Raw genomic sequence first — 57,671 nt, forward strand, 5'->3', positions numbered from 1 at the left:
CTTCGATCGTAAGATACCCCTCTGGTATAACCAATACCTGGTCTGGATAATACCCCTGTAAAGCAGAGAGAGCAAGAATAAAGGGAACAGCACTATCTCTATATATTTTCTATCGTGCCTCTGCCAAATAATCCTTTCAAAAAGGGCTCTGAGATTCATAGCTTTAATTAAAAAACAGATATAGGACAAAGTCCTAATATATTTCCCGCTTTTGCCAATATCTTAGAACTCTGTCTTTTGGGGTCTTATAAATCTATCTATTATCTCCATATTTCTGAGGGTTGCCCCCTGATTCTTTTCAATTACACTATAGGCTGCTTCCCCTAAATGGCGTAAAAGAGAAGGATCACCAAGCAACTTTCTTGCCTGAAAGAGAAACTCATCTTTATTCCTGACCTGGACCCCACCGCCACTATCTTTCAACACCCTGGAAATCTCTAAAAAGTTATGCATATAAGGGCCAAATATTACAGCTTTCTTGTAAGCCGCTGGTTCAAGGAGGTTATGCCCACCGATCTTAACGAAACTCCCCCCAACGAAGACCAGAAGCCCGATAGAATATATCTTACATAATTCTCCTATTGTATCAAGGATGATTACCTCAGCAGTGGCGGTTCGCAAACCGCCACTATGTTCTTTAACCCTCGTCTTTCTTGTACAATTAAGACTTCGTTGGGATGCCAGATTCTCAACCTCTCTAAACCTCTCCGGATTCCTGGGTGCCAGAATAAGGACTAAATCGGGGTATTCCCCCTTAAGAGCTTCAAAGACATCCAGAACAATCTCTTCTTCTCCTTTATGGGTACTGCCTGCAATAAAAACTTTCCGATATGGCTTTATCTCCATTGAATCCAAAAGCCCTTCTTTTTCTGCCTCAGTGAGATCAGGAACCGTCTGGTCAAATTTTAGATTCCCTGTCGTTATCACCTTGGTAGCATCTGCACCACTGCTTATTATCCTGTCTGAATCTACTTTAGATTGCATGGAAAAAACGGACAGGCACTCCAATACTACTTTGATAAACCACTTAAACCATTTATATCTTCGATAAGACCTGGGAGAAACCCTGCCATTAATAATAATGGATGGGACATATCTTTTCTTTAATTCTCTTAAAAAATTAGGCCAGATATCGGTATCCACAATTACAAACAGTCGGGGGTTGACTGCATCGATAACTCTTTTTACTACCCAGGGGTAATCCAGGGGAAAGTAGATTATGCTTTCTGCCTCTATAATTCTAGAATTTGCTGTATAATTTCCTGCCTCTGTAACTGTAGAAAGAATGATTTTGTGATTTGGATACCTATCCCTGATCATCCTGATTATGGAGATGGATGAGAGGACTTCACCCACTGAAACAGCATGAAGCCAAATGGGGTTTTTTCCAGCAAGGTTTTCTGTTAACTTTTTCGGCAGGAAGCCTAACTTTTGAAGAACACTCCTCCTGTATTTACCGGCAGTTATCATCTTAAACAAATAAAAAGGAAGGGCAAATATTAATGCAAGAATTAGAATCAGATTGTACAAGAGGTACATTTTTCACCATTTGCTATTCTATCTGCTTTAGCTCCTGTTCGGTATCTTTTTATTCTGACTCCTGACTCCCAACCACCTATTTTCCAAAATAATTATCAGCCAGGTTTGTAACGGCTATAAGTCTCTCTTCCAGCAGCATCCTTTTCTTCTCCAGATATTCCTCGTCACCGTTGTCCTCAACATAGACAGGTTCTCCCCATACAAAAACGCCCCTGGAAAAGGGGACAGGCAACAAAAAAGCATCCCAGCTTTTGAATATCTTCCTTTTGGAAGAACTGAAAGCCATCGGGAGTATAGGAGATCCACTTAACTTTGACAGATCAATAATACCTCTTTGAACCTTATATCTCGGCCCATTAGGCCCATCCGGAGCCAATGCCAAATCTGAACCATCTTTTAAAACTTTAATCATCCTGCGAAGGGCAGAAAAACCACCCTTTTTAGTTGAACCTCGAATTGTCTCATATCCCATAAGTTGTGTGGACCTGTTAACAATCTCCCCATCGCTATGATGACTCATAAGCCCATAAACACGCCTTTCCTTATAGCGATTGAACAATACCGGAACCATCAGCAATCTTCCATGCCAGAAGGCAACTATTACACTCCTCTTTTTCCCCCAAATTTGTCTAACATTTTCTGGATTATGTTCTGTTATCCTCAAAGTTAAAGACAAAAATCTAATCACTAAAACTACTAATAATGGTGCTGCCGTTGTTTTTATCTTTTTCTCGAATTTTTTGCTGATAAACCTTTTTCTAATCTCTCTGAACGTCACCATGTTTTTGTTCTATTTAACAACCTCTCCATTGTCTCTAAACTGTAATTCATATAGTTTTGTATACTCTCCGTTCCTCTTGAGAAGTTCTTCATGTACTCCTTCTTCAACAATATCCCCCCCAACGATAACTATTATCCTATCAGCATTTCTAATAGTAGAAAGCCGGTGGGCAATAATGAAGGTAGTCCTGTTCTTCATAAGGTTTTCCAGGGCATTTTGTACTTCAATTTCAGACTCAGAATCTAAAGATGAGGTTGCTTCATCTAGTATTAAAATGGGAGCATCTTTTAAGATTGCCCTGGCAATTGAAATCCTCTGCCTCTGTCCACCAGAAAGCTTCACCCCTTGTTCTCCAATCATGGTATCATATCCCACAGGGGTTTCCATAATAAAATCATGGGCATTGGCAGCTTTCGCTGCCATTATAATATCATTCTTGGACCTTTTTATATCACCATAGGCAATATTGTTCATAACAGTATCGTTGAATAAGATTGTCTGCTGTGTTACTATAGCAATTTGTGACCGAAGAGATTCAATAGTAACATCCCTAATATCCACGTTATCTATCAATATCGCCCCTTCTGATACGTCATAGAAACGGGGAATCAGGTTAACCAATGTAGTCTTTCCCCCACCACTCATTCCAACAAAGGCAACAGCCTCTCCTACCTTTACCTTGAGATTAATATTCTTTAAAACCAATTCGTTATCATACTTAAAGGAAACATCTTTAAATTCTATATCCTTTGAAACAGGTGCAAGAGGCGTTGCATATTTTTTGTCCTGAATTTCAGGTTCGGTATCTAGAATATCAAACACCCTATAAGCAGCAGCCAGTCCCTGCTGAACTACACTGTTCACTCCACTAAGCCTTTTAATCGGCTCGTAAAGCATAATTACCCCCGCAAGAAAAGAAAAAAAGTTGCCCGGGGTGGAATAGCCTTTTATAACGGAGTATCCACCATACCAAACAACCAATGCAGACCCAAATCCCCCTATGAGTTCCATTACAGGAGACGACATAGAACGAATATGCTGGGCTTTCATAGTAGCTCGAAACAGCCGATTGTTTTCCGCAAAAAACCTTTTGTTTTCGTATTGTTCCATCCCGAATGCCTTTACAATTCTATTCCCGGATATAGTTTCATGCAAGAGAGTTGTCAAAGCTCCCATAATATTTTGACCAAGGGTACTAAGCAATCGAAGCTTTCTGCCAAATTTTACAATAGGGATAATCGCAAATGGAAAAACCAAAAAGGCAAAGATTGCCAGCTTCCAATCCCTGTAAAATACTACTCCGATTAATCCAATAATACTGAAGGAATCTTTCAGAACGCTTGTAACTGCACTGGATACGGCTCCCTGTATAAGGTTGACATCATTTGTAACTCTGGACATCAGAACTCCGGTAGGGTTTTTGGTAAAGAAGGAGAGAGAAAGGGTTTGTATTTTACAATACAGTTTATTTCTAATGTCTTCGACTATCCTTTGACCCACATAACTCATCAAATAGGATTGCCCATAATCGAATGCACCCTTAATAAAATACAATAAAACAATAGCTAAGGGGATTAAATGCAGCATAGATATGTCTTTTTTAAAAAATATCTCATCTAACGCGGGTTTTACTAAAAAGGCAACACCTGCTGTAGATGCAGAGACAAATATCATACATATCATGGCAGCGAACAGCCTATACCAATAGGGTTTTACAAATTCCAGCAAGCGCTTATATAATTCCATTGTTCCCTTTCTATCGAGTCATTTAAGAACTCTTATAACCTGTTAATCTCCCTTTTCTCTTTTCAATAAACAAACATGCTTTTCTTTCAATAATCAAGATAATTCCGGCACAGATAACCCCAACAACTGCCCCTCCAATAATATCAGAAGGATAGTGCACACCTACATATACCCTGGAGTACCCCACAATAACGGCTATGGAGAGAAAGATTGCAACAAGCCTCTTGTATTTATACCCAAAAAAACTGGCAGCTGCAAAGACATTCGATGCGTGAGAGGAGGGAAAGGAATATGAATCAGGGCCTCCGCATCCTACCAATAGATGGACATGTGGCAACACATTGCAGGGACGAGCCCTCGCCACGAGAGGCTTTATAAGCTGATGAATCAACATATCACTGAATACAACAACAACAATTACCAGTACTGCAGCTATTCTACCCTTCTTGCCGCCTTTTACAATTAAAGCAAGCCAAACAATAAAAATAACAATCTTCCAGTTATCAATGTCTGTTATTACAGGCATAATGCGGTCGAAAAGACCGTTCTGCATAGTGTTATTGATAAAATAAAACAGACTTGTGTCTATCTGTAAGAGATGGACCATCAGGCTATGCCATTCCCTGTGCAGTTTTCAATCCGGACACAACAGCGGGCTTAAGCCTGCTGCTGAGATCCATCAGGCTATGCCATTTTTTAGCTTGTAGGGGTTTGATTAATCAAACTCCTACAAGCCTTTAAAATTGTAACACTTATAGATATAAATACTCCTTATGGGAAAGCCAGTTCGGTTAATCGTTAAACACCTGCTTTCTTCAACATGATCAAAAACAGCCGTGACGAAGCTTGATTCACCATAGCGCTGTTCAGAAACCAATACCGCATTATTGCCCAAAAGCCTTGAAAAGTCATTCCAAATATTGTACTGATTAAATCGTCCTTCCCAGGATACCTCACAGACAGGATACCTTTCACTCTCAGCGTAAAATGCTAACTCCCCCACAACCTGATGGCGATGACCTAACATAAAGGTAGGAACCTCTTTTGGCATTTCCCGAAGGACTCTGTTTACCTCTAATCCCATCTCTCGCCATCCATGGAGTGCGCTGGTCGGGTCATCCTTCAGGGGGATCGGTAAGACAGGATATATAGCCTGCACATGAGCAACAGTAGTTAGTACAAAACTGGAGGAAAATACTATTATCAGCCATGCAATATGGAGTTTCCTTTTTTCCCCTCTGGAAAGTGATAAAAGAGACAGACCTGTCATAGCTATAATACCTGAGAAATAAGCCATCGCAGGCCAATTCCCTTCAACCTTTGTGCGAAGACTAATCATCGCGAAGAACAGAAATACAGGGACAGATGCACAAAATAGCAACAGGAGATTGGCGTTTTGCCTTTTCAGACCTAAATAGAGGCTCTTTAGCATTATATACAGCCATGCAATAAAGACGAAAGGGGAGATAATCCCCATTTGTCCTCCAATATAATCTAAGAAGTATTTCATCCCCGGGTTTTCCTTCGCTGAAAAACCATGTGTGAATTGAAAATTAAAGGATATCCAATCATGCTTAAAATTCCATATAATAACCGGGCTAAAGATAATTAATCCAATAACCAATGCCAAGTACGGCTCTTTTCTAATTAACCACCTTCTATTATCTTTTGACAGTATTAAAAATAGAAGTATAGAAGGGACAAAGAGAATCATCGTATATTTGCTTAAAAGACCAAACCCTAAAGCTAAACCAACAAGATACCACCAAAATTCCTTATGGGTGGATATCACCTTATATACGAAGTACAGCCCTATCACCCAAAAGAATCCCTGTGGGGTATCTGGGGTAATTATTACGGCACCTATTGCATGTCCCGGCACAATATTTACCAGGAATGCTGACAACAAGCCTGCTCTTTCATCTACAAAAATGTCTTTGCCCAATCTGTATGCTACAATGGTCATAAGAAAAATCAGTACAACACAGCCAACCCTTGTAAAGAATTCACTATTGTGGCCGAGCAGGGTAAAAAGATAGATAATATAAGCCACCATAGGAGGATGATCGTAATAACTCAGGCCCAGATTGCGGGACCAGTCCCAATAATAGGCCTCGTCCGGCGATAAATCCAAGTACCCTATAAATACAAATCTAACCACTGTTACACTAAAGAGAAATACAAGGAAGTAAGTTTTGTATCTGTTCATATTCTCCCACACTACCAGTAGAGCGCTTCGTAATTAAGATGTCATATCGACCGAAGGGAGATATCTTCTAATAATGCATCTCAACAGGTCGGAATTAAGATTTATCGCTTTGCTCGAAATGACAGCATTGCATATGTATTTACGGAACGACGCACTAGTACCTCAATCGAAACACAATCATTTTCAATAAACTCTCCTTCATTATCCTAAAATTGAAGGTAGATTCACCACTCATTCTTTCCTCAAAGAGAATTGGGACTTCTTTAATTTTAAACCCTTTCTTATATGCCTTGTATAAAACTTCCTGGACTATAGAGGGGCCGGTGGAGATCATACTATTGGGGTCTATAGCCTCCAAAACCTCTCTCCGAAAGACCCTGAATCCAGAAGTGCAGTCTTTTACATTCAAGTTTAGAATGATTCTTATATATATATTTGCCAACTGGGTTACCCATGTCCTCATAATATTTCTCCCAGATTCTTCTCCCCCTTTCATGAGCCTGGAACCAATAACTATATCACAAGTATCCATCTCCTTTAGCATTAGAGGGATATAAACCGGCTTATGGGAAAAATCCCCGTCCATTTCAATAATATAATTGGCACCTTCCCTCAGTGCATACTGAAACCCCTCTATACCTGCTGTTCCCCTACCCCTTACGCCAATCCTGTGAACAACATGAACCCTTTGGTCTGTTTCCCTCATCCGGTCCAGAATCTTGCCCGTTCCGTCGGGAGAATCGTCATCTACCACTACCACAGAAATATCATTGGACATAGCCAGTATCTCTTTAATCAGTCTCTCTATATTTCCCGCTTCATTATATGTGGGAATCATTGCCATAATCTTCATCGCAATCGTCCTCTCGTTGCACTTCCCTTTAGTCAATATTTCTTTTGAAAAAGTATCCCTGAGAGCGAATTCTTCCTCAAAGCTCTCTCTTTTTCTTTCCTATCGGAAAATATCTGTACCCAAAATAGCATACTACAAAAGATGTCAGGGTACCTATTAGTCCCCCAGCAAGGACATCCGAAGGATAATGGACCCCTACATAGATTCGCGACATACCCGTTATAAAAGCAACTACAAATAGAAGTGTTACATATTTTCTATAGGTATAAGCGAGAAACATGGCTGCTCCAAAAGCTGTCTGAGTGTCACCAGAGGGGAAAGAACTGTGTCTCAATGGTTCCAGTACTATGTTTATGTGGACTCTATTTGCCAGTATCAAATCAGCCATATCCTCCAAAGGACGGGGCCTTGCCACTACCTCCTTTAAGACGTGAACGAACATTCCCCCTGCCAGTACAGCAATAATACCAATCGTAAAACTACGCCTGAAATTCTTTCTGTCAAAGATATAGAGTCCCAGACCTATGAGACCAGCTAACACATACCCTGAACCAAACCATGAAAATACAATCATTACCACATCAAAGAGCGGGCTTGAAAGTCCATTATTTACAGCAAGAAATATAGATTTATCTAAAGCAACAATATCCTCTAACACCTCTTTATCACCCCAGGGATTTGGAGTTGGACGTTCTGTAATTATAACACTTGTAGATATAAAAAGTCCTTATATGTTCTCCGTTTCTATAGATTTTTAGGGGCAGCTCAGCCTCTATAGACGAAAACGTACCCTTATATACCTCGCGAGGGTCCTTGCTATATCGATTGTCTGCTAAGAAGATTGCATCACCGCCTATAAAATCATCAGGACCATGCCAGAAGTCATATTGATCGACATAGTCATTTAAGCAATATATTCTGAACCTGGCGCCGGTATAAAACGCAATATGGCCAGCCAGAACAGGACGATGGGTAAAAATAAAAGTCTTATTGCGCTGAGACATCTTACCATATATCTCTAAAATCCTTTCTCCAGCTTTGGGCCATCCATATAATTCGTTGGTTCCGTCTACTTCTACAGGAAGGGGTATAATTTTGAAAAGTGCCTGGGCAGGCATAAGAGCGGAGAATAGAACGGCAGTTACTAAAACGAGATAAGTCGCCACAAGCAAACGTATTCTACTACTGCCAGTCTTTTTTCCAAATGATTCCAATGTTAACTGAGCTAGAAGAATAAATGCGGTAACAAACCCGAGAGTTGGCCAATGAGGCAATACTTTCTTGAAAAAGCTTAAACCAGCAAAAAAAAGCAGAATTACAACCGAAAAAGAAAAAAGAAAAAGATAACGATCATCTCGTTTTACAATTCCTCGATACCCACCAATAACAATGGCATAAATGGATGCAAAAAACAGGAAAGGAGAGATATAACCCATCTGTCCTGCCAAACCAGCAACAAACCATTTCGGAGAAAATTCAAAGGTGCCTCCATAGCCACGGGAAAGCTGAAATCCAAAGGATGCCCATCCATTTTTAATATTCCACATTATAACAGGGCTAAATATTAAAAGGGCAATAACTAATGATATATAAGGTTCTTTACGGGTAAGCCAAAACCTATTCTTTTCAGACAATAGGAGAAAAATAAAAACAGAGGGGAATAAAAAAAGGGCGTTGTATTTACTTAAGAGTCCTAAACCTGCCACGCAACCTGCCAGATACCACAAAGACGACTTCTCTTCTTTTACAGCCCTGTAAAGAAGATAAAGAGCTATAACCCAGCAGAGCCCCAGAGGAGTATCCGGCAGTATAAGTATTGCCTCTAATACACTAAATACCGGTGTTAAATTCAGCAAAAGAGCTGAAAAAAAGCCTACCCTATTATCGTTGAAAATGTCTTTTGCAAGAAGGAAAACAAAAATAGAGGTAAAGAAAAAAAATATTACAGCCCCAATTCTGACTGAGAATTCATTTATCCCTCCAATTTTTGTAAACATAGCTATCAGGTAAGCAACCATGGGGGGATGGTCAAAGTATGAGAGACCTAAATATTGAGACCATGCAAAATAATGTGCCTCATCGTCTCCCAGACCAATCTTTCCTATGACACTCAGTCTAAGCACAGTTGTAACTATAAGCAGGATAAAGAATAACTTTTTATATCTTTCCATTGTCCTTAAGCAGGTCTACCACAGCCTGGTAAACCTCCTCCAGGCCTATTGTATTCATGCAGTTAATTTCCTTATTACATTCCCTTTTATAACAGGGGCTACATTCCAGTTTCGAAAGTATCTTCCTGCCCCTACCGTAGAGTTCAATCTCTTGAGCACAGGTGGGCCCAAAAATAGCAACTACAAGTTTTCCAAGTGCTATAGCTATGTGCATAGCAATGCTATCACCACTTACCACCATATCGCAGAGATTTATCAGGGAAGAGAATTGTTGCAGGGAGTTATCACAACCAGTATCATAAACAAGATTCCCAACCCTTGAGTATATCTCCCTGTTCCGTTTAACTTCATTAGGGCCACCCAGAAGAATTATCTTCCCATTTATCTCTGAACTTATAGTTTTAATCAATTCGACAAAGCCATCAACTGTCCATGCCTTATTTGCAAATATATCTCCTGCACCAGTATTCAATCCAACAATTAAAGCATCTCCACTAATTCCATGCCTTAATAAAAATGACCTGGCATAATCCATATCTTTATCAGGGATGGTCAGGATGTATTCATCCTGCTGGTATTTTAACCTTGATGCCTCATATATCAACTCAGGATAAGTTTTGGCGTTAATCTCAAATTTTAATGGGTCGGATAGACCTAATTTAACCAGGTACAAACTTTCTTCATTTAAAGGAAAGAGATTACCTTCGGGACTCATTCCAAAACCTAATTTTTCTTTTGCCCTGACCTTTATAGCCAAAGCGGTTGCTCGCGGTTCTTTGTCGAGACACAAAAGCAAATCAAATTTTTCTACTTCCAGTCGGAGGATGGTTTCGACATTAAAAACCAATAGCCTATCTATCAATGGATTCTCTTTAAGCAAACCATATGCGTTTTCGTCAGTTAACCATGTAATATGGCTTTCGGGATACTTCCTCTTAAACCCTCTTAAAACAGGGGTGGTTCTCAATACATCTCCCATAGCAGCCAATTTTATTATCAATATCCGTCTACCCATTGGTGTGTATTTATCACAATCTTCGCATAGCAATTTGTATCTGCATGGTTTTTCACCTACAAAGTGCTTGCAATCGAGCCTTAGTTTCATCTTTTTCCCATCCAATCCCATCCTCTCTTTTCAAAAAAGGGAGGCTAAACTAAATTCCCCCTTTTAAAGGGGGATATCTGAAAAGGGCAATATAAATAAGCTCAGTTAAAAGTGTCTTCTAACGTGATTACAATCTCTAATTTAGTGTTTAAATCCAACTTTATATAAAATACGTTCCATCCACACTACAAAATTAATGGGCAAATCATTGGCTGTTTTGTATAACATGTATATTCCTAATATACCAATGAAAAAATTTGGCGCCCATAATGCGATGGGGAGAGGGATCTCACCATTCTTGGCTAAAATCTCTCCAAATGTAAGGAAAACATAGTAGGTCAGTATTACTCCCAGACTAAGTATAAATCCCCAAAATTTGCTGGATGGTCTGGATTGTATACCTAATGGAATTGCAACTAAACCAAATACTAAACAGGCAAAAGGTAGAGAGAACTTTTCATATAGTACCTGTAAAGGATGGTAAAGGTTCTTCTTTTTTCCTCTTAACTCTTCAATCTTTCTTTTTAGTTCACCGATTGACATTGCACTGTATTCCTTGGTAAAGTCCCCTTGCTCTTTTATAATCGTTCCTAAGTCCAGGTTTATATCGTAAGTACTGAAACCGATCTCCTGATATGTATTCAAATCCTTACTTGCCCTATGAATCTTCCCATCAATCAATCTCAAAGTAATAATGAGAGATTTTGGATCAGAGATTAGGTAGCCCTCTCTGGCAACAATAGTATTGGGTTCCCCTGTTTCCCCTTTTTCAGAAACTAAAATTCCTTTTAGTTTTTCACCCCTGACAGCTATTTCATTCACATAAAGAACCAACCCCTTAAAGTCACTGCTGAATGTCCTCTCTTTTATACCAATGTTTACCTTGCTTCTGGCGATATTGAAGATCAACTCACTGGTAGAGCTGTTCCCCCAGGGAAGGGCATAAACTGCCACAAAGGTAGTTAAGACCGAACAAACCAGAGAGAAAATCATTATCGGAGCAACCAGCTGGTATATGCCTATTCCAGATACCTTCATTGCAGTAATCTCATTATCTCCAGAAAGTCTTCCAAGGGCAGCTAAAACCGCCATTAATAGAGCCATGGGAAGGGTAAACACAAGAAAGGACGGTATGGCATACAGAATTAACTTTGAAATGTCAATAAGTTTTACTCCTTTATTTACCACCAATTCAGTTAATCGTAAGATACTGTTCATTAAAAAAATGAAGGTAAATATCAAAAGCCCAATAAAAAAAGGCCCCATAATCTCTTTTATAAGATAAAAACTTATAGTCCTTTTCATCGAATTATCACTATCTTTTCATGCTTAATTACTCTATGTCAAATGTAAAGGCTCAATTCCCATCATTCCTGTAGCTATTCTGGCAGCCTTAAAAGAAGCTCCGGGGGCACCCAGTTTCTCCTTAACCCAAGTTAATTCATTTTTGATCCTGGAATACAACTCACTATCTTCGAGGATTTTAAGGACTTCGTCTGCTATTCGCTCTGGAGTAACATCATGCTGGATTAATTCAGATACAACTCTTCTCTGTGCCACCAAGTTTACCAGTCCAATATTCTCAACCTTTATCATCAACTTACCGATCAAATACGTCAAAGGAGAAACTTTATACAGGATAACCATGGGAGAATTAATTATGGCAGCTTCCAGAGTAGCTGTTCCGGAAGCCACTATTACTACCCTGGATATATTTATAGCGTCATAACTGTTATCTGTAATAACATTGACCCTTACGGTGTTACAGGTGTTACCGATGATTTTTTCTATTTGGATTTTATTTATAGTAGAGGCAACCGGTAATACGAACTGCAGGCTTCCCAGTCTCTTGTTTAATATCTCAGCAGCTTTTAACATTTCGGGCAGAAGAAGTCTAACCTCGCTCTTCCTGCTTCCAGGAAACAACCCTATGGTTATCCTATCCTTGTCAAGGTTAAATCTCTCTAAGGCTTTCTCTCTGGAAAACTTCGGTTTTGCAATATCAATCAAAGGATGTCCCACAAATTCAACATCAATCCTTTGTTCTTCATAAAAAGAGGCTTCGAAAGGGAGAATTACTAACAGTTTATTCACCAGTCTGGCAATTTTTTTCACTCTCCTCCTTCTCCATGCCCACACCTGTGGGCTAATATAGTATAGAACCGGGATACCTCTTTTTCTGGCAAACTTTGCAAGGTGAAGATTAAAATCCGGGTAATCAATCAAAATTACCAGGTCTGGTTGGTTTACCTTCAGCGATTTTTTCAACTTTCTAAATGCTCTTATTATCGTCTTTAATTTGGAGAATACCTCCATAACCCCAACTACCGCCATGTCAGAGGAATCAAACAGAATATTAACGCCTGCCTCCTTTATTCTTTGCCCTCCGACACCATAGAAATGTACATTAGGGGTAAATTCCTTTATAGCCTTAATTAAACTAGAGCCATGAAGATCCGCAGAAGCCTCTCCTGCTACTACCAAAATTCTCTTTGAAGGCTTATCCATTTTATTGCCCAAAAGGGTCCCAGGGGTCGAGGGTTCTAGGGTTCAAGTGTTTAAAGTATTTATAGCTTCGATCACTCGACCCCTTGACTCCTTGAATCCTTGAACCCTCAAACCATCGGCTTTAGCCGATGGTAGTTGACATTGCATTTTTTATTGTTTTACAGACTATCTGGATATGCTCTTCTGTCAACTCGGGGTACATAGGTAGTGACAATACTTCAAGAGATGCCGATTCACTGTTCCTCAGGTCATCTGCATTGAAGCCTAAACTCTTAAACACTGGTTGTTGGTGAAGGGGAAGAGGATAGTAAACAGCCGAAGCAATACCCTCATCTCTAAGGTATTTTGTTAATTTATCTCTATATCTGGTTCTAATCGTATACTGGTGATATACATGTTTAACATCCCTATCCTCATAGGGTGTTATTATATCTACCTCCCTAAGGTAATCATTATAAAGACTGGCATTTTTGCGACGTAACTCATTGAATTTATTTATTTTCCCTAGCTTTACCCTCAGGATTGCTGATTGGATCTCATCAAGCCTGCTATTGAAACCCATCTCAAGATAATAGTACTTCATCTTACTTCCATGGTTTCGCAGGATTCTAATCTTATCTGCCAGGTCTTGACTATCGGTAATAATCATACCTCCATCACCGTAACAACCCAGGTTTTTGCTTGGGAAAAAGCTGAGGCATCCAATCTCGCCAAAAGTCCCCACTTTTCTCCCTTTGTATTCAGAACCAAATGCCTGAGCACAATCCTCTATAAGTACAAGATTGTACTTACTGCATAGATTTACAATGTGCTCCATATCCGCAGATTGTCCATAAAGATGGACGGGTAGAATAGCCCTTATCTGATTTCCATTTTCCTTATTTATTAATATTTTCTCTTTCTCATTAAAGGATGTTTTTTTATCGATAAATTCTTTAATCTTTTCAGGGGCAATATTATATGTCCTGGGATCTATATCCACAAATATTGGGGTCGCTCCTACAGAAACAATGGTTTCTACAGTGGAAACAAAGGTAAAGGGGGTAGTTATTACATCGTGTCCTTTTCTTACCCCACACGCAAGAAGTGCCAGGTGTAACGCATCAGTACCTGATGCAAGACCAACAGCATATTTCACTCCTAAGTAAGACGCAATTTCTTTCTCAAGTTTCTCTACTGACGGGCCTAAAATGAAGTTCCCATCCTCCAACACTTCTTTAATAGCCCTGTCAATTTCATCCTTAATTATTTCATACTGAACTTTGAGATTAACCATAGAAATCAGCATAAATTCTCCTTAACCGGTCAATTTGTTCTAAAATCCGTAAGGCTGCAGAAAGTGCCCTTTTAGCATCGGTCCCGGATACCAAGGGTGGTTTCCTGGTGTTAACTGAATCGATAAAAGATTTAATCTCTTCTTCCAGAGAGTCCCTTGCGTTTATTTCCACATTGCTAGCCACAATTTTAGGTAAACCACCATTTTCTTTTCCATTTTCAATCTTATTATAGATATCAACCTTTCTTGAGACAAAATCTATGGAGATATAGGCATCTGGTTGAAATATGCGAATCTTTCTCATAGTCTTTTCTGAAACCCGGCTGGCAGTAATATTAGCTACACAACCATTGACAAAAGTTATCCTGGCATTGGCTATATCTATCTTAGGAGAAATCACAGGGACACCCACGGCATCAATAATATCTATATCAGAATTAACAATACTCAATATGATATCAAGATCATGGATCATCAGATCCAGAACCACATCTACATCGGTGGCTCTTTCGGTAAAGAAGCTCAATCTGTGGGATTCAATGAACATAGGATTATTTAAAACATCTTCTATAGCAACAATAGCTGAGTTATATCTTTCTAAATGTCCAACCTGAAATATTAGATTTTTCTTCTCAGCCATCTCTATTAAAGAATCTGCCTCTTCAACAGTTGTAGCAACAGGTTTTTCAAGCAAAACATCTATACCATTACTAAAGAAATCCTTGGCAACTCTGTAATGCAATTTGGTTGGAACAGCAATGCTTACTGCCTGTACTTCACCGAAAAGATCAGAGTAGTCAAAAAAAGCCCTTGTATTAAAACGATTGGCAATCTCCATTGCCCTTGCATGATTAATGTCAACTACCCCAATCAGATTGACCCCTGATAGGTTTGAATACTTCTCCGCATGATATTGGCCTAGATACCCTACCCCTACTACGCCAACTCTTATATCTTCCATTTTTACCCCAGTATTTGAGGTTAGATTGCTACAATTGAAATGCCTTCCTCGTCAGCAAACCTAATCATTTCCTCCTTTTCCAGGATGATTGTATTGCCGGCTTCTATAGCCAGCACTGCCCCCTTGACCTCCTTTAAAGAACGAATTGTTTCCATTCCAACTACCGGGATGTCAAAACGCATATCCTGATTAGGCTTGCTTACTTTTACAACAACTACTTGCCCATTTCCTAACCTTCCTCCCCGTTTGATAGTTTCATCAGTCCCCTCTATAGCTTCAACCGCCAGGATTACTTGATCTTTGACAACAACGGTTTGCCCAATATCCAGCTTACCAACACCCTTTGCAATATCCCATCCAAAAGTTATATCCTTGTATTGATTCTTGGTTGGTACCCCTTTCGTAAGCACCCCTTTTGGGGCTAAAATCGAAGGAAGGTAACGGGCAGAGCTCTGAACATTTATCCCTTCTTTTTCTAATACCTTTGCAAAAGAACGTAATAATAAATCGTCTTTCTTATGCGCCAATTTTGACAGAAGGGATATTGCCCTGGCATCAGGTTTTATCCCGGAAAACATTGATGCCTTGGTTATCCCCCCGACCATTACTACATTACTGATCTGTTCCTCCTTAAATATTTCGATTAGTTTTTGAAGTTGTCCCACATCAATCCAGAAGATTCTGTCAACATATTCTTCAAGGTTACTAAGGGTTTCTCCTCTATGAGCAACAGCGGTTACCTTTAAATTCTTTTGCCCTAAAACCTGGGCAAATACAATGGGCAAATTCCCATTTCCAGCAATTAAGCCGATCTTTTCCATCATCGACAAATACCTCTTTCAGATTTTCGAATAAACTCTACAAAACCGTTAACCTCTTCTGAATCAGGAAGTTCGAGCTTCACTTTCTCTAATGCATTATTCAGGGTCATGCCTGATCTAAATATAATCTTATATGCCTTCTTAAGGTTGTTTATTGTGGCTTCGGGGAAATTGTTCCTCTTAAGCCCTGTAATATTCAGACCAAATAATCTAGCTCTGTTGCCCACAGCCATAACATAAGGAGGAACATTCTTAGAAACCGCGGAGGCACCCCCAATAATGGAATAAGCCCCAATCCTGACAAACTGATGGACGGCAACTAACCCACCAATAATTGCAAAGTCTTCTATCTCGATATGTCCAGCGAGGGTAGCAGCATTGGCCATTATGATATTACTTCCTATTTTACAGTCATGGGCTATATGGCAATATGCCATAAGAAAGTTATTGTTCCCTATCGTTGTTACCCCTCCACCGTGGGAGGATGCCCTGTTTATGGTTACAAACTCTCTGATAATATTATCATCACCAATGATTAAATCAGATTTTTCCCCTTTAAACTTCAAATCCTGCGGAGGGGTCCCAATGGATACAAATTGATATATATGACACCGCTCCCCTATCTGTGTGAATTTTTCTATTGTTACATGAGAACTTACATTTGTATCCTTGCCAATCTTGACATTCTCGGCTATTATAGAATATGGTCCTATTTTCACCCCTTCATCTAACTCTGCCTTTGGATGAACAATCGCTGTTGTATGTATCATTTTGTAAAAATTCCTTTCCCTATTAATGGTTCTTCTCCCAATTAGTTGGAAGAAAGGGGTAGCAGGATTCGAGGGTTCAAGTGTTACTTATTAGATATTATACCCTGCAATTCACCTTCAGCAACCAAAGATTCCCCTACGAACGCCTTCCCACTAAATCTCCACAGGAAACTTCTCTGTTTAATTACCTCTACTTCAAACCTTACTTGATCGCCTGGTAATACAGGTTTTCTAAATTTAACCTTATCTATGCTAGAAAAGTAAAAATTCTTGTTTTTAACCCTTTCAGGTTCATAACTCAAAGCTAGGACTCCCCCAGCCTGAGCCATTGCCTCAATTAACAAAACTCCTGGCATAATAGGGTAATCAGGAAAATGCCCTTGGAAAAAAAGTTCATTAAAAGTAAGATTTTTTATACCTACAACCCTTTTTCCCTTTTCCATTTCTAATATCCTATCAATTAAAAGAAAGGGGTACCTATGGGGCAAAACTTTCATAATATCTCTAATGTCTAACATTCTATCCCTCCAATTCAAATTTGATTTTTTTCTCTATCTTTTCTATCTTTGATTCTAACTCCTTTAAAGTCTTTCTCATTTTCGGTAATTTGATAATACTTGCCTGGGACCTTAACCACTCTTTATGAGGGATTGCTGGAAGACCTGAAACAGTCTGGTTTGGTGCTATATCTTTAGTAATGCCAGATTGCCCGCCAACCGTAACATTATCCCCGATCTTCAGATGACCTCCTACACCAACCTGACCAGCTAAAACAACATTATTGCCTATTTCTGTACTTCCTGCTATAGCCACCTGGGCAACTATAATTGTATCCTCTCCAATAATTACATTATGACCAATTTGCACTAGATTGTCGGTTTTAACTCCCCTTTTAATCCAGGTTTTCCCCAGGGCCGCACGGTCGATAGTATTGCCGGCACCGATTTCCACATCATCATCAATCTGAACTATACCAACCTGGGGAATCTTATGGTGCGTCTTCCCATCTTTGGCAAAGCCAAAACCATCACTACCAATAACAGTCCCACAATGGATTATAACTCTTCTACCAATCTTACATCCTTCACGGATAGAAGTATTTGCATAGACCACAGTATCTTCACCAATGTGCACATCATCACCAACATATACCCCGGGATACAGGGATACCCTGTCTCCAATCTTTACATTGTCACCCACATATACAAAAGGATAAATTGATACATCTATACCAATCTCCGTATTATTCCCAATAACGGCGCCTGGATCAATACCTTTTGCATCACAAGGCTTTTTATGAAATAAGCCAGCAATTTTTGCGTAAGCCAGGTAGGGGTTGTCAGTACACAGAAGAGGTTTTTCAGAATCTTTAAAACCGGAGGAAACTATTATTGCAGAAGCTTTAGTGGTTCTTGCCATCGACAAATACCTGGGGTTAGTAATAAAGGTTATCTCCCCATTTTTTGCCTCATCGATACTGTTTATTCCGGCAATAATAATATTACCATCGCCTATCACTTTACCATTGATAAAATCTGCCAACTCTTGCAGACTCTTATTTAACATTTCCACCTCCCTATATTAGATAACAGTTCACAGGGATCAGTTGATAGAGCTTGGGAAAAGACTTTAAGAGTGAGAACTTTTACTTGTTTTGTTTTCTCTGTTCATTATAGGCTTTTATGACTTTATCGGTCAGATCCACAGCGTCAGGGGCATAGAGTATTCCGCTCCTGGTCTTTTCAAGTATCATGGTGTAATTGCCTTCTCCCCCGATTTTGTTAACGATCTTTCTCAATTCATCAATTATCTTTTGACTAACTTCGATCTCTTCACGATTAAGTTCATCCTGAGAGTCTTTGTATAACCTCTCAAAATCCCTCAGTTCTTTCTGGTATCCTTTTTCTTTCTCGGTTCTTGCCTTCTCGCTTAATATTAAGCCCTGTTTTTCTATATTATCCTTCAGCTTTTTTAGTTCAGCCTGTTTTCCCTCAAGAGATTTTTGAACCTTTTTTACTTTTTCAGAAAATATTTTTTTTGCTTCCTTCCCTGCATCAGACGTATTCAGGGCATTCTGAAGGTCAACATATGCTATCTTAACAGTATCAGTTCCTAAAGCCAAATTAGGGAAAAGTAACACCAACGATAAAGTAAAAATCAAACCTATTTTCCTCATTTTAAACCTCCTCTGAAAATCTCACTTTTTATCCTTATATCCTTGACCCCTCGAATCCTGAAAATTTTAACCACTAGAACATCACCCCTATAGCAAACTCCCAGTTACTGCGTCTTTCGTCCGGTTTAGGATCTATATTGTACCCCCATTCAAGTCTAAGAGGACCTATTGGTGAATACCATCTTATACCAGCACCAACGCTGGTCCTCAGTCCGCTCAGACTATAATTCTCGTTATCATCAAAGGCATTTCCCGCATCAAAGAAGACCACACCCTTAATCCCTGCTTTTTTATAAAGGGGAAAAATATACTCTATATTGAACAGCAATTGTTTATTCCCGCCAATAACATCGCCAGTAGCGGGGTCTTTAGGACCTACGGAATATGCCTTAAAACCTCTGAGGCTGTTTATCCCCCCTAAAAAGAACCGTTCAAAAAGAGGTAGCTCTCTGCCTTGATTGCCATGTGCAAATCCCATCCTTGCACGAGACATAAAAACAGTATCCCCGGGTAAGGGAAAAAACCACGTTGTGTTACCATAATACTTTGTGAAATAATTGGTACCTCCCAAAACACCACCTGCATACTCAATTGCTATACTGTTTTCTGATCCCTTTGTTGGAAATATACGGTCGTTCGTTGAATCCCTCACCAGAGAAAGCACTATACTGCTCGTGACAGTTTTTCCCTCCTGCTCTTTTATCACTGTAGCAGCAGTATCCAGGACATCAGTTATATCCACGTTTTCATATTTGTATGTCGCATACGCCCTGGTATATTCCTCCGTTATTGGGAAACCAAATCTAATATCGCCACCTCGGGAGTATTTGGTATAGTCATCGTACTCTCTTCTAATATCATAAACATCAAAACCAGCAGATACAGGCGTATCAAAGAGCCAGGGTTCAGTAAATCCTAAGTTGTAGTTTGAGCTTCGTCCACCTATGGTAGCAACAAAAAATAATTTCTGCCCTCTGCCAAACAGATTGTCTTGGGTTATATTGAACATCCCGATAACATTGTCAATAGAACTGTAGCCAGCCCCAACACTTACTGCCCCTGTTGGTTTCTCCTTTACCTTAATATTCAAATTGAGTTTGTCATCATCAGTACCTTTTTCAGTATCAAAACTGAATTCTTCAAAGTATCCCAACCTATTTACTTTTTGGTAACTCTTACTCAATTTTTCTTTGTCATATATGTCTCCTTCCGCAACTTTTAACTCTCGCCTAATCACCTTATCTCGGGTTTTAGTGTTCCCTGTTATAGTAATCCTCTCGAAATATGCCTTTTTGCCCTTATGGACATCAAGGATTAAATCAACCAATTGGATTTCCCTGTCAATAGAGGTCAAGGGTGTTACATCAGCAAATGCATATCCGGCACCAGCATATTTATCAGTAAGATTAACAACATCCTTTCTGAGTAACTGACGGTCGAATATTTTCCCTGTGGTCATACTTAATTCCTTCAGAAGTTCCTCTTTTTTCTCTATTAAATCACCTTTAATATCGACTTTACCGACTTTAAATTGTTTCCCTTCATTAATCGGAATAACAATATATATCCACTCGTTATCGTGAGTTATCTCGGGCTTACCAACTTTGATGTCTATATAACCATTATTGCTATAGAATGCGATTATCTTGTCCAGGTCTTGCTGCAGCACATCCTCCTTTAACACCCCGGAATCAGTTAACCAGGAAAAGAAACCTTTTTCATCTGTCTGAATAATATCCCGTAATTCTTTTTCGCTGTATGCCTTGTTATCAATAAATCTAATCTTCTTTATTTTGGTTTTCTTATTCTCCGTAATCTTTAAATCTACTATAGCCTCCTTTCTTTTCAAATAGTACACTTTATAGTCAACTTCTGCTGCCCAATACCCTTTTTCTCTGTAGAATTTCAGTACATTTTTAATGCTGTCCTCTATTTTGTTAAAATTCAAAATTGTGTGGGGTTTAATACTCATAACCTCCATAATATCTTTTTTTTCAATAAACCTGTTACCGCTTATCTCAATTTCCTTGATAGAGGGTTTTTCACTAACAATAAAATTTATTTCCTTGCCCGAAGGAGTATCTTCTTTAACAACATTCACATCTTCAAAATAATTCATATCGTAAATGCGTTTTATATCTTCCCTCAAGGTCTTTTGTGAGAGGACATCCCCTTCCTTACTCTCGATACGAGGCTTAATGGCATCTGCTTCAATTCTATCGTTTCCCTTGATAGATATCTTAACGATTATATCTTTCCCCAGTAATTTTAGTTTGATGCGTCTTGCCAGCTCACCAAGTTTAGAAGTCAGGCTATCCAGATCCTTGCCATCAATATAAATTCTGATAGGTGATTTATGTCCCTTAATCTCTAAAACTCTGGTATCAAGGCTAATGCCTTTTCCTATATTTGTAAAACTGCCCCAAATTACGAAATCCGCACCTATCTTAGCACCAATTCTCCTTACAAAATCTTCAGCTATCTCCCCTTCTGATCTCCCCTTTAATTCAGCTTCCAGTACAGATTTTTCTATAAAAGAAACCCTTTCACTTTCTTTGATATGAGAGATTAGAATATCTGGTATTTTCTCTTTTAAATATCCTAGGGGTTCCGGGCTATTAATCTGGAAAGGAAAGATGCCAATTTTTATAGCTTCCTGGCCATAAGCAACCTGGCAAGTCAAAAAGCACACCAAAAAAACCAATATCTTTTTAAACATCTAGTGGAATGTCCCTTTAAACAACGCACTTAAGTGCGCTGTTGTCACTATGAATTTTAATTACGATAAGACATCTGAAACAATCATGCCATCCAATAGGCTTACCCTGCGAGGCATTTTATCTGCCAGTCTGTTATTGTGCGTAACTACAACCAGGGTTATCTTCAGTTCTCTATTCAAATTAATCAACAAATCCTGTACTGCGTCTCCTGTCTTTGTGTCCAGATTACCTGTGGGTTCATCAGCAAGTATTACTTCGGGTTTAAGTATTAACGCTCTGGCAATAGCCACCCGTTGCTGTTCACCCCCCGACAACTCACCAGGCTTGTGGGTAATCCTATCTTTCAAGCCAACCTTCTGAAGTATATTCTCGGCTTCAATACAGGCATCTTTCTTTTTGACTCCCCGGATTAAGGCTGGCATCATCGTATTTTCAAGGGCATTAAATTCAGGGAGGAGATGATGAAATTGGAATATGAAACCAATCGTTCTGTTTCTAAACCCTGCCAGTTTTTTATCGTCCATTAAAAAGAGGTCTTCGGTACCGTAAAAGACATTGCCTGAAGTGGGCCGTTCTATTGCTCCAAGTATGTGAAGCAATGTACTCTTCCCTACCCCAGAAGCCCCCAGAATAGACAGCATATCCCCCTTCTTAATATCTAAATCTATGCCTTTGAGAACCTCTACTGTTTTATTATTGGATTTAAAGACCTTATACAGTTTTCTTGTCCTGATAGATACGTTATTCATTCCTATTCATACCTTAAAGCTTCAGCGGGGAGCAGTTTAGAAGCTTGCCATGAGGGATACAGAGTAGCAAGAAAACTTATTCCAATGGCAGAGATAGCTATCAAAATGGAATCTAAACTGTCTATTCTAATGGGGAGAGTAGATATATAGTATACATCACTGGGCAGCTTTATAAATTTGTATTCACTGAGGAGGAAACCCAAAGCATAACCCCCAATTGTTCCAAGCAATGTCCCGGTAACTCCAACTACTAATCCTTCAATAATAAATATCTTCATTATACTGCTGGCAGTTGCCCCCATAGATTTAAGGATGGCAATATCCTTATTCTTCTCCATAACCACCATTATAAGGGTACTAACTATATTAAAGGCCGCTACCATAATTATTAGAACCAAGATTACAAACATTGTAATTTTCTCCATTTTTAATGCAGCAAATAGATTCCTGTTCATTTCCATCCAGTCTTTTGTCCAATATGAATAACCTAAATCTCTAACAATCCTGGAAGCAATCTCTTTAACTTTATAAATATCATCAGTCTTAACTTCTATACCCGTGACAACACCTGGCATATTAATAAAGTCTTGAGCATTCTTCAGTGAAATATATAAAAAAGAGGAATCGTATTCATACATCCCGGATTCAAATATACCAACAATCTTAAACTTCTTCATTCTGGGCACCATACCCATGGGGGTCATAACGCCCATTGGCGAAATCAGATTTACCGTATCACCGTAGAAGATTCCTAAATTCCTCGATAATTCCTTACCAATAATAATTCCAGGATAGTCAGCACTATTGTCATGCCCTTCTAAGTTTAGCAAACTCCCCTCTTTCATATTCGATCCTATATTTATTACCTTCCCAATTGTTTTAGGATCAACCCCTCGTAAAGCTACTCCCAGAGAACCAGATTTTGAACTCAGCATTGCCTGCGTATATATAAATGGAGTTGCGGATTTCACCCTTTTTACTTTCTCAATTTTTTTTATTATCTCTTCATAATCATCCAATCCTTCGCTCTGTTTCAGCACCACTATGTGAGAATAGTATCCAAGAATCTTGCTTGTAAGGTCCTCCTTAAAGCCACTCATCACCCCTATTACCACAATCAGGGTCATAACCCCGACGGCCACTCCTCCAACAGATATAAGGGTAATAATAGATATAAAAGTCTGTTTTCTCTTGGCTTTTAAATATCTCAGCCCGATAAAAAATTCGTAAGACATGCTACCCTGAACTTATCGCACCTATGGTACGAAAATTTAGAGGTTCGATTTATCGAACCCGCAATGACGGGAGTCATAAATGACGCCCTTACTCTCTGGTTCTCAGTTGAGGGAACAGAATTACATCGCGGATAGAAGAAGTATCAGTAAAAAGCATCACCAGCCTGTCTATCCCAATGCCTTCACCAGCAGTGGGGGGCATACCGTATTCTAAAGCTTTGATAAAATCCTTGTCTAACATACCAGACTCATCATCAGTTTCTCCCTTTTGCTGAAGTTCTGTTAAGAACCTTTCCTTTTGATCTATTGGGTCATTAAGTTCTGAAAAGGCATTTGCTATCTCTCTTCCGCAGATAAAAAGTTCAAACCTGTCAACCTCATCCGGGTTTTCATCGTTTCTACGAGACAGGGGAGAGGTATCCGTGGGGTAATGAGTAATAAAAGTAGGTTGAATTAAATTGGGCTCTGCAACTTCTTCGAAGATCTGGGTCAAAAGATTACCTAAGCGCATTTTTCTATCCAACTGAATGCCAATCTTTTGCCCATATTCCATCAGTTTTTCTTTATCCCCTAGAACCTCTTCCTTAAGTTCACTGTATTTTATTATCGCTTCTTTCAGGGTCAAACGTCTCCAGGGTGGTGTAAAATCGAGTTTGATTCCTTGATATTCAAATTTTAAATTATTAAAGATCGCCTTTGCAATACGGGTTAACAACTCTTCTGTGAGATCCATAAAATCCAGATAGGTGGCATAGGACTGATAAAACTCCAGCATGGTAAATTCTGGGTTATGCTGGGTTGATATTCCTTCATTTCGAAAATTTCGATTAATCTCATAGACCCTCTCCAATCCACCAATAACCAATCGTTTTAAATACAATTCTGGAGCAATTCTCAGGTAGAGATCCATACCCAGTGTATTATGATAGGTTTTGAATGGACGGGCAGTAGCCCCTCCAGGTATAGACTGCATCATTGGAGTCTCAACTTCTAAAAAGTCTCTTTCATTAAGAAATTCTCTAATAAGCTGTATGATACGAGTCCGTTTGTAAAGCACCTCTCTTGTCTGGGGGTTAACAATTAAATCGAGGTATCTCTGCCGGTATCTGGTTTCGATATCTGCTAACCCATGCCATTTTTCTGGAAGGGGCCTCAATGCCTTGGTTAAAAGCTTAATCTCATCAACATATACCGTTAATTCCTGGGTCTTGGTTCGGAAGGGTCCCCCAAGAATACCAATAAAATCACCAATATCGATTTTTTTAGAAATTCTAAAATTCTCTTTTCCAATAGTATCCTGACGTATGTATGCCTGAATCTTACCTTTTCTGTCCTGTATATGCACAAAGATAGCCCTGCCGAAATTTCGAATGGCTATTACCCTTCCAGCAAGAGAAAATTTCTCCTTTACCTTTTCTAAGTCTTCATTACTTTTATCTTTAAATTCTTCTAAAATATCCTGAGTAACGTGAGTCACTTTAAAGTCATTAGTGTAGGGATTTATACCTTCTCTCCTCAGATCTTCGATCTTCTTTGCCCTCTGTAATATGAGTTGACTCTGCTCATCCATCTTGTGCCTTTCACCTCTTAAAGGAAAATGATTTAAGTTTTGAAGGTTATCGCAATTTGCTCTTGTAGTCAAGTCAAAAGAATTGGGCATTTTTCAAAGCTCTCAGATTAAGAACTAACGAAAAGAAATCGCATCTCAACTCGGACTGGAAAGATGTTTTTAGGTAGACAATTGGCAGGGGGGGGGGAAGCGTTTAACTACTCATTCCTATTCTTGGAACTTTTTGTATACTGCATCAATTTCATCCAAACTGCGAAAGAATGCGTCCACCACCTGAGGATCGAAGTGTTTGCCTTTTTCCTCCCTGATGATCTTATATGCCCTGTCATTTGAAAAAGCCGGTTTATAGGGCCGCTTTGTAGTCAAGGCATCGAAGACATCAGCAAGGGCTGTAATGCGGCCAACCAAAGGAATTTCTTCTCCTTTAAGCCCATAGGGATAACCCATGCCATTCCACTTCTCATGATGCGATATGGCAATCTGTTCTGCCATCTGGATTATCTCTGATTCCGAACCAACTAATATTCTGCCTCCAATGGAGCAATGGGTTTTTATGATTTCGAATTCTTCAGGGGTTAGCTTATCCGATTTAAACAGGATATTATCAGGGATGCCGATTTTACCAACATCGTGCATGGGACTGGCATAGAGGATTAAATCGACTTCTTTATCCCTAAGACCCATCCCCCTGGCGATTATGGCGGAATAATTGCTCATCCGTTTGAGATGCATGGCAGTATCTTCATCCCGGTATTCGGAGGCTATAGCCAGGCGATGAATTGCTTCCAGATATGCCTGCTTCAGATTATTATGGGATAACGAAAGATCCCGGGCATATGTTAGAAGCTGGATATTTTGCTCTCTGATGTTCCGGTTAAGCTGCTGCAATTTTTTCAGCAGGGAGTTAAAATGATCGGCGATATCGTTTAGCTCCTGATCAGCCTCTACCCGGATCGGCTCCTCCTTTTCTTCGGCTTGAACTACAGCTATTTCTCTGGACAGGCTAACGAGCTGGTCGGCAGACCTTCTCATAAGAGAGAAGCCTGCCAAAATAGAAAATAGTATCAACGCCAAAAATATAATCATCGTTTCAGTCAAGTCTATTTTTTCACAAATAAACATATAGATAACCAGGAGAAAAGGGATAAACCCCAATAAAGCAAAAATAATCCGGGTCTTTCCGTAAAAACTTCTGTAATCTCGATACTTTGATCTTATCATTGATAACCTTTCAGATTCCCTAGGGGTTTTTGTGGGTTGCCTACGTTTCTACATCAAGCCGTTCAAAATCTAGCAGGGTATCTATTCTGACAGCTATCTCTATTTCCTGACTCCTGTCACTAATATCTGAATTGCCCGGCATATCTATCCGGACAACAGTTGCTTTCCCTTTCATACGGGCCTTTATGCCATTGGCTTCAGGCAGATAAATGGTAATTTCCAATGGTTGGCCAAGAAAATATTTGCCAGCTTGCAGGCTCATAAATTTGGCTCCTCCCCCGGAAATATCCTTTAAAATGGTCTTTTCCTTATAATTGTTTCCCCCAATGTCTTTGGCAGACACTTCCAGCACAAACTCTATTGGAAAACGTGTGAAATTTCTTCTGTTTGATTTATTGTTCATCATTCTTAAGTAAGCTCTTGTTCTGCCTTATTGATTCATCCAAACTGCAAAAAAATCCATTTGCTAACCGAGAATCAAAGTAGCTACCTTTTTACATTCCTGATAACGGTATATCAATCATTGATTACTTCCAGAGAATATCCGGTTTGGAGATTTGTATTTTAACCAATAGCTGCTGCCATCTTGAATATAGGAAGATACATGGCTATTACCAAGCCGCCAAGAACAACCCCCAAAAAAACCATTAGCATAGGTTCAAGCATGGCAGTCAAAGTATCAACTGCGGCATCGACTTCATCATCATAGAAGTCTGCGATCTTTGAAAGCATGGCATCCAGTGCACCGGTAGCTTCCCCGACGGCTATCATTCTTACTACCATGGGTGGGAAAACCCCGCTCTCAGCAAGAGGTTCAGCTATGGTTCTGCCTTCACTGATGCCTGCTTTTGTCTGGTATACTGCTTTTTCCACTGTCTTATTCCCCGCAGTCTTAGCTGTAATGTCCAGACCATCCAATATTGGTACACCACTGGAAATCATAGTCCCCAATGTCCTTGTAAATTTAGCAACCGCAGCTTTCCTTGTCAACGAACCAAATACAGGGAGTTTAAGGACAAGATCATCAATGATAGTTTTTCCCTTTTCTGTAGCATAGAATTTTTTGAAGGCAACTCCCAATGCGAATAGACCGCCGGCAATATATAAAATGCTGCTCTTCATTAGTTCACTAATCTTAATTACGATTTGGGTAGGGGCTGGGAGTGCTGCTCCAAACTCCATAAACATCTTTTGGAAAATTGGTATGACAAAAACAAGCAATACAACAACTACAATAACAGCAACACCCAAGATGCTAATAGGATAGACCATCGCCCCTTTAACCTTCTTCTTTAGCTTTATGGCCTTTTCTATATAGTTTGCCAGTCTATTCAGGATAGAATCTAATATACCTCCCACTTCACCAGCCGCAACTAAGTTGACATACAATTCATCGAATAGGTCCGGATGTTTTTTAAGGGCATCGGTAAAAGTCGAGCCTCCTTCTATATCCTCTTTTATCTGAACAAGTATCTTTTTAAAGGTCTTGTTCTCCTGTTGGGATGCGAGTATATCAAGTGCCTGTACCAAAGGAAGTCCAGCGTCTATCATAGTAGAAAACTGACGGGTAAAGATAACCAAATCATTCTCTGTAACCTTTGGTTGAAAAAAAGCAATATTTTCGAATAGGTCTTTTGGCTTTGCCTTGATCTTCGTTGGTACAGTCTTTTGTCTTCTAAGCTGCATCCTCACAGCAGATTCCGAAACTGCCTCAATTTCCCCTTTCAAAATCTTTCCCTGCCGTGTTTTCCCTTCCCAGACATATACTGGCATGATTTAGCTCCTTAAGGTTCTTCTCCCATGTAACTATTCAGTCTTTATCTAAAGCCCTGTATTTATAGACAGCCGAGACGGCTGTCCTACATATTCCCCTTGAATCCTTGACTACTTGAATCGTCATGATTTCACCAACTTTTTTGGAGATGATCCCTACTTAAAAAACGATATTGTCCGTTCAAGTGAATCGATAGTTTTATTCGTCACATGTCGTAGTCCTCAAGATCTCTTCAATAGTGGTAATACCCTCTTTTAGTTTTGTAATTCCGCCCTGTCTTAAAGTTTTCATTCCAAGGGCAATTGCCTTCTTTTTTATCTCAGAACCAGGAAACCCATCCAGGATCAATTCTTTTAACCCATCTTCTACAGGCATCACTTCATACAACGCTATTCTTCCTTTATATCCGGTATTGTTACAGTTTGCACAACCTTTTCCCGCGTAGCAGATTAAATCATGAACCTCATCCTTTGGAATTCCAAGATCTATCAATGTCCGGTTAGAAACCTTCAAAGGCTCTTTACATTCCGGGCATATCCTGCGGGCTAATCTCTGCGCCAGAATCAGGTTTACCGAAGATGCAACAAGGAATGGTTCAACTCCCATATTTAAGAGCCTGCTAACTGCTCCAGGCGCATCATTGGTATGGAGGGTACTTAACACTAAATGACCGGTAAGGGCAGCCTTAACACTTATCTCCGCTGTTTCAAAATCCCTGATCTCTCCAACCATAATAATGTTAGGGTCCTGACGTAAAAAGGATCTAAGGGCAGCAGCAAAGGTCAGACCAATCTCCTCATGTACCTGAACCTGATTAATTCCGTGGAGGTTAAACTCCACGGGATCCTCAACAGTAGAGATATTCTCAGAAACCTTATTTAAGTCTGATAAGGCTGAATAAAGGGTTGTTGTCTTTCCGCTTCCGGTAGGACCTGTTACCAGAATCATACCAAAAGGTTTATAAATAGCTTCACTAAACTTTTTTAATGCATCTTCTTCGAACCCCAATTTAGTCATGTCCAATTGCAAACTTGATTTGTCCAGCAAACGAAGAACAACTTTCTCTCCAAAGAGGGTAGGCAGTACTGATACCCGAAAATCCATCTCTTTCCCTCTCCCGATTCTTAACTTAATCCTTCCATCCTGCGGCAACCTCCTCTCAGCTATATCAAGATTAGACATAATCTTGATTCGGGATATTATGGCATTCCTCAGCTTCATGGGGGGCTTCATTATCTCATATAATACCCCATCCATTCTCATCCTTACTCTGAAGCTCTTTTCATAGGTTTCCAAATGGATATCACTTGCATCCTTTTTTATGGCATCTGTTAAGATTAGATTAACCAGTTTAACAACAGGGGCATCCTCGCTAGCCCTTTCGAGTTCACTAATATTTACTTCCTCTTCATCCTTAACGAATTCAACTCCTGTAACATCAAGGCTGGAGATAACATCAGAGAATGATGCAAAAGAATCATAATATTTATCTACAGCAGATCTAATTGAATTCTCCGATGCAACTACAACTTCGATATTAAGACCGGTAAGGAATTTGATATCATCTATAGCAAAGATATTTGAAGGGTCCGACATAGCAACAATCAGGGTTGAGCCAATCTTATTAATAGGAATCAACTGATATTTCTGGACTATACTGGCAGGTATGAGCTTAATAATCTCAGGATCAATGTCGAATTCCGAAAGGGTGACGGGGGGAACATTATACTGGGTACTTAAAAAAGAGGTCAGATCGCTCTCTTTCAAAAAACCCAACTTGACAAGGTTGTATCCTAATCGCCCACCGGAATTTCTCTCTTCTTCCAATGCCATTTCAAGCTGTTCCAGTGAGATCAGCTTCTTCTTGACAAGTAAATTGCCCAATCTTCTAACCATTTACACTCCCGGCAATACAATCTGTTTTCCAGACATTTTAACTTAGGCTACTACCTGATGTCAAGGGGAAGAGACTTAATCTCTCAGCAAGTATGTCTCTCATCAATTTAACAGGTACATCTACATCCGTCCAAATTTTAAAACTCAAAGCCCCCTGAAAGACCAGCATCCCCAATCCATTGTGAGTGGTTAAACCAGCTTTTTCTGCTTCCAGCAACAGAGGAGTCTTTAAGGGGTTATAGACTATATCGTATATCACAGTACTCTCAGGCAAATAACCAAGAGGCAGGTTCAAAGAATCGCCGTTCATCCCAACAGAGGTAGTATTTATAAGCAGGTCGGTATCACCAAGACAATTCTTCAGGGCATTATTATCTAAAGGCAGGGCAAAAAATTTTACTGAAGGAAACCTGTCAGAGAATTCTTCTGTCAACTTTTCCGCTCTGTTATAAGTCCTGTTAGTAACATATATTTTTTTGGCACCACTTAATGCTAGACTAACTAATATCCCTCTGGCCGCCCCACCTGCACCTACCATTAATATGCTTTTACCTTTGGGACTAAAACCAAGATCATTTTTCAGGGATTCTACAAAACCCTGTCCGTCTGTATTAAATCCTACCAGTTCGCCATCAATATTTTTAACAGTATTTACTGCACCTATCAACTCCACCTCTGTATCAATTCTGTCCAGATACGCTATTACCTTTTCCTTGTGAGGGATTGTTACATTGACGCCAACAATCTTAAGACATCTAATGGCATTTATTGAATCCTTTAAATCCTCTGGTGTTACATTGAGGGGCAGATAAACGTAATTCAGACCCAGATGTTTAAATACAGTATTATGCATAAAGGGTGAAAGAGAGTGGTGAACAGGATGCCCCAGGATACCTGTAATTTTAGTATTGGCATCTATATTCATAATCTTCTATTCGTTTTTCCGAAGTATAAATACACAATAAAAAAGCAAGCAAATGGGAAGCAAGATATGAAAACTGCTTAACTATAGAAAAACATTTGAGTTTTGTCAAATAAAAAAGGCATCTGCAAAAAAACTATCATGGAAATCCTGGTGCAGATGCCCAATAAACCTTAAGAATCCTTCAGACTCTATATGCTATCCCTTTTTATCCCAGCCACCTCTTCCTTCTCTTGTAGTGCTTCACATCCTTGTAGCTCTTTCTTTTCCCCATCTCACTGAGTCCCAGATAGAACTCTTTGATGTCTTCGTTCTCTTTTAACTTCTCAGTGGGACCATCTAAAACTATTCTGCCGTTTTCCATTACGTAACCGTATTCTGAGATGTCCAACGCCATTCTGGCGTTTTGTTCTACCAATAAAATAGAGGTGTTCTCCTCAGCATTAATACGTCTCACTATCTTGAAAATCTCCCCCATCAACACAGGGCTGAGCCCAAGAGAAGGCTCATCTAGCAGCATAACTTTGGGGCGGGCCATAAGACCACGCCCCATCACCAGCATCTGCCTTTCTCCACCTGAAAGATAGCCACTTGTCTGATACCTGAGGTCTTCTATCTGAGGGAAATAGCTGTAAACCAATTCCAGATCCCTTTTAATCGCTGACCTGTCACTTCGGGAAAATGCCCCTGTCAACAGGTTTTCTTCGACTGTGAGATGTTCAAATAACCTATGCCCCTCCATAACCTGCACGATTCCCATCTGGACAACATCTTCAGGGCTTTTCCTGTCTATTCTTACCCCATTAAACTCAATACTGCCATCGGTTACCTCCCCCAGCTCCGTATGAAGCAGCCCAGAGATAGCCTTCAGGGTAGTAGTCTTTCCTGCACCATTGGCTCCCAGTAGAGAAATGATTTTTCCCTCAGGCACATCCAGAGAGACCCCCTTCAGCACAAGGATAACATCACTGTAAGTAACCTCAATGTTGTTTAGCCTCAGCATTCCAATCTCCTTGAATAACTATCATGTCAATTGTAACTGCTCAATGCTCTCCTTCTCTACTTTGGAGCTGGCTTCAAGAATTCTATAGTGGTTGTAGAGACCTGTTCTGACTCAGCCCCTGACGCCTTAATGGTATAAACCCCGGGGGGAATAGGGTTAAGAGACTTTGGGTCGAGAGCAAGGGTCTGCGCTATAGTACCTCTGTAGATAGTGATGATTTTTGCCATAGTCGCCATGGATGTCTTAAAGTCACCAGCATCATCAGCATACGCATGGGCAATGGCAGCATCCTCTCCTGGTTCAATTCCTGGTATTTTCACATCTGGTGGCAGAACCATCTCTATCACAATCATTTCCTTAGCTTCCCAGCCAGAACCGCTGAATTCAATAGGCACTTTCAGGATCGCTGGGAAGGCTAACTCTACCTTTGCCGGAGTTACTGTAACAGTTGCCTTTGTCTTTGAAGGTGGAGACTGAGACTTAGAGGCACTCAAAGGTAAGGCTAAGATCAATACTGTCAGAAGTATAATAGACATCTTTTTAAATTTTATCATCTCTCTTCCTCCTTTCTTTCTGATCGCTCAGCCTTTACCACTTGTACAAGGCTACGGCATCAGGCGCTTTCCGCCACTTAGTTATAGGGATAACCTTACCACCTTTGACCTGGTAAAACTTTACATCCGTGCTCCCTCGCCGTGATTTGGGGCCGTAAGCACAAGGACCAATTAAGCCCTTCAAATCATTGCCGGTGAGCTTCTGGTAAGCACGATACATAGCCTCAGCATCCAGTTTTTCATAGCCAACCTCTTTTAATGCTATCTTCAGCGCGGCTTCAAAATTCATCGCCCAGGTCATCCCGACGCCATAGAGTTCGTTTATGTCGGTAATGGGATTCTTGTGGTACTTTGTCCAGAGTTTTTTTGCCAGGGGATGCCTCTGTATCTCAGCCCCGCGAATAAGGAAAGACGCGATAATTACTCCTTCTACAACTTCCGGATGTGCCCGGATACCAACACTCTCGGTGGGACCCCACTGGTCACAAATGAACTGGATATTCTTGGTCAACCCCAGCGCACAGGCATCCCTGATGATATTGGTTGGTGTGGGATCAATAACCCCGGTAAGATAAATGTAATTTGCCCCGGCATCAGCCAGCCTGTTCAGATAAACATCGTGTTTAAGTGTTCCCGGGGGAAAGAATTCCGGGGTTAGCAAAGTTACTCCAAGTTTTTCAGCATATTCTTTGCCACCGCGAAGAGATTCTCTACCACCTGCGGAATCCCAAGCCATATAACCCACTTTTGGCATACCTGATTTCCTCTTGTCCTTCCAGTCCTTTACCATCCAGTCAAGGGTAGCAGCAAAGGTATCCTGATAAGGGGGTCCCCAGAGGAATGCCCTGCCAATGTTTGCCTGAAACTCGCCATCAATGGTAGCCAGTGTTAGAAGATTGTCTTTCTTGATTAAAGGATAAAGTGCCCTTACTACTGCGGTGTTTATAGGATTTACAACGAGAAGTTTATGTGCCTTTCGGTACCTCTTATAGGCTGATACCCCCCGAGCTATGTCATAGCGGGTATCCACTCCGATAAACTCTATTTTCACGCCATTGACACCACCCTTTTCATTTAGATACTTAAAGTAATCGCTGCAACCCTGATCGCCTGGTACGTTAAGACCAGCAATAGGGCCAGTGTAATCAGCCAAACTGAGATAGGTGACGTACTTCTCCTTAGCCTCGCCATATGGAACAAAGAGTGTTAATAATAGTAACGAAAAAACAGCACCTGTAACACATGTTGTCAATAAGCCTCTTTTTTTCATATAAATCCTCCTCTCTAACTTCTTCACATTGTCTTAATAGTAAGTATGATCTTTAATTCAATATTGACCTCCTTTCCATATTTTCACAAGTATTATCTCAATAGATAAATGGATAGATCCTGTATGATGCCTTGAAAATCTCCCACCGATGAGCCAGTCCTCTGGGATCAAAGATCAGAAAAAGGATAAGTACTATGCCAAAAGCGACAATACCCAGAGATGCAGCAGGAGCCATTCCGACCCAGGGAAAAGCTGCTGCCAAAGGCGGAGAGGCAAACATTACCAGTTCATCCAGGGCACGTACAAAAATGACACCGAAAAAGACGCCAGGGATGCTGCCCATACCACCGATAATTATCATCCCAACATACCAGAGTGCATGAAAGAGGGTAAATTGCTCGGGATGTACTACCTGCATCCAGTGAGCCCATAAAGAGCCAGCAATACCAGCATAAAAGCAGGAGATGAAGAAGGCAAGGAACTTATAATAATAGAGATTAATACCCATGACCTCTCCTGCCAGGTCGTTATCCCGAATAGCCACAAATGCCCTGCCTACTTTACTCCTGACCAGATTTCTGGCAGCATACGTCATCAGTAACATAATAAATACAATTATATAGTACATACTTTCATCACTATCAAAGACCAGATTGCCCAGTTTTGGTGGGGGAGGATTCAGCCCGCGCGTAGCCCCTGTTATCTCAAGGTGGAGGATGAGCCACATGACCACGAAATGGATGGCAATGGTCGCCATCGCCAGGTAAAACCCCTTAACCCTGAGGGAAGGAGCACCCCCGACAATCCCGATCAAACCAGCAACAACACCGGAGAGAGGCAATGCAATCCAGAAGGACACCCCCAATTTGGTAGTCAGGATAGCTGAAGTGTAAGCCCCCACTGCCATAAAGGCGGCCTGACCGAAAGATATCTGGCCGCAATAGCCGCTAACAATCTGGAGACCAAGGACAACAATAACAGTAACACTGAGATAGTTTATGAAGCTTATAATATAATAGGAGCCAAAAAGGGGAAAGGCGAAGAAAAATATTAAAGAAGCAATCAATGCCCCCCAATGCCGTTTAGTCCTGATAATGGCTATATCCTGACCATAAGTCTCATCAAAAACACCGCAGGGGCGCATATTATATCCTCTCTATCCTGATTAGTCCAAAAAAACCATAGGGTTTGATCAGCAAAACCAGGAGCAGCATAACGTAGGCAGCCACTTCTTTAACCCCACCACCAACAATGGGGTCCAGATAGCCTGCCCCCATCTCTTCCAACACCCCCAGCATCAGTCCACCAAGAAGGGCGCCAGCCAGAGAGTTCAACCCACCACACAGAGCTACTATCAATCCCTTTATACCAATATAGGGCAGAGGATAATAAATATCCATTACATTGGCTGTGGCAATACCTGCAACCGCGGCCACCACAGCAGAAATAATCCATATTATGGAAAAGATATTTCTCACCCTTATACCTGTGGCCTGGGCTAACTGATGGTCATCAGCCGTTGCCCTCATGCCCAGCCCTGTCTTCGTATACCTGAAGAAACCCGCAAGGATGAGGAATAACAAGAGAACTAGCCCAAAGCTGAGGAGCCCCGCCAGGGGTATACCTAAACCACCTATCTTGAGCATCCTGAGATGTAAAAAGGATGGATACGCCCTTGATTCACCTGCCAGGATGAGTTGAAAGACACCGTCCATTGCCACAAAGACGGCAAAGGTCATAAGAAAAGCAGTAAATGCGGGTTGTCCTATCAATGGACGCATTGCAAAGCGCTCTACCAGAAGCCCAATAGAGGCAGCAAAGGCAAAGGTCAGAAGCAGACTGAACCATAGAGGAAATCCCAACGGTACCAAAAATATCCAGAATAAAAGTGCCCCGAATGCCAGGAGCTGGCCGTGAGCCAAACTCACTACTTCGGTCGACTTGTAAACCAGGACAACGGCTGCCCCAACCAAGGCATAAAGACCACCAATCATCATGCCGCTAATAACTAACTTTACAAACTCCATCATCCAGTCACCTCGTCAACACTATTTACTTTGATGGCCGTTTTTATGACCCCCCTTCTGCCATCACGGTAAGTAATAAGTGCATCTACATTGTACTCTTTATCCTCTCCATAGAGGGCAGCTATAAGGTTTCCATAGCGATCTTCAACAAAGGTCCTCCTTAACTTTCTCGTCCGGGTAAGCTCTGCCTCATCCGCATCGAATTCCTTATGCAGATTGACAAATCTCTTTATCCTTGTCCATTCCGGTAGTGTCCTGTTTACCTTTTTGATTTCTCCCCTCACAAGTTCGATGACCTGATCTTTCTGGGAAAGATCAGTGAAGGTAGTATAGGGAATGTGTTTGGCTTCGGCAAACCTGCCAACATTTTCTATGTCAATATCGATCAGTGCACCAACATATGCATTGTCCTTTCCGCCCACAACAAGGACATCTTTGATATACGGGCTGAATCTCAGTCTTATCTCTGTATACTGCGGGGAGAATTTCTTTCCGCTGGACAGGGTCTTGAGATCATCCATGCGGTCGATAACTATCAGATGACCTTCATCATTGAGATAACCAAAATCACCGGTGCAATACCACCCATCCCTGAGCTTTGCCTCTGTTGCCTTATGATCTTTGTAATAGCCCGAATACATATATTCGCTCTTCACAAGGATCTCTCCCTCATCGGACAGCATCACTTCTGCCCATGGAACAGGGGTACCCGATGTCTCGGGCTTTATATCTCCTTGACGAGGAGCAGAGATAAGTCCTAATTCTGTACCACCATAGAAGAGCTTTATGCCAATTCCCAGGGCTTGAAAAAAACGGATAATCTCAGGGCTTATGGCTCCCCCTGCTGAATAAACCACTTTAACATTTGACAATCCCAGATTGTCACGCAGTTGCCTGAAAACGGCATGGTAGGCAACCAGATAAAGAATCTTCCCAAAAAGGCTGACTTTCCCTTTATTAGATTGATGATCGACTACCCTGTACCCCAAAAGAAGGAATAACCGGTATATGAATCGCCTTAAGAAGGTAGAATCGATCATCCTTGCCTGAACCATCCTATTCACGTTCTCCCATAACCTGGCGCCATAGAAGAGGATATCCGGGCCTATTTCCCTCAGGTCTTCCTGGACTGTCTCTGGTTTCTCCGGGAAATTAACAACTACGTCTGCCAGAAGAGAACCGGATATTCCAAGAGCCTGCTCTGTCACCCACGCTGGGGGGATAAAGGAGAGGTACTCATATCCCCTGTTTGCCCATCCATCCATATTGCTCCATTCAATAACCCCACCTACCAACCATTTCTGACTAAGCATGGCACCTTTTGGAAGCCCTGTTGTGCCGGAGGTATAACATATCACGCCGATATCACCGGCACTGCCCTTATCTATATTTTCATCGAAGAGATTAGGGTGATACCTTTCCTCCGCGCAACCAATCTCCACGACTTCATCAAAGCTGATCAGTATCGGGTCGCGGTAACTCCAAAGACCTTTAGTGTCCCAGTAGATTACCTTTATGAGCATGGGCAGCTCATTCCTGATCTCCAGAAGCTTGTCCACCTGTTCCTGGTCATGGACAACCACGAATCTGGAATCGGAATGTTCAACGAAATATTTGACCTCCTGAGGTGTACAATCGGTGAATATACCCACTACGGTGGCACCGGCAGATTGAACGGCGAGTTCAGCCCAATACCATTCAGGCTTGTTCTCCCCCAATATAGAAACCTTATCACCCCTTTGAAGCCCCAGATTAATAAGGCCGAGGGAAAAGTATTTCACCTTTTCATAATAATCCTTCCATGTGTAGCTCCGCCAGATACCCTCATCTTTTACCCTCATGGCTACCTTTTTGTCTCTATATTTTCTGTAATTTCTCCTTAAAATCTTTGGTAACGTGTCTTCTACTGTCACTTTTCCCTCTTGCATGGGATATACTTACGCTTCATCTTTCCCCAAATATGCCTTAATCACCGCGGGGTTATTCTTTATCTCCAGAGGGGTCCCTTCGGCGATCTTCTCTCCAAAATCAAGGGCAACAACCCTGTTAACAATATCCATTACTACCCCCATATCGTGTTCCACTAAGACGATGGGAATCTTTCTCAGTTCAAAGATATCCAGGATAAACCGAGCCATATCTTCTTTTTCCTCAACATTCATCCCTGCCATAGGTTCATCGAGCAGGAGGAGCTTTGGCTCCATAACCAGAGCCCTGCCCAGGTCAACCCTCTTTCGCTGACCATAAGGAAGAGACCCCACAACTTTTTTCCTTATTCCTTCTAACTCCAGAAGATCAATAATCTTCTCTACCACCTTCCGATTCTCTATCTCCTCCCTGCGGGTTGGTCCAAAGTGTAAGGCAGCAGCCAGTGCCCCGCGCCTCATATGGATATGCCTTGCTGCCATAAGATTATCCAGGGCACTGAGTCCGGTGTAAAGTTCTATGTTTTGAAAGGTCCTAGCAATTCCCAGCTTGGCAATCTTATATGGGGGCAAATGGGTAATCCTCTCGCCTTCAAAATATATATCCCCTTTCTGTGGCCGATAAAATCGATTGATGCAGTTTAGGATACAGGTCTTCCCAGCCCCATTTGGACCTATAATACCAAGAATCTCTCCCTCTCTTACCTCGAGACTAACGCATGAGAGGGCTTGAACTCCACCAAATTTCAATTCTATATTATCAATAGTTAGCTTAACCTTTTTATCCATTATAAAAGTGCCTTAAGAAGATTTGTTCGCTCAATAAATCTCGTTCAAGACCTCTTTTACATCATTCCGCAGCATTTCCAGTGCTATATTCGTGGCCTGTGTGAAGTCGATTTCCTTTGACATAACCCTACCTGCCAGATCCCATAGTGTAGCCTTGTTCCATGTTGAAGAAAGCTGAGCAAATGCCATCCGCCGGATCAGATAACCGATATGACGCTGACGACGAGTCATCCTTTCCCCCGAAGTAGTGAGATAATCCTGATGTTCTTGGATATGCTGCCACAGTTTGTCCACCCCATCGCCAGTGTCCGCTCTTGTCTGGGTAACCTTAGGAATCCAGCCGGAGGTCTGACGATAATCCAGCATCAGTTCAATGTCCCGGGCCGCCGTTTCTGCTCCAGGCTGGTCCATTTTGTTGATTACATATATGTCTGCTATCTCAAGCAGACCAGCCTTCGCAACCTGCATAGTGTCACCCCAGCCGGGAACAAGGACCACGATCGTTGTATCTGTAACCTCTGCTATCTCCACATCGATCTGGCCTGCTCCGGCAGTCTCAATCAGGACAATCTCCATACCAAGGGCAATCAAAACTTCTATTGCCTCTCCGATACACGCAGACAGCCCCCCAAGATGACCACGCGTTCCAAGACTCCTGATCAGGATGTTCTTATCATGACAATGGCTTAGCATCCGAACTCTATCCCCCAGCACTGCCCCACCCGAAAACGGGCTGCTCGGATCAACCGCCAGTACAGCAACCTTCTTTTGTTCCTTTTTCCAAATATCTAGGAGGCAGTCAATCAAGGAGCTTTTCCCAGCTCCTGGGGGACCTGTCAACCCTATTATACAGCAATCATGGGAGAGAACCCCTTTTTTCTGAATAAGATCCAGGGTTTCTATTGCCTGATTTTCAACCACGGAAAGAAGTCTCCCCATAGCGATCCTATCTCCTGATCTGGCTTTGTCAAACAGTTTCAGATTGTCTTCATTTTCAACCTCTTTCATACCGTTTTGCCTCCACTGTCTCTCACCTGGGAGACCGTTTGCTTGATCTGGTCCACGATGCTGCCCAGGCTAACGCCAGGTAGAAAGACCCCGCGAACTCCAATAGCTTCCAATGCGGATGTGTCTTCAGGAGGAATAGTTCCCCCAACAAATACGCTAACCCGGGAGTCCATCCCTTTTTCTTTAAGGACATTCATAGTTTCATCGATCCAGCCAAAGTAGCTTAACGTATGGAAACTCAGCCCGATTGCGTCTACATCCTCAATAGCCGCTGTTTCAACAACCGTCTGTGGTGTCTGAAAACACCCAAGGTATACAACTTCCATCCCCGCATCGCGAAAGGCATACGATAGCACCTGTAAGGGCCTGATATGGTCGTCAAGTCCCAATTTGGCAAGTACAAGTCGAACAGGTTTCTCCGCCATAATATTCTCCTCCCTTTAATCGTAGTATAGCCAATCAGGGCGTGATACCATTTCGAACTGATCATATGGGAAGCCCATGCCTTCCCGAACCACACCCATGACTTCTCCAATAGTAGCATTGCACTTAAAAGCCTTTATCATAGCCGGCAGAACGTTTTTCCCCGATTTGGTCACCTGATAGAGTTCTCTCAAGGATGGTGCGGTTTCCTTAACATCCCGGCTCTTCATGAAATCATACCACTCACTCCAGTCTTTTTCCTGTTTTGTCGTGTAGCCTTTACCCTGCTTGCCCCGTTCAAAATCAAACCCGGGTAGTGGGATGGGGTAATCATTTAGATCCTCATAAGCGTTTTCTGCCACACGGATTTTTCGACCTTCTTCCAGTTCCCTGGCTCTCTCCTGTGCTGCTCTTTCCACCTCTTTCTGTATCCACCCATTCTTGATACAGGCTCTCATACCCCCCATGTCCAGAATCTTCTGGAGAAGTTCCATTGATTTTTCCTCTATATGATTGGTCAGCCATTCAACATAGTATGACCCTCCAAGTGGATCTGATACCAACGGAATGTTCGCCTCTTCTGCCAGAATCTTTTCAATTCCCCTGTTTACGATCCACCCCTCTGTAGTAGGGGGACTTACTGCCTCCGTATATGCCTTCATCTCCATTCCATTAACCCCGCCCAAGACGCTGGCCATTGCCTCAATGGTCTGACGAACCACGTTTAAGATTGGCTGTCGTTGGGTCATTGAATCCCCGGCACAGTTTGTACCAACAGGGGGACACTTCATCTTTGATGTATCAGCACCATAACGATCCCGACCTATCCTGGCCCACATACGTCGGGCTGCCCTCAATTTACATATAGTCTCAAAGAAGTCGATCTCGCCGCTGAATGCCATGGCAGGACGATTTCCAAATTCTTCAAAACTCAACCCACGACGTACAAGTTCATCCGAATATTCAATAAAATTGCCAAAACGGAAGCCCAACTCCTGGAACGTATTAATCCCAGCCTCTCTGAGGTCATAGGCACAACCACCATTGGTTGGCCTATACTTATGTATGTTTCTATAGGCATATTCCTGGGCGTCTACCGACACCCGGAATCCTACCTCCAGGGGCTGTTTATAAAGCATACACTGATTGATATGGGATGTAAGGGGGTCATTTACCATATTGCCATGGAATTCTTTGGGGTTAAGCCCCATAATCTCGATTCCGGCGAGGCACATAGAAAACTCGCACACATCAGCAGGGCCGACCTGGTGTCCGAACTCGAAGACAAGCCCATCCTTTACGCTCCTCTCCAGGATGAGCTGATAGTGCTTCTTCCTGCCATGGAATATCTGCCACACAGAAAAAAAAGTCCCCGCACAATTGCCGATGTCATATTTGACAAGAGGATGATCCGGATCAACAGTTGCAAGGTTATGGTAATCTCCCCCGGTCCTGATGGCAGAGCACAATATGCCCAGGCGAATCATCTCCCGCATGTAGTCCTCGCTCGAAATTCCCTTTTCCTCCATATAAGGCGTACTACCTCCAATCAGGGGATTTCCAGAGGTCCACAGCCTTTCCCGATACATCCTCCGATACGATCCTCTCACATAGGGAAACTCCCCAGGCCGACCTATATCTTTTTCATAGTTCAGGTGGGCGATGTCTTCTGGGCAGTAGACTTCTTTTACCTCAATACCCGACTGGGTCTTCCCATCACCTTTGATAGTCCGGTCAGAATCACCACCAACTTTTCTCTCCAGTTTCTCCTGTGTTCCTGATATCTCTTGAATACTCATAATCCAACCTCCCACGATTGTTGATGCAAGGTTTACTAAACTACCGTTTTCTTTTGTCTCTTTGCTTCAGGAGTGATTGCAGCCTTTCAGACTCGTTAACCAGGATGCTTTTACTAACTTTAAGCTGTTCTTCTTGAGCAGAAACTCTCTTGATATGTTCCTTCAACATCTCGATGGAGCGTTCAATCACTTCCTTCTCCGTCGGATCCGGAGATTGAAAGAGTGACGATAATTCACTGATCTCATTCAGGCTAAGGCCAAGCAGACTTTTTGCCCTCTTGAGCAATTTTAAAAAATAGACGTCTCTTTCGGTATATCTCCTTCGATTGTAAGGATCCCTTGAAATCCCCCCCAATATGCCTATTTCTTCATAATAGCGAATAGATCGAGGCGTGAGTTTAACTTTCTCGGCAAGTTCTTTGATTGTCATTGTTTTCTTAAACTCGCGCCCTTCAGATGTACTTTCCTCTGCTTTTTTCAACAAAAATCACTCCTAAAAATTACTGAAAAATATTACAAATTCGATATGTTATAGATAAATAAGAGAGAGTCAAGTACATACTTCTTATTAATAACATTGACCATTTTTTAAGATTTAAGAGGCGTGAGTTAACAGTTAACGTTAACTGGCAGATTATCCTAATAATTGCGGGATGTCAAGAATTTTTTTCAGAAATTTTTTTCATTTTAAAGCCCTTTTTATTATCAGCCAGGCAGTTAGCCAGATCCTTAAACTCCTCCAAATTAAGGGTCTCCCCTCTCCGCTCCGGGTCAATCCCGCATGCCTTTACTGCATTTAGCACGTCGCTAAAAATTATATCGAGATTTAGAGTATTCTTCAGGGTGTTTTTTAGTGTTTTCCTTCTCTGTGCAAAAGACGCCCTTACCACTCTTTTAAAAATCCGTTCATCCTTAATTCCTTTAATGAAAGAATCAGAAAAAACAAACCTTACCACAGCAGAATCCACTTTAGGCTGAGGGTAAAAAGAGTATCTGGGAATTAATAGCTCTTTTGAAACTGCAGCGCTTATTTGAGAGAAGACCGACAGTACCCCATAATCCTTTGTCCCAGGATTGGCAACTAATCTGTTAGCCACTTCCTTTTGAAACATTAAGATTGCCATAGACAAATAGTTCTTGTATTCTAGCAACTTAAAAAGCAAAGGTGCAGAGATACTATAGGGTATATTACCTAACACCTTTATTTTACATCCATATAGTTCTGCAACTTTAGAAAAGTCGAAGCTTAAAATGTCTTCATTGATGACTTCGATACTCTTATCCTTGATAATCTTATTCTTTAATAAGTCTACCAGGGCGTTATCAATCTCAATGGCAAGCACCTTTCGAACTCTTGAAGCCAACCGTGTGGTTAAAGCCCCTAAACCTGCCCCTATCTCAACAATCACTTCATCCTTTTTTAAATCATAAAGGTCTATAATCTCGTCCAGTATTCCCTCATCTACAAGAAAATTCTGCCCCAATCTTTTGTTTGGGCGGACTTTATAATTTTTAAATTGGTTTAATAAAGAAACCATACTATCTTGGCCACCTGGAAACAGCGTTTATGTCCATGGATGACGTAATCCCTTTCCTTAAATAGTGATCACCAATCCCTGCAATCATTGCCGCATTGTCGGTACAAAGAATAGGGGAAGGTATAAATACTTTTATGCCTTTTTCTTCAGCCATTTCCTTCAATCTGCTACGAAGGCTGGTATTGGATGCCACTCCGCCAGCAAGAACAATTGTATCGACACTACTACTTAATGCCGCTGTAAGAGTCTTAATAACCAGGACATCAACTATTGCTTCTTGAAAACTCGCAGCAATATCATGGATCTGACCGGATATTACTTCCTTGGAACGGGTTCTTACGTAATTTAAAACTGCTGTTTTTATCCCGCTAAAACTGAAGTCGAGAGAGTTATGGGACATGAAAGCCCTAGGGAAGTCAACTGCCCTAGGATTCCCCTCTTTAGCCAGTTGATCAATTACAATCCCTCCCGGGTATCCCAGCTTTAAAAGCTTGGCAACCTTATCGAAGGCTTCTCCGGCAGCATCATCTCTGGTCTGACCCAGCAACTGGCAGTTATCCAAATCATGAACCAGGTATAGACTCGTGTGCCCACCAGAAACTACCAATGATATAAAGGGGAAATCCATATTGTCCTCTTCCAGAAAGATAGCAGAGATATGACCTTTAATGTGATGTACCCCTATCATAGGTACATTTTTTACATAGGCTATTGATTTCGCCACTGATAACCCCACAAGAAGAGAACCAACTAACCCAGGTCCCTGGGTTACAGCAATTCCCTGAATCTCATCTAGGGATAGGTTGGCTATAGCCAGCGCTTCCTCTATTACCGGGATAATCGATTCAACGTGTCTCCTTGAAGCAAGTTCAGGGACAACCCCTCCGAATCTGCTGTGTACATCGATTTGAGAATAGATAACATTCGATAGAATCTCTCTACCGTCCGCCACGACGGCTGCAGCAGTCTCATCGCAGGAAGACTCTATACCCAAAATTAACATAATAAATTCCTTATCTTAAAACTACACCTGTCCAATTATCTCCTTAACCGCTTCACAGAGAATGCCAATTTCTTCTGTGGTATTAAAGTAACCTACACTTACCCTGACACAGCCCTCTGGAAATGTCCCTATAGTCTTGTGTGCCTCAGGGGCACAGTGCAGCCCTGCCCTCACTAACATATCATAGACATTATCCAGGATAAAACCCACGTCCAAAGGGTTCAACCCTTTGATATTAAAAGATACTATCCCTATCTTCTTTTCCTGGCTTTCAGTCCCGTACAATTCAATTTCTTCAAACTTATTAAATCTGTTGGTCAGTTCAGTGGACAAATATATTTCGTGCTTCCTTATCTTTTCAATTCTCTCTGTTTGGATGAAACTAATTCCAGCCCCCAGACCAATTATGCCAGGGGTATTTAAAGTACCACTCTCAAACTTTTCAGGCAGATTCTCTGGTTGAGCTTCAAGCTCAGAACTCCACCCTGTTCCTCCTTCCAATAGAGGTGTTAATTCAATGCCATCCCTTATATAGAGGAACCCGGTCCCCTGGGGACCAAGTAATGCCTTATGCCCTGGACATGCCAGCATATCTATCCCCAGTTTTTGGACATCTATAATAATCGTTCCAGCCGTTTGAGAAGCATCCACCATGAAGAAGATACCGTTATCTTTAGCAATACTGCTTATATCCTCTATTGGCAGGATGGTCCCTGTCACATTGGAAGCATGGGTCGTAACTATCAATCTGGTATTGACCTTAATTGCTTTCTGAACTTCATATGGGTCTAAATACCCTTCTCTCGAACACCTGACTACTGTTGTCTCTACCCCCTTCTTTGCCAATGCCTTTAATGGTCGGAGCACAGAATTGTGTTCCATTGAGGTCGTAATTACATGGTCACCTGGATTAAGTAATCCTTTAATCCCTAAGTTAATTGCCTCAGTTCCGTTATGCGTAAAGACAATATTGGAAGGGCTTAATATATTGAAAAACCTGGCTATGGTTTCTCTGACATCGGTTATCAGGCGGTTTGCTTCTATCCCCCATTTATGCCCTGCCCTGCCCGGATTGGCACCTATGTTTCGAAAAACACCATTAACTGTTTGGTAGACAGCCTCTGGTTTAGGAAAGGAGGTAGCAGCATTATCCAGATAGACTGGCATATTTAAACCCCTTTGAGACTAAGCAGATATAATCAAACTGTTTCTTATACATTTCGCTCGAATCCTCGAATCCTTGACACCTTAAACCCTTCTCATCGACCAACTCTTTGGGAGATGAATTTTAATACTAGCCTAACATCCGTATAATTTCAAGGTATTTGTAAAGATATGCGGGATTGGACTTGACTGAAAAAACAATTGATTATAAATTGGTTTATAAAATATCAATTCAATTTCGAAAAGGAAAAACTTTTAATGTCATACATACCTGGATATATTGAGTTATATAAATCGGGTGAGTTGAAAAGAAGGATTAAGGTTCTCAATGATATACTGAAAGAGTGTAAACTGTGCCCTCGCGAATGCGGTGTAAATCGCCTGGAGGGTGAGGCAGGGGTTTGCAAAGGTGTAGCTGAGTTGATGGTTTCCAGCGTTTCTCCCCATTTTGGCGAAGAGCCGCCTCTGGTTGGCTTTCATGGGTCAGGAACTATCTTTTTGACTCACTGCAATTTAAGGTGTGTATTCTGCCAGAATTACGATATAAGTCATCTTGGAAGAGGTCATATAACCACCTCATCAGAGATGGCAAATCATATGTTGAGGCTGCAAAAAATGGGGTGCCACAATATCAATTTTGTTACCCCAACCCATTATGTCCCTCAAATTACAGCTTCCTTACCAGAGGCAATAGATATGGGGTTGAGGGTCCCGTTAGTATTCAACTGTGGAGGATACGAATCCTTAGAGGTAATCAGGCTTCTTCAGGGTATTATAGATATCTACATGCCTGACGTTAAATATGCTGATGGAAGGGTCGCAAAGAAATACTCCATGTCCCCGGATTATCCTGAGGTAATAAAAAAGGTACTTTTAGAGATGTATCGTCAGGTAGGTGATCTAAATACAAACAAGGCGGGAATTGCTGAGAGAGGATTGCTGATCAGGCATCTGGTTATGCCTGAATGCCTGGCAGTCACTCGGGATATAATGGATTTTATTGCCACATATATATCAAAGAACTCTTATGTTAATATCATGGCCCAATATCGTCCTGTATACAGAGCATATGAGTTTCCAGAGTTAAACAGGCGGGTTACCTCACAGGAATATCAGGAGGCAATAAGAATTGCCAGAAGTACCGGGCTTCATAGGGGGTTTTAAACCTTTATCCCAGCCAGAGTTAAAAGCTTTCTTGTATCTTCATGCAATTCATCCCAGACTGTTGAAATAGCATTCTTACTTACCCATACAGCCTCTCCCACATCGTCATCCGGTTCCAGCTCTCCTCCTCTTACTTCTGCCAGATAATCAATATAGACTACATGGAGTTCTACCTGATTTCCTGAGCGTACTATCCTTTCAAATGGTTCTATAGGGGCTTTTAAATCAATATCCAGATGGGTCTCCTCTCTCACCTCTCTCTTAATCCCATCTTCTACGTTTTCACCAAGATTGAGTTTCCCGCCAGGACAGATCCATTTCCCTTGCCAGAACCCACCTCTTTCTGGAATATGCTTTACAAGGAGAATATTCCCTTTTCCATCCTCAATAACCGCCCCTACGGCAATGATAATCCTACCTGATTCCATGAAGCTTCTTACCCCTCTCACAAAAGTTCACCGTTTTTCCCTCCCTGACATACTGGCAGCAAGGATTCAAAGGGTCCAGGATTCAAGGGTTCAAGGACAAGAATGGACATCTGTTTTCACTTGACCTCTTGACCCCTCGAATCCTTTAACCCTCAAGCCATCGGCTTCAGCCGATGGTGGTTGATTTAGCCCCTTTTCCTGAAGAAAACCCTTAAAGGTGTTCCATCGAACTCAAAATTTTCACGTATCTTATTCATTATATATCTCTCATAGGAAAAATGAACCCCTTCAGGATAGTTGACAAATATAACAAATGCAGGAGGCTTTATTGAAACTTGAGTTATATAATAGAGTTTCATTTCTTTGTTTCGGTACATCGGTGGCGGATTATAGCGTATAACCTCTTCAAAAACCCTGTTTAATTCAGAAGTGGGCACTCTCCTCTGATACTGTTCCGCTACTCTGTCAACCATGTCTATAATCTTCAGTGCCCTCTGCCCGGTTAGAGCTGAAACAAAAATAATAGGGGCATATCTAATAAATTTCATATTATACCTTATATCTTCCGTATACTTATAGATTGTATAAGAGTCCTTTTCAATCAAATCCCATTTGTTCACCACCAGGACAGATGCCCTTCCTTTATCATGTGCCAGCCCGGCTATCTTGGCATCCTGTTCGGTAACCCCTTCTCTTGCATCTATCAGGATAAGGGCTATGTCGCATCTGTCTATACTTTTCAATGCCTCAACTACGCTGTATTTTTCCAGTTGGCGACTGATCCTCCCCTTTCTTCTAATCCCCGCTGTGTCAATCAGAAGGTACTCTTTTTCTCCTATTTTAAGAGGTGTATCTATGGCATCTCTGGTGGTACCTGGTTTTTCGCTGACAATCACCCTTTCATTCCCAAGAATCCTGTTAACCAGGGATGATTTTCCTACGTTTGGTCTTCCCAGCACGGCTATCTTTACCAAATTCTCATTGCATTTTATTTCAGAGGATGGAGGAAGAAGACTGAGTGCCTTATCCAACAGATCACCGACTCCTCTTCCATGTTGTGCTGATATTGGATACAGGGTTCCTACACCAAGCTGATAAAAGTCATATATCTTCTCTTCTTGTCTTTCACCATCAATCTTATTTATAACATGGAACACAGGTTTATTTACTTCTCTCAACCTGTTGGCTATCTCTATATCTGTAGCCGTAAGCCCCTCTTTACCGTCAACTAAGAAAATAATCAAATCCGCCTCTTCTATTGCTAATCGAACTTGCTGATGCACATGTAAAGCTACTTCGTCGTCAATTCCCGGTTCAAAACCGCCGGTATCAATTAATAAAAACTCCCACCCATCCCACTCCGCTTCAGCATAGTTTCTATCTCTAGTTATACCTGGTTCATCCCCTACAATAGCCTTTTTTCCCCTCACAATCCTGTTGAAAAGGGTCGACTTCCCTACATTGGGTCTACCAACGATTGCGATTACTGGTTTCATCTTTTATCTATAACCTAGCTTTCTCAAAGCCCTTACATCCTTGCTCCAGTCTTTCTCCACCCTCACCCACAATTCCAGATAAACCTTGGCATCCAGAAGATTTTCAATATCAATTCTTGCCAGTTTACCAACTTCCTTTAACATGTTTCCTTTTCTGCCTATCAGAATACCCTTTTGAGAAGGCTTCTCCACATGGATTGTTGCCCTTATAAAAATGGTGTTTTCATTCTCCCTCTCTTTAAAATCATCTATTACAACAGCCACGGAATACGGTATCTCCTGAGAGGTAAGACGGAAGATTTTTTCCCTTATTATCTCTGCCACTATAAAACGCTCCGGCAGATCCGTAATCATTTCTTCAGGAAAATACTTCGGTCCGAAGGGGAGTAAGCCCTCTATATCTTCTATCAACTGACAAACCCCCTCCCCTGATAAAGCTGATATAGGTATAATACTTTTAAAATCGTATAGTTTGCTGAATTGATCTATTAGAGGCAAAAGGAATTCTTTTCTTATTAAATCGATCTTATTTAAAACCAGGATAACCGGTGCTTTAACCTTTTTAAGGGTCTCAATAACAAAACGGTCACTATCTCCCATCCTTGTGTTGGCTTCGACCAAAAGGAGGATTATATCCATATCAATGCAAGTCTTGATCGCCTCTTTCACCATGTATCTGTTTAGTTGAGGTTTTGCCTTGTGGATTCCCGGGGTGTCGAGGAAGACCATCTGGGCACCGGGGGTGTTTTTAATCCCCAATATCCTGTTTCTTGTAGTCTGGGGTTTATCAGAAACAATCGCAATCTTCTCTCCAAGAACATAGTTAAGCAGAGTGGACTTCCCTACATTCGTCTTCCCTATTATGGAGATAAAACCTGATTTAAACTTCATAGTTCAAAGCTCATAGTTAACTGACAAGTTCACTGCTTTCAATAGAAGAGATGGAAGAATCGGTTATTAATTCAACGGTACCCTTTTTTACACCTATCTCCTGGATGACCCTTATATCTTTCCCTTTATATCTTTCCTTCAGTTTAGCAATATTACTATTCTTCTGGCCACAGAAGTAGGAACACTCCTCTGGCATTACCCTAAAAGTCAGCCTTTCATCATAAAAAGAGTTTTTTTCAATCAATCTCTTCGCCATCTCAAAAAAAATAGCAGACTCTACCAGATGACGAAAGGAGGGGTGATAGGGACCTGCAATGATAGTTCCCTGTCTTTCTAACTCAGGGGTTGACTGCAACCCGAGTCTTACCACCGGAATATCAGCAATTTTAAATCTCAAAAGGGCATTTTTGCAGATACTTACAGCTTCATCCAACGTCATTGGCAAAAAGCCACCTCTTAAATAAAGCCCTTCTAATGGAGTATCTTTGATAACCAGGGTAGGATAGATGCGCACAAAATCCGGTCCCATTTTTATAATCTTATCCACCGTATTTATAATTAGATCCGGGGTATCTTCCGGCAAACCCGGCATAATCTGAAGCCCCAGCTTTAAATCATATCTTTTAATGGTCTCTACAGCCCTCTCCACATCGGCTGAGGTATGCCCTCTCCTGGAAAGCGTCAATACCCTATCCGCCATAGATTGAACTCCCAACTCAATCGTATCAACTCCATAATCTTTAAGCAAATATACAATCTCTGAATCAATATAGTCCGGGCGGGTTGAAATCCTGATGGAGCTGACTTCTCCCCTGTTGATGAAGTTATGGGCTCTGGAGAGTAAAGATTCCTGAACCTCTAAATCCAGTCCTGTAAAACTTCCCCCATAGAAAGCGATCTGGGTCTTAAAACCATCCTTCTTCCCCCATGTCTCAAGATAGAGTCTTACAGTCTCCTCCAAAAGGTTCGGAGTTGTTGCAGGAGTAGAAACCCCGGTAATGCTCCTTTGATTACAAAAGATGCACTGATGCGGACATCCCAGATGGGGTACAAAGATGGGGATGATGAAGTATCTCATATTAAACGTTCACCGTTATCCGTCAGTTCAAATTGAAGTAAGTGCTTTTCTTAGTGCACATGATGCAGACATAAAGTAGCAGAGGCGCATAGGCACAAAACAGAGAACCATGCAGAGAATAGCATGACTTTGTGCCTTTGGCACTCTGTGTCTTTGTTCCTCAAGCTCTCGGCTTTAGGCAACAGTAGTTGACTTCGGTTAATTATTGTCTGGTTTTTAGAAGTACATCCAAGGCTCCCTTTGCAGCCTTCTGTTCCGCCTCCTTTTTACTCTTACCCAAACCTTTTCCAAAGACCTTACCGTTTATTAATATATTTATCTGAAAGGTCTTGCTGTGATCAGGACCAGATTCTCCAGTAAGTACATATCTAGGGGTAGTTTTAAAAAAACTCTGGGAATACTCCTGTAATTGAGTTTTGAAGTCTTTATAAAAACCCTCTTCTTTTTCTGAAGCCAATATCGAAGAAAAATGCCTGGCTATTACCTTGAATACCCTGTTAAAACCCCTATCAAGATAAATTGATGCCACAAGTGCCTCAAATGATGCCGCCAGTATAGAGTCCTTGCCTCTTCCGTTGGTGAGGTCCTCCCCCTTGCTCAATAGAAGATAATCACCAAGTTTTAAACTCCTGGCGATTGAAGAGAGCCGTCTTTCATTAACTATGGCAGCTCTAGCCTTAGAGAGGTCTCCTTCTGTGTATTCGGGAAATCTATCCATTAACAGGCGGGTAATTATCACATCCAGGACGGAATCGCCTAAAAGCTCAAGTCGTTCATTGTCTTTAAGTGATTGAGATTGATTCTCATTGGCGAAAGACCTATGGGTAAGTGCCTGATCCAGCAGATTTATTTTTTTAAACTTATAGTAAATTATGTTTTGTAATTCCTTAAGCTTCTTGACTCTGGCCTTTTCCATTATCACCTACTCTTTAACTGACAACATGCATCTTATATTAACAGTCTGATGGTGTCAATTCGATTTTACTATCTACCATGCCATTTGATATCTACCAGACACGATATAACAGTCACGAACAGAAATGTTATTCCTTGACTTCCCCCCTCTTTTAAGGTATTTTTTATTTATAAATGTCCTGTTTGCAAGGGGATCTGGCTTGGCTGAGATGAGCCAGCTTCAAATCCTACAACTTAAGGAGGAAAGCGATTATGAATAGCGTTAAGACAGTAGGTTTAATGGTAGGTTTAACTTTACTACTGATCTGGGTGGGCGGTATCTTTGGAGGAAGAGGTGGCATGTTCTTCACATTCATAATAGCCTGCGCTATGAACTTAGGAACCTACTGGTTTAGCGATAGGATAGTTTTAAGGATGTATCGGGCTCAGGAGATATCTCCAGCGGATGCACCGGAGCTATACCGCCTGGTAGAGGAATTGAGACAGAAGGCAGGAATGCCTATGCCCAAGGTTTATATCATCCCCAACGATACCCCCAACGCATTTGCTACCGGTAGAAACCCCCAACATGCAGCAGTGGCAGTAACCCAGGGTATCTTGAAAATTTTAAGCAAGGAGGAACTATCCGGGGTTCTGGCCCACGAGTTATCTCACATAAGACACAGAGATATCTTAATCGGAACCATAGCTGCCACCATCGCTGGCGCCATCACCATGTTGGCTCATATGGCCCAGTGGGCCATGATCTTTGGAAGGGGGAACGACGATGAGGGAGGGAACCCTATCGCTGGCCTTGCCATGATAATAGTTGCCCCCATTGCCGCCATGTTAATACAGATGGCCATTTCTCGGTCTAGAGAATTCATGGCCGATGAGGGAGGGGCAAGGATAAGTGGGAATCCCCGCTATCTTTCCCAAGCATTAAAAAAGCTTGAACAGGGGGTAAAAAGGCTCCCAATGGAGACCAATCCTGCTACTGCTCATATGTTTATAGTTAATCCGTTGCGGGGTGTTGGGATATTGAGCCTTTTCAGTACCCACCCGCCAATAGAGAAACGGATAGAACGCCTGGAGAAGATGTAATAATGATGAAGTCGTGAAAGTCAAAAATTAGACGGCACAGTAAAAAGCTCCAGATGCAAGCGCGCAAATCCGAAGGAATGAGGCGTACTTTACCTGTACGCTGCAATGACTGAGGATGCAGCGGAACGCCGCAGATGGACTTTTTACGAAGCCATCATAATTTTATCACAAAGATTCTCTATAGGACATTCAGTGCATTTTGGAGAGATAGGACGACAAATTATTTGTCCCAGGGATACCAAAAGGTCATTAATTTCTATCCAAAACTCTTTGGGGAGCTTTGCCCTGAGGGCAAATTCTGTGGCATGTGGATTTTTTGTATTTACATAACCTAAACGGTTACAAATTCGATGGACATGGGTATCAACACATATGCCAGGTTTTCCATACCCTTTAGTGACTACAAGGTTGGCTGTCTTTCTGCCCACCCCTGGTAGTTTCAGGAGTTCATCAATCTCATCGGGAACATGAGAATTATATTCCTCTACCAGTTTTTTACATGTTGAAAGGATATTTTTTGCCTTATTTCGATAAAAACCCACCGGATATATAACCTCTTCCAGATTCCACTCCTCCAATTTAAGCATCTTCTCCGGAGTGTCCGCTATCCCAAAGAGCCTCTTTGATGCCTGAATTGTAGTTCCATCCTGGGTTCTCGTACTGAGTATGCAGGAAATTAATACCTTAAAGGGATCCTTTGATGTCTCGGCTACCATGTTTGTAACAGGGGACTTCCAATTTGCTATTTTCTTTCGAAGTATCCCTATTATTTGGTAAATATTATCTTCTTCCATCTTTAAGATTCGTTAAGAAATGTGACTTTTCTTGACTCTTAGCAATCATGACGTGAAAAAGTGGAGGGATTAGAAGACTTGAAGGATTAAGAAGCTAGCTCTTTCAACTGCTTATCTTCTCTTTTAAATCCTTACCAACCTTTAAAAAGGGCAATCTTTTTGCCTGGACTTCAATGTTACGTCCAGTTCTAGGGTTCCTGCCGATATACGGTTTATACTCTCTAATCACAAAACTGCCAAATCCACGAATTTCAATTCTGTCGTTATTTATTAGGGCATCAGTTAGACTACCAAAAATTATATCAACAATTTCATTTGATTTTTTCTTGGTAATATTGGCTTTAATACTCAATTGCTTTGCCAGATCAGATTTATTCATGGAATCTCCCCTCAAGAAAAGTTTCCCAGAAAAAGTCCCTTATTATCACTCTCTCAAATCCTTCATGCATAGACCCTTTCCTTGCATGGATACAGTAATTTTATAATAAGTAATAGATTCAAAGTCAAGAGGTTTTTATTTTTTGGATCATAAAAAGGTAAAACATAATAAATAATCTTTTTAGAGTAATATAGAATCTTTCACTTTTCTATGCCAAAAAAAGGTTTGCAATTTCTATGTATTTAAGTTAGAATAACTTTTTATAAAAAATGCAAAAAAACAGTTAGGCATAAGCAATTTTGCAAAGTTCATTTTGAAATTTTCCAGCGCAAATTAATAAACATCTTTGGGGAGGAGGATTAAAATGTGAGTAAACGGAGTGAATTAGATATTTCACGTGACAAGATCGACCAGATTGATACAGGAATACTCAAATTACTCAATAAAAGGGCTGAATTAGCAATTAATATTGCTAAAACTAAAGCCAAAAACGATATGGATTTTTATGCACCAGAAAGAGAACTCAAAATATATGAGAGATTAACAAAGATAAATAAAGGCCCTTTTACAAACGAAGCCATAAAGACTGTCTTTAGAGAGATAATCTCTGCTTCCCTCTCCCTTGAGCAACCCATTAAAATTGCATACCTGGGGCCTAAAGCCACTTTTACTCACCTGGCATCTATTTATCACTTCGGCCTGTCAGCAGATTTTATACAGAAAAGCAATATCCCTGAAATATTTGACGAAGTAGAACGAGATAGAGTCAATTTTGGAGTTGTACCAATAGAGAACTCAACTGAAGGAGTGGTCAGCAATACCCTTGATATGTTTGTTGACTATAGCCTGAAGATATGCGCAGAGATTTTATTAGAGATATCTCATCATCTTCTGTCGAAAACAGGCAAGATGGAAAATATCGAGAAGGTATATTCTCACCCTCATGCCATTGCTCAATGCCGTAACTGGCTCGAAAATAACCTGCCAAATATACCTATACTCGATGTAGCAAGTACCGCTTTGGCTGCTCAGAATGCATCCGATGATCCATCAGTTGCTGCTATTGCCAGTGAGTTTGCCGCTACTCTTTACGGCCTGAACATAGTAAGAAGAAAGATTGAGGATAACATCAATAATTTTACCAGATTCCTCGTAATCGGCAAAAAGGAACCTGAGAAGAGCGGCAATGATAAAACATCCATTATGTTTTCTGTCAAAGACGAAGTTGGGGCTTTACACCGGATGCTAGAACCCTTTGCCAAAAATAATATCAATCTGACAAAGATTGAGTCAAGACCTCTCAAAAAAAAGGCATGGGAATATATATTCTTTTTGGATATGGAGGGGCACATCTCTAATGAAAATGTAAAAAATGCTCTGGATGAATTGGATAAAAATTCTTTATTTCTAAAGGTATTGGGATCATACCCTAAGAGCAAAAAAAAATAGAACCTGGAAGGAAATAGTATGATTGTAGTATTAAAACCAACCTGTACTGAAGATGATCTTAATCGCGTCATAAAAAAGATAGAAGATCTGGGTTTGGCTGTCCATATTTCGAAGGGAAAAGAACGTACCATTATTGGTGCTATTGGAGAGGATGCCATACTTCATAGCCAATCATTAGAGTCACTTCCCGGTGTCGAAAAGATAGTACCAATATTAAAGCCTTACAAGCTGATTAGCAGAGACTTCAAAAAAGACAATACAATAATAAACTCCAATGGAGTTGAGATTGGCGGCAACAAAATACAGGTTATTGCCGGGCCCTGTTCAGTAGAAGGCAGAGAGATGCTTCTGGATGTGGCTCAATCTGTCAAAGCAACAGGGGTAAACTTCCTGCGTGGAGGTGCTTTTAAACCCAGGACTTCGCCTTACAGCTTTCAGGGATTGGGTGAAGAAGGGTTGAGGTATCTTGCAGAAGCAAGGGAAAAAACAGGCTTGATGATAGTCACTGAATTGATGGACCCCAGAGATATTGACATGGTCTGTAAATATGCTGACATAATTCAAATTGGTACCAGAAATATGCAGAATTTCCGTCTGTTGAAGGAGGTTGGCGCCATCAAAAAACCTATTATCCTTAAAAGAGGTTTCAGTGCTACTATACTTGAGCTTTTGATGTCTGCAGAATACATTGCATCCCAGGGAAATGAGCAGATAATACTGTGTGAGAGGGGGATTAGAACATTTGAAACAGCTACACGGAATACCCTTGATATAAGTGCTATTCCAATAATTAAGGAGCTTAGCCATCTCCCCATAATTGTAGACCCAAGCCATGCCGTTGGCAAATGGAATCTGGTTGGACCAGTATCCAGAGCTGCCATCGCAGCCGGAGCAGATGGATTAATGATTGAGGTACACCCTTCCCCGCAGGATGCCCTTTCTGATGGACCTCAATCCTTGAAACCCGATAATTTCAACAGCCTGATGAATGATTTGCGAAACATAGCCAATACTATAGGAAGGAGTTTGTGAGAGTGGCATACCTCTTTGAGAAGGTTGCAATTGTCGGATTGGGGTTAATTGGAGGTTCATTAGCAAATGCCGCCAGGGGAGAAAACCTCTTCAAAAAAGTGGTTGGTATAGGCAGGAACGAAAAAAATCTGGAAAAGGGCATTGATCTTGGTGTCATTGATAGTTATACTACCAACACTGCTGAAGGTGTTTCTGATGCGGATTTAGTGGTAGTGGCTACACCTCCCGGAGCAATTGTTGAGATAATCAAGAAAGTAGTCCTCTATATACCAGATGGGTGCATAATTACGGATGTAGGCAGCATAAAGGAAGAAATAGTAAAGGGTGTAGAGAGACTTATTACCGATAATGATAAGATATATTTCGTTGGCGGTCATCCCATTGCAGGAACAGAGAATTCTGGAATTGAAGCCATAGATCCTTACTTATTTATCGGGCACAAATGTGTACTTACCCCTACTCCCAAAACAAACAGAGTCGCCTTTGAAAAAATTAAAACTATGTGGGAAAAGGTCGGTTGTAAAGTCATTTCAATGGATATGACAAAACACGACAATATCTTCGCTATAGTCAGCCACTTGCCACATGTTGTTGCGTTTTCCCTGATAAACGCTATAATCAATATCAAGTATCTCAAAGAGGATATATTATCATATTCCGCCGGGGGACTTAAAGATTTTACACGGATTGCAGCCAGTCATCCTATAATGTGGAAAGACATCTTCTTAATGAACAAAGAAAATGTGCTGAATGGTATAACTCATTTTCAATCGTCACTGGAGGAAATAAAGAAGGCCATTGCAGAAGGGGATTCTGAAAAGCTGGTATCAGAATTTCAAAGATCAAGAGAAGTGAGGAGATCTATTAAATAAACCAGTATTCAGGAGTCATAAGACAGAAGTCAGAAGGTAACGTTGGAAAAGACGGTCGTTGAAAGAAAAGGAGGGTTAAAAGGAGAAGTAACTGTACCTGGAGATAAATCTATATCTCATAGGGCTGTCATTATTGGTTCTCTGGCAAAAGGCAAAACCAGAATTATAGGACTCTCGAGAGGTGACGATAATCTTAGAACCCTGAATGCCTTTCGAATGATGGGCATTGAAGTGGATGAGCCAAAAGGAGACCAACTGATAATAAATGGTAGGGGGCTATCCGGTCTGACCGAACCTGAAGATGTTATAGACGCTGGCAATTCTGGAACCACTGTCCGACTTCTAACGGGTCTTTTAAGTGGACAAAGATTTTTCTCTGTAATTACTGGGGACAGATACCTCCGCAAGAGGCCCATGAAGAGGCTTGTCGAACCTCTTAGTTCAATGGGGGCTAAAATTTTGGGAAGGGAAAACGGAAACTTTGCCCCACTGGGTATTAATGGAACAAAGCTAAATTCTATTGACTATGCCTCTCCTATTGCCAGTGCCCAGGTTAAGTCAGCTATTCTTTTAGCCGGTCTTTA

The 57,671-nt window shown here is 41.2% G+C and carries 55 protein-coding genes (2 of these 55 running past the window's edge); 6 read left to right on the forward strand and 49 right to left on the reverse strand.

The window, feature by feature from the left end; all coding sequences use genetic code 11:
- From lpxK to AB1401_02185, 42 genes are all read right to left on the reverse strand, one after another.
- A protein-coding gene (gene lpxK / locus AB1401_01980) for a tetraacyldisaccharide 4'-kinase (GenBank protein MEW6614225.1) crosses the window boundary here: on the reverse strand, positions 1-189 show its 5' portion. The gene continues 984 nt to the left of window position 1, outside the view; only the first 189 of its 1,173 coding nucleotides appear in the window; its start codon is at positions 187-189; its stop codon lies beyond the left edge, outside the window.
- Between the two features lie 33 nt (positions 190-222).
- Positions 223-1,539 carry a 3-deoxy-D-manno-octulosonic acid transferase gene (locus AB1401_01985; GenBank protein MEW6614226.1) on the reverse strand — a complete coding sequence of 439 codons (1,317 nt, stop codon included), beginning with the start codon at positions 1,537-1,539 and terminating at the stop codon, positions 223-225.
- A gap of 76 nt (positions 1,540-1,615) precedes the next feature.
- Positions 1,616-2,320 carry a lysophospholipid acyltransferase family protein gene (locus AB1401_01990; GenBank protein ID MEW6614227.1) on the reverse strand — a complete coding sequence of 235 codons (705 nt, stop codon included), beginning with the start codon at positions 2,318-2,320 and terminating at the stop codon, positions 1,616-1,618.
- Positions 2,321-2,329: 9 nt separating this feature from the next.
- Entirely contained in the window at positions 2,330-4,066 is a 1,737-nt protein-coding gene (gene msbA, locus AB1401_01995) for a lipid A export permease/ATP-binding protein MsbA (GenBank protein ID MEW6614228.1), read from the reverse strand.
- Between the two features lie 22 nt (positions 4,067-4,088).
- Complete coding sequence (locus AB1401_02000) at positions 4,089-4,673, reverse strand: phosphatase PAP2 family protein (GenBank protein MEW6614229.1); 585 nt, start codon at positions 4,671-4,673, stop codon at positions 4,089-4,091.
- Between the two features lie 120 nt (positions 4,674-4,793).
- Positions 4,794-6,275, reverse strand: coding sequence for a glycosyltransferase family 39 protein (locus tag AB1401_02005; protein MEW6614230.1), 1,482 nt, complete (start codon positions 6,273-6,275; stop codon positions 4,794-4,796).
- 154 nt (positions 6,276-6,429) lie between these two features.
- Positions 6,430-7,128: a polyprenol monophosphomannose synthase gene (locus AB1401_02010; GenBank protein ID MEW6614231.1), complete on the reverse strand. Its 699-nt coding sequence runs from the start codon at positions 7,126-7,128 to the stop codon at positions 6,430-6,432.
- Between the two features lie 76 nt (positions 7,129-7,204).
- Positions 7,205-7,786 carry a phosphatase PAP2 family protein gene (locus AB1401_02015; protein ID MEW6614232.1) on the reverse strand — a complete coding sequence of 194 codons (582 nt, stop codon included), beginning with the start codon at positions 7,784-7,786 and terminating at the stop codon, positions 7,205-7,207.
- 7 nt (positions 7,787-7,793) lie between these two features.
- Entirely contained in the window at positions 7,794-9,299 is a 1,506-nt protein-coding gene (locus tag AB1401_02020) for a glycosyltransferase family 39 protein (GenBank protein MEW6614233.1), read from the reverse strand.
- Complete coding sequence (locus AB1401_02025) at positions 9,286-10,404, reverse strand: glycosyltransferase family 9 protein (protein ID MEW6614234.1); 1,119 nt, start codon at positions 10,402-10,404, stop codon at positions 9,286-9,288. The genes AB1401_02020 and AB1401_02025 overlap by 14 nt, the downstream gene beginning before the upstream one ends.
- A 141-nt stretch (positions 10,405-10,545) precedes the next feature.
- A complete protein-coding gene (gene lptF, locus AB1401_02030; protein MEW6614235.1) occupies positions 10,546-11,709 on the reverse strand; it encodes an LPS export ABC transporter permease LptF in 1,164 nt (387 codons plus the stop codon).
- Between the two features lie 33 nt (positions 11,710-11,742).
- Positions 11,743-12,912 carry a lipid-A-disaccharide synthase gene (gene lpxB, locus AB1401_02035; protein ID MEW6614236.1) on the reverse strand — a complete coding sequence of 390 codons (1,170 nt, stop codon included), beginning with the start codon at positions 12,910-12,912 and terminating at the stop codon, positions 11,743-11,745.
- A gap of 121 nt (positions 12,913-13,033) precedes the next feature.
- A complete protein-coding gene (locus AB1401_02040; GenBank protein ID MEW6614237.1) occupies positions 13,034-14,200 on the reverse strand; it encodes a DegT/DnrJ/EryC1/StrS family aminotransferase in 1,167 nt (388 codons plus the stop codon).
- Complete coding sequence (locus AB1401_02045; protein ID MEW6614238.1) at positions 14,181-15,149, reverse strand: Gfo/Idh/MocA family oxidoreductase; 969 nt, start codon at positions 15,147-15,149, stop codon at positions 14,181-14,183. Before AB1401_02045 ends, AB1401_02040 begins: the two co-directional genes overlap by 20 nt.
- A 20-nt stretch (positions 15,150-15,169) precedes the next feature.
- The gene (gene lpxI / locus AB1401_02050) at positions 15,170-15,973 is read right to left on the reverse strand and encodes a UDP-2,3-diacylglucosamine diphosphatase LpxI (protein ID MEW6614239.1); all 804 of its coding nucleotides are present in this window, start codon (positions 15,971-15,973) and stop codon (positions 15,170-15,172) included.
- The gene (gene lpxA / locus AB1401_02055) at positions 15,970-16,740 is read right to left on the reverse strand and encodes an acyl-ACP--UDP-N-acetylglucosamine O-acyltransferase (protein ID MEW6614240.1); all 771 of its coding nucleotides are present in this window, start codon (positions 16,738-16,740) and stop codon (positions 15,970-15,972) included. Before lpxA ends, lpxI begins: the two co-directional genes overlap by 4 nt.
- An 83-nt stretch (positions 16,741-16,823) precedes the next feature.
- Positions 16,824-17,258: a 3-hydroxyacyl-ACP dehydratase FabZ gene (gene fabZ / locus AB1401_02060; protein MEW6614241.1), complete on the reverse strand. Its 435-nt coding sequence runs from the start codon at positions 17,256-17,258 to the stop codon at positions 16,824-16,826.
- A gap of 1 nt (position 17,259) precedes the next feature.
- The gene (lpxD, locus tag AB1401_02065) at positions 17,260-18,306 is read right to left on the reverse strand and encodes a UDP-3-O-(3-hydroxymyristoyl)glucosamine N-acyltransferase (GenBank protein MEW6614242.1); all 1,047 of its coding nucleotides are present in this window, start codon (positions 18,304-18,306) and stop codon (positions 17,260-17,262) included.
- A gap of 79 nt (positions 18,307-18,385) precedes the next feature.
- On the reverse strand, positions 18,386-18,916 hold the full coding sequence (locus tag AB1401_02070) for an OmpH family outer membrane protein (protein MEW6614243.1): 531 nt from the start codon (positions 18,914-18,916) through the stop codon (positions 18,386-18,388).
- A gap of 73 nt (positions 18,917-18,989) precedes the next feature.
- The gene (bamA, locus tag AB1401_02075; protein MEW6614244.1) at positions 18,990-21,635 is read right to left on the reverse strand and encodes an outer membrane protein assembly factor BamA; all 2,646 of its coding nucleotides are present in this window, start codon (positions 21,633-21,635) and stop codon (positions 18,990-18,992) included.
- 60 nt (positions 21,636-21,695) lie between these two features.
- A complete protein-coding gene (locus tag AB1401_02080) occupies positions 21,696-22,385 on the reverse strand; it encodes an ABC transporter ATP-binding protein (protein ID MEW6614245.1) in 690 nt (229 codons plus the stop codon).
- A 2-nt stretch (positions 22,386-22,387) separates the two neighbouring features.
- Entirely contained in the window at positions 22,388-23,620 is a 1,233-nt protein-coding gene (locus tag AB1401_02085; protein MEW6614246.1) for a lipoprotein-releasing ABC transporter permease subunit, read from the reverse strand.
- Between the two features lie 88 nt (positions 23,621-23,708).
- Entirely contained in the window at positions 23,709-25,190 is a 1,482-nt protein-coding gene (lysS, locus tag AB1401_02090; GenBank protein ID MEW6614247.1) for a lysine--tRNA ligase, read from the reverse strand.
- 207 nt (positions 25,191-25,397) lie between these two features.
- Positions 25,398-26,411 (reverse strand): HD domain-containing phosphohydrolase, encoded by a 1,014-nt coding sequence (locus tag AB1401_02095; protein MEW6614248.1) that lies wholly within the window; start codon positions 26,409-26,411, stop codon positions 25,398-25,400.
- Positions 26,412-26,451: 40 nt separating this feature from the next.
- Complete coding sequence (locus tag AB1401_02100; GenBank protein ID MEW6614249.1) at positions 26,452-26,817, reverse strand: PilZ domain-containing protein; 366 nt, start codon at positions 26,815-26,817, stop codon at positions 26,452-26,454.
- A gap of 158 nt (positions 26,818-26,975) precedes the next feature.
- The gene (locus AB1401_02105) at positions 26,976-28,184 is read right to left on the reverse strand and encodes a type II secretion system F family protein (protein MEW6614250.1); all 1,209 of its coding nucleotides are present in this window, start codon (positions 28,182-28,184) and stop codon (positions 26,976-26,978) included.
- Positions 28,185-28,383: 199 nt separating this feature from the next.
- Positions 28,384-30,081 carry a type IV-A pilus assembly ATPase PilB gene (gene pilB, locus AB1401_02110; protein ID MEW6614251.1) on the reverse strand — a complete coding sequence of 566 codons (1,698 nt, stop codon included), beginning with the start codon at positions 30,079-30,081 and terminating at the stop codon, positions 28,384-28,386.
- A 37-nt stretch (positions 30,082-30,118) separates the two neighbouring features.
- Positions 30,119-31,006, reverse strand: coding sequence for a shikimate dehydrogenase (gene aroE, locus AB1401_02115; protein MEW6614252.1), 888 nt, complete (start codon positions 31,004-31,006; stop codon positions 30,119-30,121).
- 205 nt (positions 31,007-31,211) lie between these two features.
- Positions 31,212-32,006: an ABC transporter ATP-binding protein gene (locus AB1401_02120; GenBank protein MEW6614253.1), complete on the reverse strand. Its 795-nt coding sequence runs from the start codon at positions 32,004-32,006 to the stop codon at positions 31,212-31,214.
- A 56-nt stretch (positions 32,007-32,062) separates the two neighbouring features.
- On the reverse strand, positions 32,063-32,560 hold the full coding sequence (locus AB1401_02125; GenBank protein MEW6614254.1) for a hypothetical protein: 498 nt from the start codon (positions 32,558-32,560) through the stop codon (positions 32,063-32,065).
- Positions 32,561-32,594: 34 nt separating this feature from the next.
- Complete coding sequence (locus AB1401_02130; protein ID MEW6614255.1) at positions 32,595-33,830, reverse strand: ABC transporter substrate-binding protein; 1,236 nt, start codon at positions 33,828-33,830, stop codon at positions 32,595-32,597.
- Between the two features lie 97 nt (positions 33,831-33,927).
- Complete coding sequence (locus tag AB1401_02135; protein ID MEW6614256.1) at positions 33,928-34,974, reverse strand: branched-chain amino acid ABC transporter permease; 1,047 nt, start codon at positions 34,972-34,974, stop codon at positions 33,928-33,930.
- A 1-nt stretch (position 34,975) separates the two neighbouring features.
- Complete coding sequence (locus tag AB1401_02140; protein ID MEW6614257.1) at positions 34,976-35,860, reverse strand: branched-chain amino acid ABC transporter permease; 885 nt, start codon at positions 35,858-35,860, stop codon at positions 34,976-34,978.
- Positions 35,857-37,770 (reverse strand): AMP-binding protein, encoded by a 1,914-nt coding sequence (locus tag AB1401_02145; GenBank protein ID MEW6614258.1) that lies wholly within the window; start codon positions 37,768-37,770, stop codon positions 35,857-35,859. Before AB1401_02145 ends, AB1401_02140 begins: the two co-directional genes overlap by 4 nt.
- A gap of 24 nt (positions 37,771-37,794) precedes the next feature.
- Positions 37,795-38,571: an ABC transporter ATP-binding protein gene (locus AB1401_02150; GenBank protein MEW6614259.1), complete on the reverse strand. Its 777-nt coding sequence runs from the start codon at positions 38,569-38,571 to the stop codon at positions 37,795-37,797.
- A 30-nt stretch (positions 38,572-38,601) separates the two neighbouring features.
- Positions 38,602-39,579 carry a methylmalonyl Co-A mutase-associated GTPase MeaB gene (meaB, locus tag AB1401_02155; GenBank protein MEW6614260.1) on the reverse strand — a complete coding sequence of 326 codons (978 nt, stop codon included), beginning with the start codon at positions 39,577-39,579 and terminating at the stop codon, positions 38,602-38,604.
- Complete coding sequence (locus AB1401_02160) at positions 39,576-40,004, reverse strand: cobalamin-dependent protein (protein ID MEW6614261.1); 429 nt, start codon at positions 40,002-40,004, stop codon at positions 39,576-39,578. The genes meaB and AB1401_02160 overlap by 4 nt, the downstream gene beginning before the upstream one ends.
- Positions 40,005-40,019: 15 nt before the next feature.
- On the reverse strand, positions 40,020-41,801 hold the full coding sequence (locus AB1401_02165) for a methylmalonyl-CoA mutase family protein (protein ID MEW6614262.1): 1,782 nt from the start codon (positions 41,799-41,801) through the stop codon (positions 40,020-40,022).
- Between the two features lie 40 nt (positions 41,802-41,841).
- Positions 41,842-42,285, reverse strand: coding sequence for a MerR family transcriptional regulator (locus AB1401_02170; protein MEW6614263.1), 444 nt, complete (start codon positions 42,283-42,285; stop codon positions 41,842-41,844).
- Between the two features lie 172 nt (positions 42,286-42,457).
- Positions 42,458-43,339 (reverse strand): 16S rRNA (adenine(1518)-N(6)/adenine(1519)-N(6))-dimethyltransferase RsmA, encoded by an 882-nt coding sequence (gene rsmA, locus AB1401_02175; GenBank protein MEW6614264.1) that lies wholly within the window; start codon positions 43,337-43,339, stop codon positions 42,458-42,460.
- A gap of 1 nt (position 43,340) precedes the next feature.
- Positions 43,341-44,342 (reverse strand): tRNA (adenosine(37)-N6)-threonylcarbamoyltransferase complex transferase subunit TsaD, encoded by a 1,002-nt coding sequence (tsaD, locus tag AB1401_02180; GenBank protein ID MEW6614265.1) that lies wholly within the window; start codon positions 44,340-44,342, stop codon positions 43,341-43,343.
- Between the two features lie 21 nt (positions 44,343-44,363).
- The gene (locus tag AB1401_02185) at positions 44,364-45,509 is read right to left on the reverse strand and encodes an aminotransferase class V-fold PLP-dependent enzyme (GenBank protein ID MEW6614266.1); all 1,146 of its coding nucleotides are present in this window, start codon (positions 45,507-45,509) and stop codon (positions 44,364-44,366) included.
- A gap of 255 nt (positions 45,510-45,764) precedes the next feature.
- Between AB1401_02185 and AB1401_02190 the strand changes: the two genes are divergently transcribed.
- Positions 45,765-46,670 (forward strand): radical SAM protein, encoded by a 906-nt coding sequence (locus tag AB1401_02190; GenBank protein ID MEW6614267.1) that lies wholly within the window; start codon positions 45,765-45,767, stop codon positions 46,668-46,670.
- Here the strand turns inward: AB1401_02190 and AB1401_02195 are convergent.
- From AB1401_02195 to rnc, 5 genes are all read right to left on the reverse strand, one after another.
- Positions 46,667-47,098: an NUDIX domain-containing protein gene (locus tag AB1401_02195; protein MEW6614268.1), complete on the reverse strand. Its 432-nt coding sequence runs from the start codon at positions 47,096-47,098 to the stop codon at positions 46,667-46,669. The two genes, AB1401_02190 and AB1401_02195, sit on opposite strands and share 4 nt — an antisense overlap.
- 185 nt (positions 47,099-47,283) lie before the next feature.
- Positions 47,284-48,594, reverse strand: coding sequence for a ribosome biogenesis GTPase Der (gene der, locus AB1401_02200; GenBank protein MEW6614269.1), 1,311 nt, complete (start codon positions 48,592-48,594; stop codon positions 47,284-47,286).
- A 3-nt stretch (positions 48,595-48,597) separates the two neighbouring features.
- A complete protein-coding gene (gene era / locus AB1401_02205) occupies positions 48,598-49,485 on the reverse strand; it encodes a GTPase Era (GenBank protein ID MEW6614270.1) in 888 nt (295 codons plus the stop codon).
- A 16-nt stretch (positions 49,486-49,501) separates the two neighbouring features.
- Positions 49,502-50,563 carry a radical SAM protein gene (locus tag AB1401_02210; GenBank protein MEW6614271.1) on the reverse strand — a complete coding sequence of 354 codons (1,062 nt, stop codon included), beginning with the start codon at positions 50,561-50,563 and terminating at the stop codon, positions 49,502-49,504.
- Between the two features lie 202 nt (positions 50,564-50,765).
- Positions 50,766-51,479 (reverse strand): ribonuclease III, encoded by a 714-nt coding sequence (gene rnc, locus AB1401_02215; GenBank protein MEW6614272.1) that lies wholly within the window; start codon positions 51,477-51,479, stop codon positions 50,766-50,768.
- 251 nt (positions 51,480-51,730) lie between these two features.
- On the opposite strand from rnc, the gene htpX reads away from it, so the two are divergent.
- Positions 51,731-52,561: a zinc metalloprotease HtpX gene (htpX, locus tag AB1401_02220; GenBank protein ID MEW6614273.1), complete on the forward strand. Its 831-nt coding sequence runs from the start codon at positions 51,731-51,733 to the stop codon at positions 52,559-52,561.
- A 143-nt stretch (positions 52,562-52,704) separates the two neighbouring features.
- Here the strand turns inward: htpX and nth are convergent, their stop codons facing one another.
- Positions 52,705-53,355, reverse strand: coding sequence for an endonuclease III (nth, locus tag AB1401_02225; protein MEW6614274.1), 651 nt, complete (start codon positions 53,353-53,355; stop codon positions 52,705-52,707).
- Between the two features lie 103 nt (positions 53,356-53,458).
- Positions 53,459-53,734 (reverse strand): HU family DNA-binding protein, encoded by a 276-nt coding sequence (locus tag AB1401_02230; GenBank protein ID MEW6614275.1) that lies wholly within the window; start codon positions 53,732-53,734, stop codon positions 53,459-53,461.
- Between the two features lie 366 nt (positions 53,735-54,100).
- Here AB1401_02230 and pheA point away from each other — a divergent pair, with 366 nt between their 5' ends.
- The 4 genes in view from pheA to aroA are tightly spaced (at most 42 nt apart) and all read left to right on the forward strand, a layout consistent with a single transcriptional unit that may run on beyond the window.
- Positions 54,101-55,183, forward strand: coding sequence for a prephenate dehydratase (pheA, locus tag AB1401_02235; GenBank protein ID MEW6614276.1), 1,083 nt, complete (start codon positions 54,101-54,103; stop codon positions 55,181-55,183).
- Positions 55,184-55,201: 18 nt separating this feature from the next.
- Positions 55,202-56,215, forward strand: a complete 1,014-nt coding sequence (gene aroF, locus AB1401_02240) for a 3-deoxy-7-phosphoheptulonate synthase (GenBank protein MEW6614277.1) — start codon at positions 55,202-55,204, stop codon at positions 56,213-56,215.
- Entirely contained in the window at positions 56,212-57,087 is an 876-nt protein-coding gene (locus AB1401_02245) for a prephenate dehydrogenase/arogenate dehydrogenase family protein (GenBank protein MEW6614278.1), read from the forward strand. The genes aroF and AB1401_02245 overlap by 4 nt, the downstream gene beginning before the upstream one ends.
- Before the next feature lie 42 nt (positions 57,088-57,129).
- Positions 57,130-57,671: the start of a 3-phosphoshikimate 1-carboxyvinyltransferase gene (gene aroA / locus AB1401_02250; protein ID MEW6614279.1), read on the forward strand. It continues 748 nt past the right edge of the window; 542 of the gene's 1,290 nt are visible here — the first part of the coding sequence; the start codon lies at positions 57,130-57,132; its stop codon lies beyond the right edge, outside the window.

This window comes from Thermodesulfobacteriota bacterium (genome assembly GCA_040757775.1).
In the GTDB taxonomy this organism is placed as follows: domain Bacteria; phylum Desulfobacterota; class UBA8473; order UBA8473; family UBA8473; genus UBA8473.

What these genes read in the sequence shown, in the direction of transcription:
- aroE (MEW6614252.1), bottom strand. Translation starts at nt 31,006, where the DNA reads ATGAATATAGATGCCAATACTAAAATTACAGGTATCCTGGGGCATCCT.
- lpxD (MEW6614242.1), bottom strand. Translation starts at nt 18,306, where the DNA reads ATGTTAAATAAGAGTCTGCAAGAGTTGGCAGATTTTATCAATGGTAAA.
- pilB (MEW6614251.1), bottom strand. Translation starts at nt 30,081, where the DNA reads ATGGTTAGAAGATTGGGCAATTTACTTGTCAAGAAGAAGCTGATCTCA.
- AB1401_02025 (MEW6614234.1), bottom strand. Translation starts at nt 10,404, where the DNA reads ATGAAACTAAGGCTCGATTGCAAGCACTTTGTAGGTGAAAAACCATGC.
- lpxB (MEW6614236.1), bottom strand. Translation starts at nt 12,912, where the DNA reads ATGGATAAGCCTTCAAAGAGAATTTTGGTAGTAGCAGGAGAGGCTTCT.
- era (MEW6614270.1), bottom strand. Translation starts at nt 49,485, where the DNA reads ATGAAGTTTAAATCAGGTTTTATCTCCATAATAGGGAAGACGAATGTA.
- der (MEW6614269.1), bottom strand. Translation starts at nt 48,594, where the DNA reads ATGAAACCAGTAATCGCAATCGTTGGTAGACCCAATGTAGGGAAGTCG.
- tsaD (MEW6614265.1), bottom strand. Translation starts at nt 44,342, where the DNA reads ATGTTAATTTTGGGTATAGAGTCTTCCTGCGATGAGACTGCTGCAGCC.
- AB1401_02210 (MEW6614271.1), bottom strand. Translation starts at nt 50,563, where the DNA reads ATGAGATACTTCATCATCCCCATCTTTGTACCCCATCTGGGATGTCCG.
- AB1401_02000 (MEW6614229.1), bottom strand. Translation starts at nt 4,673, where the DNA reads ATGGTCCATCTCTTACAGATAGACACAAGTCTGTTTTATTTTATCAAT.
- lpxI (MEW6614239.1), bottom strand. Translation starts at nt 15,973, where the DNA reads ATGATGGAAAAGATCGGCTTAATTGCTGGAAATGGGAATTTGCCCATT.
- lpxA (MEW6614240.1), bottom strand. Translation starts at nt 16,740, where the DNA reads ATGATACATACAACAGCGATTGTTCATCCAAAGGCAGAGTTAGATGAA.
- htpX (MEW6614273.1), top strand. Translation starts at nt 51,731, where the DNA reads ATGAATAGCGTTAAGACAGTAGGTTTAATGGTAGGTTTAACTTTACTA.
- AB1401_02165 (MEW6614262.1), bottom strand. Translation starts at nt 41,801, where the DNA reads ATGAGTATTCAAGAGATATCAGGAACACAGGAGAAACTGGAGAGAAAA.
- AB1401_02190 (MEW6614267.1), top strand. Translation starts at nt 45,765, where the DNA reads ATGTCATACATACCTGGATATATTGAGTTATATAAATCGGGTGAGTTG.
- AB1401_02150 (MEW6614259.1), bottom strand. Translation starts at nt 38,571, where the DNA reads ATGGATAAAAAGGTTAAGCTAACTATTGATAATATAGAATTGAAATTT.
- AB1401_02080 (MEW6614245.1), bottom strand. Translation starts at nt 22,385, where the DNA reads ATGAATAACGTATCTATCAGGACAAGAAAACTGTATAAGGTCTTTAAA.
- AB1401_02160 (MEW6614261.1), bottom strand. Translation starts at nt 40,004, where the DNA reads ATGGCGGAGAAACCTGTTCGACTTGTACTTGCCAAATTGGGACTTGAC.
- AB1401_02045 (MEW6614238.1), bottom strand. Translation starts at nt 15,149, where the DNA reads ATGGAAGATATAAGAGTTGGCGTAGTAGGGGTAGGGTATCTAGGCCAA.
- AB1401_02010 (MEW6614231.1), bottom strand. Translation starts at nt 7,128, where the DNA reads ATGAAGATTATGGCAATGATTCCCACATATAATGAAGCGGGAAATATA.
- AB1401_02095 (MEW6614248.1), bottom strand. Translation starts at nt 26,411, where the DNA reads ATGATAAGATCAAAGTATCGAGATTACAGAAGTTTTTACGGAAAGACC.
- AB1401_02120 (MEW6614253.1), bottom strand. Translation starts at nt 32,006, where the DNA reads ATGCTGAGGCTAAACAACATTGAGGTTACTTACAGTGATGTTATCCTT.
- lysS (MEW6614247.1), bottom strand. Translation starts at nt 25,190, where the DNA reads ATGGATGAGCAGAGTCAACTCATATTACAGAGGGCAAAGAAGATCGAA.
- AB1401_02125 (MEW6614254.1), bottom strand. Translation starts at nt 32,560, where the DNA reads ATGATAAAATTTAAAAAGATGTCTATTATACTTCTGACAGTATTGATC.
- AB1401_02070 (MEW6614243.1), bottom strand. Translation starts at nt 18,916, where the DNA reads ATGAGGAAAATAGGTTTGATTTTTACTTTATCGTTGGTGTTACTTTTC.
- AB1401_02100 (MEW6614249.1), bottom strand. Translation starts at nt 26,817, where the DNA reads ATGATGAACAATAAATCAAACAGAAGAAATTTCACACGTTTTCCAATA.
- AB1401_02040 (MEW6614237.1), bottom strand. Translation starts at nt 14,200, where the DNA reads ATGCTGATTTCTATGGTTAATCTCAAAGTTCAGTATGAAATAATTAAG.
- rsmA (MEW6614264.1), bottom strand. Translation starts at nt 43,339, where the DNA reads ATGGTTTCTTTATTAAACCAATTTAAAAATTATAAAGTCCGCCCAAAC.
- meaB (MEW6614260.1), bottom strand. Translation starts at nt 39,579, where the DNA reads ATGAAAGAGGTTGAAAATGAAGACAATCTGAAACTGTTTGACAAAGCC.
- aroF (MEW6614277.1), top strand. Translation starts at nt 55,202, where the DNA reads ATGATTGTAGTATTAAAACCAACCTGTACTGAAGATGATCTTAATCGC.
- AB1401_02185 (MEW6614266.1), bottom strand. Translation starts at nt 45,509, where the DNA reads ATGCCAGTCTATCTGGATAATGCTGCTACCTCCTTTCCTAAACCAGAG.
- AB1401_02230 (MEW6614275.1), bottom strand. Translation starts at nt 53,734, where the DNA reads ATGAATAAATCTGATCTGGCAAAGCAATTGAGTATTAAAGCCAATATT.
- AB1401_02135 (MEW6614256.1), bottom strand. Translation starts at nt 34,974, where the DNA reads ATGCGCCCCTGCGGTGTTTTTGATGAGACTTATGGTCAGGATATAGCC.
- AB1401_01985 (MEW6614226.1), bottom strand. Translation starts at nt 1,539, where the DNA reads ATGTACCTCTTGTACAATCTGATTCTAATTCTTGCATTAATATTTGCC.
- AB1401_01990 (MEW6614227.1), bottom strand. Translation starts at nt 2,320, where the DNA reads ATGGTGACGTTCAGAGAGATTAGAAAAAGGTTTATCAGCAAAAAATTC.
- AB1401_02105 (MEW6614250.1), bottom strand. Translation starts at nt 28,184, where the DNA reads ATGCCAGTATATGTCTGGGAAGGGAAAACACGGCAGGGAAAGATTTTG.
- AB1401_02005 (MEW6614230.1), bottom strand. Translation starts at nt 6,275, where the DNA reads ATGAACAGATACAAAACTTACTTCCTTGTATTTCTCTTTAGTGTAACA.
- nth (MEW6614274.1), bottom strand. Translation starts at nt 53,355, where the DNA reads ATGGAAGAAGATAATATTTACCAAATAATAGGGATACTTCGAAAGAAA.
- AB1401_02195 (MEW6614268.1), bottom strand. Translation starts at nt 47,098, where the DNA reads ATGGAATCAGGTAGGATTATCATTGCCGTAGGGGCGGTTATTGAGGAT.
- AB1401_02020 (MEW6614233.1), bottom strand. Translation starts at nt 9,299, where the DNA reads ATGGAAAGATATAAAAAGTTATTCTTTATCCTGCTTATAGTTACAACT.
- fabZ (MEW6614241.1), bottom strand. Translation starts at nt 17,258, where the DNA reads ATGTTAGACATTAGAGATATTATGAAAGTTTTGCCCCATAGGTACCCC.
- lptF (MEW6614235.1), bottom strand. Translation starts at nt 11,709, where the DNA reads ATGAAAAGGACTATAAGTTTTTATCTTATAAAAGAGATTATGGGGCCT.
- AB1401_02140 (MEW6614257.1), bottom strand. Translation starts at nt 35,860, where the DNA reads ATGATGGAGTTTGTAAAGTTAGTTATTAGCGGCATGATGATTGGTGGT.
- AB1401_02085 (MEW6614246.1), bottom strand. Translation starts at nt 23,620, where the DNA reads ATGTCTTACGAATTTTTTATCGGGCTGAGATATTTAAAAGCCAAGAGA.
- msbA (MEW6614228.1), bottom strand. Translation starts at nt 4,066, where the DNA reads ATGGAATTATATAAGCGCTTGCTGGAATTTGTAAAACCCTATTGGTAT.
- rnc (MEW6614272.1), bottom strand. Translation starts at nt 51,479, where the DNA reads ATGGAAAAGGCCAGAGTCAAGAAGCTTAAGGAATTACAAAACATAATT.
- bamA (MEW6614244.1), bottom strand. Translation starts at nt 21,635, where the DNA reads ATGTTTAAAAAGATATTGGTTTTTTTGGTGTGCTTTTTGACTTGCCAG.
- AB1401_02130 (MEW6614255.1), bottom strand. Translation starts at nt 33,830, where the DNA reads ATGAAAAAAAGAGGCTTATTGACAACATGTGTTACAGGTGCTGTTTTT.